The sequence below is a fragment of the Streptomyces sp. AK010 genome (assembly GCF_014207295.1).
Taxonomy (GTDB): domain Bacteria; phylum Actinomycetota; class Actinomycetes; order Streptomycetales; family Streptomycetaceae; genus Streptomyces; species Streptomyces massasporeus.
The window spans coordinates 175426-233096 of the sequence record NZ_JACHCX010000006.1 but is presented as its reverse complement, the minus strand read 5'-3'; the positions used below and the strand labels follow the sequence as shown (position 1 = coordinate 233096).

The following is a 57671-nucleotide window of genomic DNA, read 5'->3' as shown; positions in this document are numbered from 1 at the left end:
TCAGCTCGGTCGAGTCGGTCGTCAGGTCGCTGGCGCGGACCTTCTGCGACCCCTCACCCGCCCTGATGACCAGGTTCGTGCCGCCCAGGTCCACGCTCTGGCACAGCTTGGAGAGCGTCGCGTTCTTGATCACGGACGTGACGACCAGCACCTGACCGCCGGTGTCACCCGCGTTGGGGCTGCCCTCGGCCATCTCGTCCAGGCCGCCGAACTGTGCGAAGCCGGTGCCGTTCAGCTCGGTGGCGGTGACCGTGAACGGCATGCCGGAGATGGCGAACTGCACGCCCAGCGCTCCCTGGGCGGTGAGGACCGCGAGGCCCGCGGCGGCCAGGGTGGCCGGCACCGCCATCACCGCGGCCCGGCGCGCCCGGACCCGCCCGCGTCGCGCGGGAGCGGCGCCGGCGTCCGGGGCGGCGGCGCCGTCCGGTCTTTCGGGGGTGTGCTCGGCGGAGGAGGTCATGTCGGCTCCAGGTGGGTGTCGGTGCGGATCGGACTTCGGTGGCACGTTGCCCTGGCGCGGACATCGACCGCGTGCGTACGTCTCCCCGCAACTCCCGGCGGTTGCAAGGGCTTTCTCGTTACGCCGCAGTAGCCATCGGTGAAGTTACCGGCGGTTACATGAAGGGTCAAGGGAAGTGTGAACAAAGAGTGTTCGTTGTGCGCCGCTGGTGAGTCGCCCCTCTCCCGAAAGGCTCAGCTCGCGCACAACTCCCTTGCGAAGGCTTGACGTTGACGGAGGCGCAGGTCTACAACTCTCCTCGTCCCACCGGATCCGTGGCGCCGGATCCGCCACGCGGCACGTCCATGCGTCCCGGACCCGCCCGTCCCGGTACGGGCATCTCGTCGCCCGGTGCGTCGGCACGGGCTTTCCACGCCAGAGTCCCCCCGCGCGGCATGGCCGCCTTCCCCGGAGCCGTGCCACCAGCCACCCCCCGCCCGGCCCGGCCGGAGGCCGCTTCCCGTGTGAGCCTCCGGCCGGTGCCGGCCTGGCGTTGCCGGCCCGTCACCTACGGAGAAGGCGTGACGAGCCGCAACGGCGGACGCCCGGCGCACCCCCCACCCCCTCACCCCCCCGCTATGGAAAGAGGTACACCCGCATGCGTACGCGCACCCTCCTCACCCTCACCGCCGCCGTCGCCGCCCTGGGCCTCGCCGCCCCCGCCTCCGCGGCCGACACCCCCGTCCTGACCACCACCGACGGCGCGGCAGTCGCGGTCGGCGACGTCCTCGACGCGTCCCTGGCGAGCGGCACCGCCGCCACCTTCTACTCCAGCGCGACCGGCACCAGCGGCATCTCCTGCACCAAGTCGGCGTTCTCCGCCACCGTCACCGACAACCCGGCCGCCCCCGGCACCGCCACCGAGACCCTGACCAAGCACAGCTTCGACACCAGCGGCTGTACCACCAACGTCGTCGGGGTGCTCGGCGTCAGCGGCATCACCGTCGACAACCTGCCCTACACCACCAGCGTGTCCTCCGGCGGCACCGTCTCCGTGACCCCGGCGGCGGGCTCCACCGTCCAGTCCACGGTCAAGCTGCGCACCCTGCTCGGCACCATCACCTGCGTCTACCAGGCCCCCGGCCTGAGCGGCACGGCGAGCAACGCCGACAACAGCATCTCCTTCGCCAACCAGCAGTTCACCAAGGTGTCCGGCTCGTCGCTCTGCTTCGCCAGCGCCTTCTTCACCGCCAAGTACGCCCCGGTGACCAAGGGCGGCCTCGCCGTCAGCGTCAACTAGTCGCTGAGGCACGGTAGTTCAGCGTCGCCGTAGTCGTACGGCCAGGGCGGCGCCGCCGGTGAGCAGCAGCACCGCCGCGGCGCCGCCCGCCAGCACGGGCGCGGACGGGCCGGAGGCCGGACCGGACGTACCGGCCAGGGGCGTCTCGTCGCCACCCCGAGGCCGCGGGCCGGGGGAGTCGTCCACGGCAGCGCTCGCCGCCGGCTCCTCCTTCTCCGGCTCGGCCTTCCGCTCGGGCTTCTTCCGCTCGGGCTCCTTCTCCTTCGCCCGCTCGGGCTCCTTCTCCTCGGGCTGCTCCTGCTTCGCCTCCGGGAACACCACGTCCGAACACGAGTAATAGGTGTCCGGCGTGCTGCTGTTCTGCCAGACCGTGTACAGCACCTGCCGCCCGCTCCGGTCGGACGGCAGCGTGACCCGGATCAGGTACGCGCCGCCCGTCAGTGCCGGGTCCGTCACCGTGGCGAACGGCTTCTCGGGCAGGTCGGACCAGTTCAGCGGCCCGGCCGGGTCGTAGCCGGGCTTCGTCAGATACATCCGGAACGTGCCGGTGTGCGGGATCGTCGAGACGTACCGCATCGTCAGTGTCGCGCCGGGCGTCATCCGGGTCGACGGCCAGTCGGCGCGGGCGAGATCGAGGCCCCGGTAGGCGGGCAGTCCCCCGCTGCACAGCTTCCCGTCCGGGACGACCTCCCGGTCCCGGCCGCCGACGTTGGCCACCCGCAGGTTGTCCCACGCCGTGAAGGGCGCGCCGTTCGCGGCGACGGCCGCACGGCACGCGGCCGTGCCCGCGCGCTCGCCACCCTCCGGGGAACAGGCCACCACCCGGCTCACCGGGTCCGTCGGGGCCCCGTGCGCCCGCGCCGGCCCCGCCGCCCACAGCGGCAGCAGCAAGGGGGGCACGAGGGCGGCCGCGAGTGCGGCGCGGTGTGCGGTCGTACGGGGCATCCGGCTGCTCTCCTCGGCCCGGGGCGGCACGTTCGGTAGTGCAGTACGGAAAAACGGCCCGACGCGTTCATCACGCCACGACCTGCTCGAAAAGGGGTTATTGAGCGCTCAACCGCCCGCCATAGAGGGTGGGATTCCAGCCGGATCGAGGGTTTCCCCCGTATCCCGCTGACCTTCCCTTTGCCTATCGTTCGAGCACTGCTGACCCACAGGTAACCCCGAACGGGTCCGCTCCCACTCCACGCCTGGCCGGCCATCGCGTCGCTCTTCGCTTTTCGAACCACCCCCCTGCGCTTCGACGACGAAGCGAGTCCACCGCCGCTCCGTGCAGCCCGGAGTCCGGCCACGAAAGGCAACGACCGTGCGTACCTCCCCAGAGCTCAGACGGAAGCTGATATCCGTCGCCGCAGTCTCCGCCGCCCTGCTGACCGCGGTCCCCGCCTCGGTCGCCGTCGCCCAGGAGGCCGCCCCCCGCCCGGCCGCCGTGCCGGCCGCGCAGACCGAAGCCGCCCCCGGCATCCAGGCCGAGCGCCTCATCGTCGGCTACAAGTCCGGCGCCACCGAGGCCACGTCCAACAAGGCGGCGGCCGCCGACGCCGAGTCCAAGGCCGAGAAGACCGGCGAGGACATCCACTTCCAGCGCCGCCTCGGCACCGGCGCCGCCCTCGTCGAGCTGGGCACCGACCCCACCCGTGCCTCCGTCTCCGACGTCGTCGCCCAGTACAAGGCCGACCCGCAGGTCGCCTACGTCGTCCCGGACCGCCTGAACAAGCCGACGGCCGTCACCCCGAACGACACCGAGTACAGCAAGCAGTGGGACCTGTTCGAGTCGACCGCGGGCATGAACGTCCCCGGCGCCTGGGACACCACCACCGGCAACGGCGTGACCGTCGCCGTCATCGACACCGGTTACGTCACCCACTCCGACCTGGCCGCGAACATCGTCGGCGGCTACGACTTCATCTCCGACACCGCCGTCTCCGTCGACGGCAACGGCCGTGACAGCAACCCGGCCGACCCGGGCGACTGGTACAACGCCAACGAGTGCGGCGCGGGCATCCCGGCCTCCGACTCCTCCTGGCACGGCACGCACGTGGCCGGCACCATCGCCGCCGCCACCAACAACGGCAAGGGTGTCGCCGGTATCGCCCACGGCGCGAAGATCTCCCCGGTCCGCGTCCTCGGCAAGTGCGGCGGCTACGACTCCGACATCATCGACGCCATCACCTGGGCGTCCGGCGGCAGCGTCTCCGGCGTGCCCGCCAACACCAACGTCGCCAAGGTCATCAACATGAGCCTCGGCGGGGGCGGCGCCTGCTCCACCGCCACCCAGAGCGCCATCAACGGCGCCGTGAGCCGCGGTACCTCGGTCGTCGTCGCGGCCGGCAACGAGAACCAGAACGTCTCGAACGCCTCCCCGGCGAACTGCAACAACGTCATCGCGGTCGCCGCTACCAACCGCTCCGGCAGCCGGGCCTCGTACTCCAACTACGGCTCGCTCGTCGACATCGCCGCCCCCGGCGGAGAGACCCGCACCTCCACCGCCAACGGCATCCTCTCCACGCTGAACTCCGGCACGAAGACGCCGTCGAGCGAGAACTACGACTACTACCAGGGCACCAGCATGGCCACCCCGCACATCGCGGGCCTCGCCGCGCTGATGAAGTCGGCCAACTCCGCCCTCACCCCGGCGCAGATCGAGTCGGCCATCAAGGCCAACGCCCGTGCCCTGCCCGGCACCTGCTCCGGCGGCTGCGGCGCGGGCCTCGCGGACGCCGCCAAGACGGTCCAGGCCGTGAAGGGCGGCACGTCCACCGGCACGACGTTCTCCAGCACCACCGCCGTCGCCATCCCGGACAACGGCGCCGCGATCGAGTCGCCGATCAGCGTCACCGGCCGCAGCGGCAACGCCCCCTCGGCCCTCCAGGTCGGCGTCGACATCACCCACACCTACCGCGGCGACCTCGTCATCGACCTGGTCGCCCCGGACGGGTCGACGTACCGCCTGAAGTCCGCCGCGTCGGACTCCGCCGACAACGTGAACACCACCTACACGGTGAACGCCTCCGCTGAGGCGGCCAACGGCACCTGGAAGCTGCGCGTCCAGGACACCGCGGCCCAGGACACGGGCACGCTCAACGGCTGGAAGCTGACCTTCTGATCCTCCTGCGGGAACGCTGAACGAGGCAGGCCACAAGCGGGCGGGCCGGCCGGTGCGGATGGGGCACCGGCCGGCCCGCCTTTACGTCTGGCCCCACATCCCCCACGGATAGATACCGAACGCGCTGTTTTCTTTCATCAGTTGCGCTTGTTTTGCCGGATGTGCACCCGCACTCCGGCACACTGGTGTGATGAGTGCCGTCTCAGGGTGAGTTATCGTGTACGGGGGGTAAAAACAAACGGCATGACCCGTTCATTTCCGTCCCGGGAGAGTTCAGCCGATGGCGAGGCAGTTGCGAGCCGAGCAGACCCGCTCGACGATCATCACGGCCGCCGCTGACCTGTTCGACCGTCGCGGCTACGAATCGACCAGTCTCAGCGACATCGTGGAACACGCGCACGTCACCAAGGGCGCCCTGTACTTCCACTTCGCGGCGAAGGAGGATCTCGCCCACGCGATCCTCGAGCTCCAGTCGCACACCGCTCGACGGCTGGCGACGGAGACCGACAACCGCGGCCACACCTCCTTCGAGGCGCTGATGCGCCTCACGTTCGGCATCACCCGCATGTCCGTCGAGGACCCGGTGCTGCGGGCCGGCCTGCGCCTCGCCACCGGCGGGATCCGCCCCCGGCCGCCCCTGAGCCACCCGTTCACCGAGTGGCTGGACATCGTCACGGCCCGGCTCGTCGGCGCGGTCAAGGAGTCCGACGTCCACCCGGACATCGACATCGACGTCGTGGCCCACTCGTTGGTCTGCTTCTTCGTCGGCACCCGCGTCGTGGGCCGCTCCCGCGAGCCCGTCGCCCGCCAGCCCCGCCGGACGGCCGAGATGTGGAACATACTCATCCGTGGCCTGGTCCCGGTGACCCGCCGGGCCCGCTATCTGAGCCTGGCGGCGCGTCTGGAGCGGGAGATCGCCCCCGTGTGACCGGAGAGCGGGCGGCTCGGCCCGTGCCAGGGGCACGCGCGTTACGGTGTGGCCCATGCCCGACACCCCCTCCGCGCCCCTGCTCCTCGGCAACCAGCCGGGCTCGTTCCCCCACAGTGTGCTGGCCGAGCGGCACCCCGCGATCATCAAGCAGGTCCGCGAGGCCTTCCCGTACGAACCCGCGCAGCACCGCGCCCTGGACGAACTGCTCGCCGAGTGCACCGAGGGCGAGATCGAACCCCTCCCCGCCGACGCGCACGACCGGGACCTCTGGGAGACCTGGGGGCTGCCCGAGTACACCGGCCGGTCCTGGTTCGACGTGCCGTGGCTCTGGTCCGAGAGCTGGTTCTACCGCCGACTGCTCCAGGCCGTGGGCTACTTCGGCCCGGGCCCCTGGCAGGGCATCGACCCCTTCCGCCCCTTCAAGCTCGCCGAACTCGACTCCGCCGAGACCGGTGAGGAACTCGCCGCCCTCGACGACCTCGCCACCCGGCCCGCCGCCGAACAGGCCCAGGCCCTGCTGCACGGCTCCCTCTGGGGCAACCGGGCCGACCTCGGCTTCCGCCTCTCCGCCGAAGGCGCACGGGCCGCGGACGCCGCGCCCGGTCTGGTCGCCGACGACAGCGACCGGCTCTGGTCCCTGCTCGACACCACCGGGCCGGGGACCGGCACGCTGTGCCTGGTCGCCGACAACGCGGGCCGCGAACTCGTCCCGGATCTCCTCCTCATCGCCCACCTCCTGCACAGCGGCCGCATCGGACGGGCGGTCCTGCACGTCAAGCCGTACCCCTACTACGTCTCCGACGCGACCACCGCCGACGTCGTCGACGCCCTGCGCCGGCTGACCGGTGCCGGGGGAGCGGCCGCCGCGTACGGCGGGCAGCTGTGGTCCGCCCTCGCCGACGGCCGCCTCACACTGCGCGCCCACCCCTTCTCCAGCGCCCCGCTGCCCTACGAGGAGATGCCCGGCGACCTGCGCGACGAATGCGCCTCGGCCACCCTCACGATCGTGAAGGGCGACCTCAACTACCGCCGCCTGGCCGGCGACCGGCTGTGGGCTCCGACCACGCCGTTCGCCGACGTCACCGCCCACTTCCCCGGCCCGGTCGCCGCCCTGCGCACCCTGAAGTCCGACGTGATCACCGGCCTCGACGCGCAGACCGAGGCCGCCCTGGACGCGGCGGAGGGCCGGCGCTGGCGCACCAGCGGCACGCACGCGCTGATCCAGGTCAGGGTCCCCGGCTAGGTCAAGTCACCCCCACCACGCCTGCGTTCAGGTTCGATTCACACGATGGTGTGATCATGTCCCGCCCCGCGGATGCCGCCGCGGGGCGCCGGGTAGGGCCCCGGCCATGACGCAGCCGTTCACACTCCCGCACTTCTACCTGCCGCACCCCGCGCGGCTGAACCCGCATGTCGAGGAGGCCCGGGCCCATTCGACCGCGTGGGCGCGCGAGATGGGCATGCTGGAGGGGTCCGGCGTCTGGGAGCAGGCCGACCTGGACGCCCATGACTACGGCCTGCTCTGCGCGTACACCCACCCCGACTGCGACGGCCCCGCCCTCTCCCTCATCACCGACTGGTACGTGTGGGTCTTCTTCTTCGACGACCACTTCCTGGAGATGTACAAGCGCACCCAGGACCGCGCCGCGGGCAAGGCGCACCTGGACCGGCTGCCGCTGTTCATGCCGCTGGACCTGTCGACTCCCGTGCCGGAGCCGCACAACCCGGTCGAGGCGGGCCTCGCCGACCTGTGGGCGCGCACGGTGCCGGTGATGTCCGAGGGCTGGCGCCGCCGCTTCGCCACGGCCACCGAGCACCTCCTCAACGAGTCGATGTGGGAGCTGTCCAACATCGACGAGGGGCGGATCGCCAACCCCGTCGAGTACATCGAGATGCGCCGCAAGGTCGGCGGCGCCCCCTGGTCCGCGGGGCTCGTGGAGTACGCGACCGCCGAAGTGCCCGCCGCCGTCGCCGGGACCAGGCCGCTCAGGGTGCTGATGGAGACGTTCTCCGACGCCGTGCACCTGCGCAACGACCTGTTCTCCTACCAGCGCGAGGTCGAGGACGAGGGGGAGAACAGCAACGGCGTGCTCGTCCTGGAGACCTTCTTCGGCTGCACCACCCAGGAGGCCGCCGACATCGTCAACGACGTCCTCACCTCCCGCCTCCACCAGTTCGAGCACACGGCGTTCACGGAAGTGCCCGCGGTGGCCCTGGAGAAGGGGCTCCGGCCGGACGAAGTCGCGGCCGTCGCGGCGTACACGAAGGGACTGCAGGACTGGCAGTCCGGCGGCCACGAATGGCATCTGCGCTCCAGCCGCTACATGAACGAGAACGCGCAGCGCGGCGGGAGCCCATGGCCGGGATGCACCGGCATCGGCACCTCGGCCGCCGACGTACGCGCCCTGCTCGCGACGGCCGGGGCCGAGCGGCTGCGCTCCCACACGCACGTGCCGTACCAGAAGGTCGGTCCTTCGCGGATCCCCGACATCCGCATGCCGTTCCCTGTGCAGCTCAACCCTCACCTGGACGACGCCCGCAGCCGCCTGCGCGACTGGGCGGAGCGGATGGGCATCCTCGCCGAGGGTGTCTGGGACGAGGACAAGCTCCGCGCCTACGACCTCGCCCTCTGCTCGGCCGGCCTCGACCCGGACGCCACACCCGAGGCTCTCGGCCTCAGCGCGCAGTGGCTCGCCTGGGGCACCTACGGCGACGACTACTACCCCCTGGTGTACGGCCACCGCCGTGACCTCGCCGCCGCCCGGCTGACCACGGCCCGGCTGTCCGCCTGCATGCCGGTCGACGGCGAGGAGCCGCCGCTCCCGGGCAACGCCATGGAGCGCGGGCTGGCCGACCTGTGGGTGCGTACCACCGCGGGGATGACGCCCGAGGCGCGGCGCACTTTCAAGAGCGCCGTCGACGTCATGACCGAAAGCTGGGTGTGGGAGCTGTCCAACCACATCCAGAACCGCGTGCCCGACCCGGTCGACTACCTGGAGATGCGCCGGGCCACCTTCGGTTCCGACCTCACCGTGAGCCTGTGCCGGATGGGACACGGCCCGGCCGTCCCGCCCGAGGTCTACCGCAGCGGCCCGGTCCGCTCCCTGGAGAACGCCGCGATGGACTTCGCGTGCCTCCTCAACGACGTCTTCTCGTACCAGAAGGAGATCGAGTTCGAGGGCGAGATCCACAACGCGATCCTCGTCGTGCAGACCTTCTTCGGCTGCGACTACCCGACCGGGCTCGGCATCGTGCACGACCTGATGAGCCAGCGCATGCGCCAGTTCGAGCACGTCGTCGACCACGAACTGCCCGTCCTGTACGACGACTTCCAGCTCACGAAGCAGGCGCGCGCCGCGATGGCGACGTACGTGGCGGACCTGCGGAACTGGATGTCCGGCATCCTCCACTGGCACCGCTCGGTGGACCGCTACAAGGCCGAGTGGCTGTCCCGCCGCGCCCACGGCTTCCTCCCGGACCGCCCACCGGCCGCGCCCGTCCTCACGCTGCGCTGAAGGGGAGATCTACAGCCGGACCGACGCAGAAAGGGACACGACGGAACCCCCGATGGTGCGCCGGGCTCTTCCCGGGTGAGGGGAGCACACCACGCACCACGGGGGATTCACGGTGACCGAGATCATCGAAAAGCCGGCCGACGCCATGGAGACGGGAACACCGGCCCAGGCAGCCGCACCGGCCGAACTGGCGCCGGATCTATGACCTCGTCCTCGTCGACGAGGAGGACAACCCGGTGCCGGGCGTCCTGCACCGGATCGGCAGCGACGGCGGACTGCTGCCGCGCCCGGTCCCGGTCGACTTCGACGAGGCGCTGCCCACGCTGTCGGGCTTCGACCCGGCAGTGGGCGGCACGCGTACGCCGGTCCGGTACGACCCGGGCACCGGCATCCCCCTCGCGCCCAACGGGCGCGGCTGGAAGGACGTCTTCCGGGTGCCCGGGAACCAGATGCTGCGCGTCATGGGGAAGTTCGACGGCGCGCACCGCCGGTTCATGTACAACTGCCATCTGCTGGAGCACGAGGACATGGGCATGATGCGGCCGTTCGTCGTGATGCCCGCGCAGGTGCTGAAGTGCGACCACGGCGGGGCGCACGGTGGTCACGGGGAGGGCCACACCGGCTGATCCCTGACCGCGCCGGGCCCCGGTCAGTCTCACTCGTTCGTGGCTCGTCGGCCGACGGTGCGCCGGGTAGAGCACCTGCCGTGATCGTTCCGGGATCCGCCGGAGGCGATCGGCACCTTCCGGAGGCGAGCCATGGAACAGACCGCGCTGCGACCCAAGCCGATGCCGGGCCGGGAACCCGAGGGGACCGCGCCGGTGACGGGGTCCGGCCCGTCGCGGCCCCGTCCGCACGCCGCGCGGCGTCGCGGGCGGCGGCTCCTGAACGTCCTGCTCGCCGGGTTCACCGGTGCGGTCCTGGTGCTCTCCGGGATCGGCCTCGGGGCGATGGGCACCGCGGTGCTCGACAAGGGCGGGCGCTTCGACCCGCGAGGGTGGCAGCACACTCCCTCGCCGCCCGCCCCCACGCCCGCCGCCGCGGCACCCTCCGCGCCCGCCGCCGCGACGCTCGGCGTGCAGGTCATGGACGCCCGCAAGCCGGGGGCCGTGGTCGTGGGGCTGCACGTCCCCGGGCCGGCGCAGGCCGCCGGTCTGGTGCGCGGCGATGTCCTCCTGGCCTTCGGCGCGACCCGGATCGACACCGCCGCCGATCTCGTCAGGGCCGTCGCCCGTGCCCGCCCGGGCTCCGAGGTGAGGCTGACGGTCCGCCACCGCAGCGGCGGCTACGAGCAGCTGACCCTTGTACCGGCCGTCGCCGCGTGAGGCGAGCCCTCACGGCACGACGCGGAAGTGGCCGGTGAGCCGCCCCGAGCCGTCCAGAACGTGGAACGCGAGCCCGGGCGGCGCCTCCCGGTCGGCGATCTGCTCGCCCTCCCACGGCAGCCGCAGCGTCCACGTCACCCCGGGCCCGACGACCAGGGCCGCCCCGCGAACGAGGCGGCGGCGGGGGTGTGGGCGTGGCCGGTGATCAGCCCGGCGATCTCGGGCCGGCGGGCCAGCAGGTCCGCCAGCCGGCCGGGGTGCCGCAGCTGGTAGGAGTCGGGCAGCGGGTGGTGCGGCGCCACCGGCGGGTGGTGGAAGGCGAGCAGGGCCGGAAGACCGCCGTCGAGTTCTCCGAGGGTCGTCTCGATCCAGCCGTACGTCTCCTCGTCCAGTTAGCCGTCGTCGCTGCCGGGGATGCTGGAGTCGCACATCAGCACCGCGCCGTCGTCGAAGACCTGCACGCTGTTGACCGGCCTCTCGCCCCCGGGGCCGGTCCAGAAGCGCCTTGCGGTAGGGCGTACGGCTGTCGAGGTTGCCCGGGCAGGTCAGCACCGGGAACGAGGCGTCGCCGGTGCGCAGCCCCAGGATGCGGGCGGCCTCCCCGTACTCCGGCTACGTGCCGTGGTCCGCGATGTCCCTCCCCGGTCACCAGCAGCGCGTCCACGTGGCCCGGCAGCTCCCACAGCCGGTTGGGCACCCGTTCGGCGCGCTCCGTCGCCCGCGCGCTCCCGTCCAGATGCAGATCGCTGATGTGTGCGAGTACCAGCACCGTCGTACGCCCCTCGATCGACCACTTCATGGAAGAGTCGCATCTGAGCATTAGGTATAACGCTTGGGTAATCCGCTGCCGTCAGGCAGGTCGCCGGGGTGAATGCCCGCAGACGGCTCGCGCCGCCCCCTCCGGCCGGGCAGGATGCTGCCCGTAGCCCTTCGCCCGTCCTGGGAGGCCCGGATGACCGGAAGCACGGCCGCGTCCTTCACCGCCGACGACTACCGGGCCCGCATGGAGCGCGCCGCGCGAACGGCCGCCGACGCCGGTCTCGCGGGTCTGCTGGTGGCCCCGGGCCCGGACCTGGTGTGGCTCACCGGCTACACACCCCCGGCGGTCACCGAGCGGCTCACCCTGCTGATCCTCGCCGCCGGGCAGGACCCCGTCCTCGTCGTCCCCGCCCTGGAGGCCCCGGACGCGCACCGCGCCGCCGGCGCGGCCGCCCTGACCCTGCGCGACTGGACCGACGGCAAGGACCCCTACGCCGCCACCGCCGCCCTTCTCGACGCCACGGGCCGGTTCGGCATCAGCGACAACGCCTGGGCCCTGCACCTGCTGGCCCTCCAGCAGGCCATGCCCGGCAGCTCCTACGCCTCGCTCACCGAGGCCCTGCCGATGCTGCGCGCCGTCAAGGACGCGGCCGAGCTGGACCTCATGGCCGCCGCCGGAGCCGCCGCCGACGCCACGTTCGAGGAGATCCGCGACGTCCCCTTCGCCGGGCGCCCGGAGTCCGAGGTGGCCGCGGACCTCGACCGGCGCTTGCGCCGGCACGGCCACGAGCAGGTCGACTTCACCATCGTCGCCTCGGGCCCGAACGGCGCCAACCCGCACCACGAGGCGGGCGACCGCGTCATCGCACGGGGCGACATGGTCGTCCTCGACTTCGGCGGACTGCGGGACGGCTACGGCTCCGACACCTCCCGCACGGTCCACGTCGGCGAGCCCACCGACGAGGAGCGCCGCGTGCACGACATCGTGCGCGAGGCCCAGGAGGCAGGCTTCCGCGCGGTGCGCCCCGGCGCCGCCTGCCAGGACGTCGACCGGGCCGCCCGCGAGGTCATCGCCGCCGCCGGCTACGGCGAGTACTTCATTCACCGCACCGGACACGGCATCGGCGTCACCACCCACGAGCCGCCGTACATGATCGAGGGCGAGGAGCGGCCCCTCGTGCCCGGCATGTGCTTCTCCGTGGAACCCGGCATCTACCTGCCCGGCCGGTTCGGGGTCCGCATCGAGGACATCGTGACCGTCACCGAGGACGGCGGACGGCGCCTGAACACCACCGCGCGCGAGCTGGTCATAGTGGAGTGAGGTCCCGATGTCCCCAGCTCGCCTCCCGAACGGCAACGGCGCGACCATGACCCAGGCACCCACACCCACCGCGGACACCGTCCGCCGGCTGGTCCTGTCCCTCCTGAAAGACGCCAAGGAAAGCAGGAGCGGAAAGGACACCAAAAACTCCAAAAACTCCAAGGACTCCAAGGACTCCAAGGACTCCAAGGGCACCGAGGGCGCCCGGGAGGGCCGCGGCGGCGAGGAGCCCCGGAGGGGCGGGAGCGGCTCCGGCCCCGACGTCCGGCCCGCCACCCCGGGCGCCGAACCCGTCACCTGGTGGGTCGGCACCCGCCATGTGCTGCGGCTCGCCCCCGACCGCGAGGCCACCCTGCGCCAGCGCCGCGAACTGCGCCTGCGCGACCTCGTCCGCCCGCACGTCCCGGCGGCGGTGCCCGCCAGCGTCGCGCACGGCGAGTGGGCCCCCGGGCTGAGCTACACGCTCGACACCAAGGTGCCCGGCGGCTCGGGGGAGGAGCACGACGTGTCCGCCGTCGGCGAGGCCGACCTCGCCGCGCTCCTCACGGGTCTGCGCGAGGTGCCGGTCCGGCAGGCCGAGACGCTCGGCGTGCCGCGCGCCGCGCCGCGTTCCCTGGAGGCACTGCGCCGGGCCGCCGTACGCGCCGCCGAACACCTCGCCGCAGCCGACGAGTTCGACGCCACACGCCTGAACCAGCTCACCCCGCCCGCCGCGTCCCAGCTCGCCGCCCAGCCCGCCTCGGCGGTCCTCACCCACCACACCCTCACGGGAGGGCATCTCGTGGTCAGCGCCGACGGCCGGGTGCGCGGCGTGCTGGGCTGGGCGGGCGCGGTCGTCGGCGACCCGGCCGAGGACATCGCGGGCCTCGCGCTCGCCGTCGGCTCACCCGCCGCCGTGCGCGCCGCCACCCTCGCCGGCTACGGCGCCCGCCCCTGTCTGCGCGGCCTGTGGCTCGCCCGCTGCGACACCGTCGTCCACCTCGCCGAGGACCTCACCGGCAAGGACGTCACCCTGCTGCGGACCCGGCTGCGCCGCGCCTGGGAGCCGATCCTGCTGGAACGGGTGACCGACCTGGGGGACGCGGACGACGCCCTGTAGCGGGGCGGGCGGCGCCCTCGCGTGCGGCTGTCCTTCCGCCCATGAAGCGCACCGCAGCGGCCGTGTCCCTGCTGACCGCCGCCGCCCTCACGTGCCTGGCCGGCTGCACCGGCGCCGCCGCGCCCTCGACACAGGCGCAGGACGCGAAGCTCCGCTGACGCCCCGAGCCGATCAGTCCTGGGCGAGCACCACGGCCGACTCCCCGGGCAGCCGCACCACCCCGTCCGCCCCGGGCTTGTCCACCGGCTCCCATGCGGCCAGCACGCGCGCGTGGGGCACGCCGAGCGGCAGCTCGGCCGGCTCGGCGGCCAGGTTCACCGCCACCAGGACGTCCCCGCGCCGGAAGGCGATCCAGCGGCGCTCCTCGTCGAAGGCCACCTTGGTGTCGGCGAGGTCGGGGTCGGTCAGGTCCGGCTGCTCGTGGCGCAGGGCGAGCAGCTGCCGGTACCAGGCCAGCATGCGCGCGTGGGGCTCGCGCTCCGGCTCGGACCAGTCGAGGCAGGAGCGGTCCCGGGTCGCCGGGTCCTGCGGGTCGGGCACGTCCTCCTCCTTCCAGCCGTGCGCGGCGAACTCCCGCCGCCTGCCCCGCCGTACGGCGTCCGCGAGCTCCGGGTCGGTGTGGTCGGTGAAGAACTGCCAGGGTGTGCCCGCCGCCCACTCCTCGCCCATGAAGAGCATCGGTGTGAAGGGCGCCGTCAGGATCAGCGTGGCCGCGCACGCCAGCAGACCGGGGGAGAGAAGGGCCGAAAGCCGGTCCCCCTGGGCGCGGTTGCCGACCTGGTCATGGGTCTGGCCGTAGCCGAGCAGCCGGTGCCCGGCCACCCGCGTGCGGTCCAGCGGGCGCCCGTGGTGGCGCTCCCGGAAGCTGGAGTACGACCCGTCGTGGAAGTAGCCGCCCGTCAGGGTCTTGGCGAGCCCGCCGAGCCGAGCGCGCGCGAAGTCGGCGTAGTAGCCCTGCGACTCGCCGGTCAGCGTGGTGTGCAGGGCGTGGTGGAAGTCGTCGTTCCACTGCGCGTGCAGCCCGAGGCCGCCCTCCGCGCGGGAGGTGATGAGCCGAGGGTCGTTCAGATCCGATTCGGCGACCAGGAACAGCGGCCGGTCCGTTTCGGCGGACAGGGCGTCCACGGCCTCCGACAGCTCCTCCAGGAAGTGGTACGCGCGTGTGTCCACCAGCGCGTGCACCGCGTCCAGGCGCAGCCCGTCGATCCGGTAGTCGCGCAGCCAGGCCAGCGCGCTGCCGATCAGGAACGCGCGCACCTCGTCCGAGCCCGGCGCGTCCAGATTGACCGCGGCGCCCCAGGGCGTGTGGTGGGTGTCCGTGAGGTACGGGCCGAAGACGGGCAGGTAGTTGCCGGACGGCCCGAAGTGGTTGTGCACCACGTCGAGCACCACGCCCAGGCCGAGTTCGTGCGCCCGGTCGACGAAGCGTTTCAGCGCCTCGGGGCCGCCGTAGGGCTCGTGCACCGCCCACAGCGAGACACCCTCGTAGCCCCAGCCGTGCGTGCCCGGGAAGGGGCACAGGGGCATCAGCTGCACATGCGTGACGCCGAGTCCGGCGAGATGGCCGAGCCGCTCGGCGGCCGCGTCCAGGGTGCCCTCGGGCGTGTACGTCCCCACGTGCAGCTCGTACAGCACCGCTCCGGGCAGCGGTCGCCCCCGCCATCGCGCGCGCCACGCGTACCGCTCGTGGTCGACGACCGCGCTCAGTCCGTCCGGGCCGTCCGGCTGCCGCCGCGAGCGCGGATCGGGCAGCACGGGCCCGTCGTCCACCGCGAAGCCGTACCGCGATCCCTCGCGCGCTTCGGCCTCGCCCCGCCACCACCCCGCCCGTTCCGGATCACGCTCCAACGCATGTGTGACGTCGTCGCACCGGAGCGTCACACGACCGGCCTGTGGTGCCCACACCTCGAACTGCACGGACGGTTCCCCTTCGTCTGCTCACCGTGATGTAGCCCGTCCATGGTGCGTCAAAAGAGATCAATCCGCTGGTGCATCCACTCATTTGCGGCGGGTCTGCCCGGGTACGCGCGCGGCACGGCCGGTTTCCCGTTTTCTGGACAGCCCGGCCGCGCTGCCCGACAATCACCAGCGTGACGTCGTCCTTCGAGTTCAACACGTTCCCCGCGAGGCTTTCCGACGCGGAGCGGGACCGGGCGCTGAAGGTGCTGCGGGACGGCGTCGCCGTGGGCCGCCTCTCCCACGACACGTTCGTCCACCGCATGGAGCTGGCGCTCGCCGCCCGCCGCCCGGACGAACTCGCCGCGCTCACCGCCGACCTGCGCACGGAGAGCCGCCTCTCGCGCCTGGTGTTCGGCACCGTCGAGGCCGTCTCCGGATTCTCCGTACGGCTGCGCAGGGCCTGGCAGGCCGAGCGGCTGCCCAAGCTGCAACTGCCCCGTCCGTCGCACGGCCATCCGCTGCGCATAGGCCGCGACCCCGCCAGCGGACTGCGCCTCAACCACGAGACGGTCTCCCGCGTGCACGCCGAACTCCGTCACCAGGGTGGCATATGGGTCCTGCGCGACCTCGGCTCCACCAACGGCACGACGGTGAACGGCAGACGCGTCGTCGGCGCCGCCGTCGTCCGCGAGGGCGACCAGGTGGGCTTCGGCCGGATGACGTTCCGGCTGTCGGACGGCTGACCGGAAACGGAGCCACCCCTCACCTCTGGCCTGGGGATTACCGAATGCCGGTCCCGGGGGGTTGGCCGAAATCCCATTGCTGTTCACGGTGTTGACGTACCCCTGAAGTCGTGACTCACTGTGCTTACGCCATCTACACCTGGTGAACCGACGGCACCGCATGGGGGAGGTGTGCCCTGCCGCCCCTGCTGCGCTACCCGACCGTCGACGAACTGGGCGCCCGGGCCGCCGCCCTCGTCGCCCGCCACCCCCGCGACGCCCGGCTGCGCCGGGTCGGCACCTCCCGCGCGGGCACCCCCCTGTGGCTGCTCTCCGTCGGCCGCGGCAGCCGCCAAACGCTGGTCGTCGCCGGCCCCCACGCCAACGAACCGGTGGGCGGCGCCACCGTGCTCCGTCTGGCCGAGCGGGCCCTGGCCGACCCGCGGCTCACCGAGGGCGCGGACGCCACCTGGAACCTGCTGCTGTGCCTCGACCCGGACGGCTCGCGCCGCAACGAGGGCTGGCTGCCCGGCCCCTACACGCTCGGCCGGTACGTCCGGCACTTCTTCCGGCCCGGCTTCCTGGAGCAGCCCGAATGGCTGCCCGACGGCGCGGCCGGCGCCGCCCTGCCGGAGACCCGTGCCCTGCTCGACCTCCAGGACGAACTGCGCCCGTTCCTCCAGTGCTCCCTGCACGGCGTCGACATCGGCGGCGGCTTCGTGGAACTCACCCACGACCTGCCCGGCCTCGACCGGCGCCTCGCCCACATCGCCGCCCGGCTCGGCATACCCCGCGAACTCGGCGCGTACGACGCCCTGTACTGGCCCGGCCTCGGACCCGCCGTCTACCGGATCCCGCCGCCGCGCCGGGCCGATCTGGTCGCGGCCATGACGGAGGCCGCCGTCGAGTCCACGTGGTACCACCCTCACCGGCACGGCACCGTCACCGCGGTCGTCGAGGCACCCATGTGGGGCGTGACGGCCGTGGCGGACGGCACCCCGCCCGCGGACCGGGACGCCGTGCTCCGGGCCGTCAGCCGCACCCTGCGCCACGACACGGACCTCCTGCGGCACCTGCTGGCCCGGATCCGGCCGCACCTCACCACCGTGCCCGACGCGGCCCGCCTGCTCGCCCCGGTCGACGACTACCTCCTGGTCTGCCCCGGCCTCGCCGACGCCTGGGACCCCGACACCGGCGACAGCCCGGGCCACCCCCTTCCGGCCCTGAGTACCGCCCACCTGGTCGCCCTGCGCATCTCCGGGCGCCGGCTCGCGCTGCGCACGGCGGGACTGCTGCACCAGCTCGTCCGGGCCGCCGGCCGCGACCCGGGCGGGACACTGCCGGACCTGGACCGCCTGATCGACGAGTGGTGCGCCGAGTACCGCGACGGCTGCGGGGCGCGCTGGATCCCGGTGGCCCGCCAGGCGGAGTACCAGGCCCGGGTGGTGCTCGCCGCGTTCGAGCTGGCGGGGCGGCACACGCGCGCGTGCTCCGGTTCGGGTGCGGCTCCGGGCGAGCCGGTGCCGCTGCAACGGGACTGAGACACGGGGCCGCCCCAGAGGGCCGAGACACGGGGCCGACCCACGGGGCCGACCCACGGGGCCGACCCACGGGGCCGACCCTCAGGGCCGAGACACGGGGCCGAGACACGGGGCCGACCCACGGGGCCACCCACAGGGCCGAGACACCGGGCCGACCCACGGGGCCACCCACAGGGCCGAGACACCGGGCCGACCCACGGGGCCGCAACACAGGGCTGAGACGCAGGGCTGAGACGCAGGGCTGAGGCACAGGGCTGAGACGCAGGGCCGCCTACGACGCCCTCTCGCGCGCGTGCAGCGCCGCCGCGACGACCGTGCGGGACTGGTGCTCCACCTGGTGCTCCAAGGGCACCCAGCGGGCGCGGAACCGTTCCGCGAAGGCGTCGCTCCAGGTCGAGACGAGCTCCTCGAGCTGTTTCGCCGCCGCGTCGTCGGTCCCGCGCAGCACCCGCAGCAGCATGGCCGCCGCCCGCAGCGGCACCCGGCGCGCGAACGCGTCCACGCTGCCGACGTACGCCCGGGTGCGGTCGGCGGGCGGCGTGTGGAGCAGGTCCGAGGCCAGGCCCGGCACCAGCTCCAGCCCCCACCGGACGGCCCGCAGCAACGGCCCGTCCAGGTCCGCCAGCCGGGGCAGCACGCCGTCGAGCACGCGCGACACCTCCAGCGCGTCCCGTTGCAGCCGGCGCGCCAGCAGCCCGATCGCCGCCGCCGGAGCCGGATGAGGAGCCGGGTCGTCGACCAGGTCGCTCGCCCACATCGGCACCTCGACGACCGCGGTCAGCCCGCCGTACCGGTGGGCGTGGTACCAGGTGCTGTGCCGCGCGTCGTCCGGCAGGCTCGGGTACGCCGGCCCGATCCCCGGCGCCGGCATGACATGGACGCCCGGCCCCGAGGCGGGCCAGCCCGCGGCGTCCGACGCCCCCGTCTCCACCGGGATGTGCAGCTCGGCCGCTGACTTGGCGAACGGCTCGGCGAGCCCCGGCACGTCCCTCGTCAGCTGCACCCAGCTGCCGCCCAGGTCCGTGCCGTGCAGGGTGACCTGCAGATACGGGCGCAGTTCGTCGATGACGCCCGTCAGGGCCCGGGTCTCGGGCGGAAGCCGGTCCGGCGGCAGCACGGACGGCGCCCACTCGGGCTGCTCCGGGCCCGCCGGCCGGAAGAAGCCGAGGTGGTAGTCGAAGAGGCTGCGCGGCGCCGGCGTGACGTGCAGGCTCGCCCCGTCGGGATCCGCGCACAGCAGGAAGTGCCAGGAGATGCCGTCGCGCAACTCCCGCTGCTCCAGGACCCGCCGGGCGACCGCGAGCAGGGTGCAGGAGCCGGTCGGCTCATTGGCGTGGGCGCCGGCGACCACCAGTACGGCACGGCGGGCCCGGCCCACGGACAGCAGGTGCAAAGGCCTGCCCGCGCGTGAGGCACCCACCTGCCGCAGGGTGCACACACCGGGGCGCTGAGCGGTCAACGCCCGGGCAGCAGAAACCTGTTCGGTCACCGTCGGGTAGCGCAGCTCCGGCAGGACACTCACCCCCGTCACATCCGCCCGAGTTCGCCATCGCAGTACCCCACGGCCATGGTGCGGTGTCAAGGGCGCGACGGGGGAGGCCCCAGGGGGCGCCCCGAAGCATGGACCGCCGGGGCAGGCGCCACACCCGGTGCGGCCCTGTCCCACCGGGGCCTCGCACGCCTCCGACCGGCTGTCCCGCCCTCAGTCACCCGCCCTCTCCAGCAGCGCCACCGGCCGCCCCGCGAACAGCTCCGCCACGCGTGCGTGGCCCGTGAAGTCCCGCCCCGGTTCCAGTGCGTCGGCCCAGCGGCCCGGTGGCAGCGGCAGGCGGGTGTCCTGCCAGCCGCCCGCCTCCGCGAGCCGCAGGGACAGGCGGGTCACCGCCGTCAGCACCTCGCCGGAGCGGACGAACGCCAGGCAGTGCTGTGCCGCCGGTCCCTCGGCCGGCAGCGCCTGGTACGTCGCCGTGTCGCCGAAGGCGCCGGGCCGCCGGGCCCGCAGCCCCAGCGCCGCCTTCGTCACCGCCGTCTTCTCCCCGGAGGTGCCGTCCAACTCCGCGGGCGGGAAGTCCACCGCCCGCCGGTTGTCCGGGTCGACCAGCGCCCGGTACTCGGCCTCCGTGCCCTGGTAGACGTCCGGGACGCCCGGCATCGTCAGCTGCACCAGAGCCGTGCCCAGCACATTGGCCCGGATGTACGGCGCCAGCGACTCCCGGAACGCGGCGACCCGCTCACCCGGCGCCCCGCACGGCCCGGCCGCCACGAACCGCTCCACCGCCTCCTCGTACGGCGGCTCCTGCTCGGTCCAGCTGGTGTACAGGCCCGCCTCACGCACGTGCTTCAGCAGCGCCCCCTGCACCCGCTCCCGCGCGCCGGAGGCCGGCCCCAGTCCGAACACCGTCTGCCAGGCCGCCCACGCCAGCTGCGCGTCCGGCACCCCCTCCCCGGTGCGGGTCGCCTCCGCGAGCACGTCCGCCCAGCGGTCCGGGCACTCGGTGAGCACGTGCAGCGCCGCCCGGACGTCCGCACTGCGCTTGGTGTCGTGCGTGGTGGCCACCGTGCCGGTCACCGGCCAGTCGCGCTGCACACGCGCGCAGTACGCGTGGAATTCCTCCGGCGACAGCGCGGGAGCCCCCGGATTCCCGCCCACCTCGGTCGCCGACAGCAGCGGCACGTACCGGTAGAACGCCGTGTCCTCCACGGACTTGGCCCGCAGCGCCGACGAGGTCTGCGCGAACCGCGTCCGGAACTCCAGCTGGGCCGGCCCGTCGCCGTACCGCCCCAGCACCAGGTCCCGTACGACGTCCACCGCACCGGCCTCCTCGGGCACGGTGAAGGCCTGCCGGGCCTCGGCGGCGGCCTCCTCGGTGACCACGGACGCCGCATCGGCGGACTCGTAGGGCCGGTAGACCTCCATCCGTACGAGGAGCTCCTGGAGCGCCGTGCGCAGTGCCCAGGGGGCGCGGTCGCGCAGGGCGGGCTCCGGGGAGGTGGCGCACAGCCGGCTCGCCACCCGGGTCAGCCGGTCGGTCTCGGTGGCCAGCTCGTGCGTGAGGACCTTGTACGCCGCCCGCCGCACCGTTGCCTCCCACTGCCCGCCCCGGTCCGTCTGCGGGGCCGCGAAGCGCCGGTACTGCCCCAGCAGCTCCCCGAACCCGGCGGGGTCCGTGAAGACCCCGTCCACGTGCCGCAGGGCGTCGTACCCGGTGGTTCCCGCCGCGGGCCAGGACGCCGGCAGGTGCTCACCGTCGGCCAGGATCTTCTCCACGACCGTCCAGCGGCCCCCGGTCGCCTCGTGCAGCCTGGCGAGGTAGCCGTCGGGATCCGCGAGCCCGTCGGGGTGGTCGATGCGCAGCCCGTCGATCACGCCCTCGTGCAGCAGCTCGAGGATCTTGCCGTGGGTGGCCTCGAACACCTCCGGGTCCTCCACCCGCACCCCGATGAGCTCCGAGATGCTGAAGAACCGCCGGTAGTTGAGCTCGGTCCGGGCCAGCCGCCACCACACCGGGCGGTACCACTGCGCGTCCAGCAGATGCGGCAGCGGCAGATCCTCGGTGCCCTCGCGCAGCGGCAGGACGTGGTCGTAGTAGCGCAGCACGTCACCGTCGACGCGCAGCTCGTCCAGCACCTCGCCCAGCGGCCCGCCGAGGACCGGCAGCAGCACCTGGCCGTCCTGCGCCTCCCAGTCGATGTCGAACCACCGGGCGTACGGCGACTTCGGGCCCTCGCGGAGCACCTCCCACAGGGCGCGGTTGTGGCGCGGGGCCATGGCCATGTGGTTCGGGACGATGTCCACCACCAGGCCGAGCCCGTGCTCGCGCGCGGTGCGCGCCAGCGCCCGAAGCCCCTCCTCGCCGCCCAGTTCCTCGCGCACGCGTGCGTGGTCGACGACGTCGTAGCCGTGTGTCGAGCCCGGTACGGCCTCCAGGACGGGGGACAGATGCAGGTGCGAGACGCCGAGCGAGGCCAGGTACGGCACGACGGCCGCGGCTGCTCCGAACGGGAACTCGGGCTGCAACTGCAGCCGGTACGTGGCCGTGGGCACCACCGGGTCAAGTCGCTCAGGTGTCATGGAACGTACGTACCCGCCCTGCCGCCGTTCGTGTCATCCCCCGCGCCAGGTGCGTCGCGCGTCGCCCGGACGAGTGGCTTCCGGGCGACGCGCACGCGCCGGGCGGTCAGACGGGCCGCTGGAGCACCGTCATGCTGCGGTCCGGCAGGGTCAGCCGGTCCCCGGCCTGCACCTTCGGGCCGGTCTCCGAGGGCACGCCGGTCGGGAGGGCCGTGTCGACCACGACCTCCCACTGCCGCCCGTGATTGACCGGAACCACGAACTCCAGCGGCTTGGGCGAGGCGTTGAACATCAGCAGGAACGAGTCGTCGCTGATGCGCTCCCCGCGTGCGCCCGGCTCGGAGATCGCGTTGCCGTTGAGGAACACGGTCAGCGCCGACGCCTGCGCCGAGTCCCAGTCCCGCTGGGTCATCTCCCGGCCGTCCGGAGTGAACCAGGCGATGTCGGACAGGTCGTCGTGGGTGCCCTCCACGGGCCGGCCGTGGAAGAAGCGCCGCCGGCGGAAGACCGGGTGGTTGCGGCGCAGCCACACCATCGCGCGCGTGAAGCCCAGCAGCTCCTTGCTCGGCCCGCCCCGCGGGTCCCCGTCCTTCGCGTCCTCGTCCTCCGGATCCCCGTCCTCGGCGTCCTCCTCCTGCGGCCACTCGACCCAGGCCAGCTCGTTGTCCTGGCAGTAGGCGTTGTTGTTGCCGCGCTGGGTGCGGGCGAACTCGTCGCCGTGGCTGATCATGGGCACGCCCTGGGACAGCATCAGCGTCGCGATGAAGTTCCGCATCTGCCGGGCGCGCAGCCGCAGCACGTCCGGGTCGTCTGTCTCGCCCTCGGCCCCGCAGTTCCAGGACCGGTTGTGGCTCTCGCCGTCCCGGTTGTCCTCGCCGTTGGCCTCGTTGTGCTTGTCGTTGTAGGACACCAGGTCGTGCAGAGGGAAGCCGTCGTGGCAGGTCACGAAGTTGATCGAGGCCAGCGGGCGGCGCCCGTCGTCCTGGTACAGATCGGACGAGCCGGTCAGCCGCGAGGCGAACTCTGCGAGGGTGCGCTGCTCGCCCCGCCACAGGTCGCGCACGGTGTCCCGGTACTTGCCGTTCCACTCGGTCCACAGCGGCGGGAAGTTGCCCACCTGGTAGCCGCCCTCGCCCACGTCCCACGGCTCGGCGATCAGCTTCACCTGCGAGACCACCGGGTCCTGCTGCACCAGGTCGAAGAACGACGACAGCCGGTCCACCTCGTGGAACTGCCGGGCCAGCGTCGCGGCCAGGTCGAAGCGGAACCCGTCGACGTGCATGTCCGTCACCCAGTACCGCAGCGAGTCCATGATCAGCTGGAGCACGTGCGGCGACCGCATGAGCAGGGAGTTCCCGGTCCCTGTCGTGTCCATGTAGTAGCGGGGGTCGTCGGTGAGCCGGTAGTAGCGCGCGTTGTCCAGGCCCTTGAAGGACAGCGTCGGGCCCAGGTGGTTGCCCTCGGCGGTGTGGTTGTAGACCACGTCGAGGATCACCTCGATCCCGGCCTCGTGCAGAGCCTTGACCGCCGACTTGAACTCCAGCACCTGCTGGCCCCGGTCGCCCCAGGACGCGTAGGCGTTGTGCGGGGCGAAGAAGCCGATGGTGTTGTAGCCCCAGTAGTTGTTCAGGCCCATGTCGACCAGGCGGTGATCGTTCACGAACTGGTGTACGGGCATCAGCTCCAGGGCGGTGACCCCGAGCTCGGTGAGGTGCTCGATGATCGCCGGGTGCGCGAGGGCCGCGTACGTGCCGCGCAGCTCCTCCGGGAGGCCCGGGTGCCGCATGGTGAGGCCCTTGACGTGGGCCTCGTAGATGACGGTGTGGTGGTACTCGGTGCGCGGGCGCCGGTCGTCGCCCCAGTCGAAATAGGGGTTGACCACGACCGACGTCATGGTGTGCGGCGCCGAGTCGAGATCGTTGCGCCGGTCGGGATCGTCGAAGTGGTAGCCGTAGACCTCCTCGCCCCAGCGGATCGAACCGCTGATCGCACGCGCGTACGGGTCGAGCAGCAGTTTCGCGGAGTTGCAGCGCAGCCCGCGCTCGGGCGCGTACGGGCCGTGCACGCGGAACCCGTACCGCTGCCCCGGCATGACGCCGGGCACATACGCGTGCCGCACGAAGGCGTCGCTCTCCCGGAGCTCGATCGCCGTCTCCGAGCCGTCGTCGTGCAGCAGACACAGCTCTACTCGGTCCGCGGCCTCCGTGAAGACCGCGAAGTTGGTACCGGCGCCGTCGTACGTGGCACCGAGTGGATACGCCTCGCCAGGCCAGACCTGCATGGATACGACTCTTTCAGGTGTGCGGCGCCGGTGGGGACGCCTTGGTCCCGAGTCTCCCCGAAAGTGAGGGAACCTCCTATGACTTATCTCCCTCTTACCGAGTGACCAGTGCATACGCGGTATGCCAATCCATTGGGGCAATCACATACTCCCGGGGCTGTGGGGGAGTAGGGGGAAAGACGTGCGCAAGACAGTGCACCGCCACCTGGGGAAGGTGGTGGCCGGTACCGCCATCGCGGTGGCCGGGACGGCTGTGATGGCGGCGGTGACCCTGCCGGGCACGGCGGGGGCGGACGACAGCGGGACCCGGGCGGGGCAGGCCGCCCCGCAGGAGGCCGGCGCGGCGGCGGGCGCGGGCGGCCGGGCCGTGTCGCCGGGCGTCGTGGAGGCGGCCCCCGCCGAGGGGCAGAAGGGCGAGGGCCGCGACCCGCTGACCGACGACGAACTGAAGCGGGCCGAGAGGACCGCCCTCAGCAAGCAGCTGTTCCGCAGCGGCGAGAGCGTCGACGGGGACCGCGGCCCGCAGCGGCTCGGCGTCGACCTCGCCGAACCCGAGGCCGACGAGGTCGGCAGGCCGGACGCGCCCCGGCGCGCCGACGTGACGTTCTACGACTACCGGGACGACACCCTCGTGACCCGGACCGTCGATCTGGACACCGGCACGGTGGTGCACAGCGACACCCAGCACGGCGTCCAGCCGCCGCTGACCCGCGCGGAGAAGGCCGAGGCGGCCGCCCTCCTGATCGCCGACCCGCTGGGCTCGGGCCTGAAGGCCGACTACGAGGACGCCACCGGCAAGGCGCTCACCGGCCCGTACCAGCTCCAGCTCAGCGGCGCCGTCTACCGCGCCGCGCCGGGCGCCCAGCCCGCCGTGCTCGACCGGTGCGGGGAGCACCGCTGCGTCCGGCTGTTCCCGAAGGTCAAGAACGGTCCGTGGGTCGACGCCCGGTCGCTGGTGATCGACCTGAGCGCCCGCAAGGTCGCCCGGCTCGACCGCTGACCCGCCCTCCTCGCTCACCCGTCCACCTCGCTCCTCCTCGTCAGGGAGTCATCTCGTCATGCGCGTGAACAGCAACACCAAGGCCCGCACCCGGGCCGCCGTGGGCCTGACCGTGGCCGCGCTGGCCGCGGGCGCCACAGCCGGCGCGGGACCGGCCACCGCCCAGCCGAAGGCCGCACCCGCCGCGCCCGCGGCCGCCGAGTGCAGCACCGCCTACCGCATCGAGCAGAAGCTCTCCACCGGCACCACCTGGCGAATGTGCTGGCGCTACGACGGCAAGGCCGGCCTCGTGCTGGAGAACATCTCGTACCAGCCCAAGGGCGAACCCAAACAGATCAGGGTCCTCAACAGCGCCCGCCTCGGTCAGATCCACGTCCCCTACGACGACGGCAACATCGAGTACGACGACCTCACCGGCTTCGACTTCGCCCAGGGCCTGATGAACCTGGCGCCGGGCGAGTGCCCCGGCGGCACCGTCAAGACGGTCAAGGTCCCGGACTCCTGGAACGAGGACCCGAACGTCAAGGGCCTGTGCACCACCACCCGCTCCCGCGGCCACGCCTACCGCATGCAGGGCGACACCGCGAACAAGGTCTTCCAGACCGAGGGCAAGGACCTCCTCGTCTACACGGTCAACCAGGTCGGCTGGTACGAGTACATGACCGAGTGGCGCTTCCAGGACGACGGCACCGTCACCATGAACGTCGGCGCCACCGGCAGCCTCTCCTGGGACGACTACGACGCCGGCGACGGCCGCGGCTGGCCCATCGGCAAGGGCGCGAGCGCCAAGGCCACCAGCCACAGCCACAACGCCTTCTGGCGGCTCGACTTCGCCCTGGACGGCTCCACCAAGAACAAGGTCGAGCAGTACGACTCCAAAGTCAGCGCGCCCGTCCGGGGCCGGCGCGCCCCCACCACCAAGACCACCCGTACCAAGGTGACCAAGGAACTGGCCGGCGACAGCAAGGCCTACCGCTGGTGGCGCATGGTCAGCGCGATTGGCAAGAACAAGGACGGACACGCGCGCTCCTACGAGATCGTCCCCGGACCCACGACCAAGTACCCGGGCCGCAGCTACACCAAGCACGACCTGTACGTCACGCAGTACAACACGTGCGAGCTGTTCGCCAGCCACAACCCCGGCAACTGCGGGGCCGGAGCCGGTAAATCCGTCGACAAGTGGGTCAACGGCCAGACCCTGACCCACCCGGTGGTCTGGATGAACATCGGCTTCCACCACATAGCCCGGGACGAGGACCAGCAGCCCATGCCCGTCCACTGGCAGGGCTTCTCCATCGCCCCGCGCGACGTCACCGCTATGAATCCGCTCACTCCGGCCGAGCTCGGCTGGCAGAACGGGCACTGGCGGCCCCGGAGTTGAGAACTCCCCTGCCCATCCGGCTGCACCGCCGACCGCTCCCGGAGTACCCTTCCTTGATCGTTGACAAGGGGAGTGCTCGGGGAGCGGAAGGCGGTGCGCGGGTGGGCTCGGGAGGGCTGGAGCTGCCCCCTGGTGACGAGGGTCACGAGGGGAACTCCACTGACGTCCCGACCGGTGCCGTGTCCCTGGCGCGGCCGATGGACGCGACGGGCTCGATCGGCCCGGAGCTGGACTGGGACGCCGACGCCTGGCGCGAGGTGCGCACCCGCGCCCAGCGGGCCGGGCGCGCCTACATCTGGCTGAACCTCGTCGAGCAGCGGCTGCGCGCGGTCGTCGCCGCCGTGCTGCGGCCCGTCTACGAACCCGTGCACGGCGAGGACTGGGTGGTGGCCGCCGCCGGGCCGGCCGGCCAGGAGTGGGTGCAGCGCGCGGTCGCGGTCCGCGAGGTCAGCCGCCGCAAGGGCTATCTGCTCGACCCGGCCGACGACAACGTGCTCTCCTTCCTCACCCTGCCGCAGCTGCGCGAGCTGATGGTGCAGCACTGGCCCTGCTTCGAACCGTACTTCGACGACCGCCGGGACGTCGAGCTCGCCCTGGACGAGCTGGAGGTCACCCGGAACGTCGTCTCCCGCAACCGGGCCCTGTCCGAGGCCGTGCTGAACCAGGCCGAACGGGCCTCGGCCCGGCTGCTGGAGATGCTCGGCGCGGGCGGTGACGTGCCCTCGGCGCGCAGGCTGCCCGTCGACGCGGTCGAGGACCTGGTCGGTGACCGCTACGCCGACGTGGTCGCCGTCCACCCGGACCGGGTGCGGCTGATGCGGCAGTTCCCGGCCGAGGACATCTTCGGCGGCGCCCGACGTCTCGACGCCATCGGCATCGGCCTCAACCTGCTCGTGCAGAACTTCTCCGGCCGGCGTCTGGTGCGGCTGGCCGAGTCCGGCTGCCGGGTCCGGCTGCTGTTCCTCAACCCGGCCTCCAGCGCGGTCAAGCGCCGCGAGCGGGAGCTCGGCATCAAGCGGGGCGAGCTCAGCCGGGCCGTCGAGATGAACATCCTGCACATGCGCCGGGTGCGGGCCCGGCTGCGCGACCCGGGTGCCTTCGAGATCCAGGTCTTCGACGAGACGCCCCGCTTCACGGCGTACCTGGTGGACGGCGACGGCGCGGACGGCATCGCGGTCGTGCAGAGCCATCTGCGCCGCACCCGCGGCATGGAGGCACCGGTGTTCGTGCTGCGCAACGGCACCAAGGTGGTCAAGTCGGGTGAGACGGACGAAAGTGGCCTCTTCCCCACGTACCGCGAGGAGTTCGAGGTGATGTGGGCGGATTCGCGGCCGGTGTCCTGAACTGTGCTCCGGTGAGCGGTGGTTCTCCGGTCCGCCGCCGGGGCTGAGCGGAACGACGGCGGGAGTAAGCGGAGTGCGGTCCTTCGACTGTCAGTGGTGCATGGGAAGGTGGAGACCACTGGGGGAACGCACCACAAGAAGGGGGACCGCCCATGGGCTGGCACCGGGAGCTGCTGGTCGGCTTCGACCTGGAGACGACGGGCACGGATCCGTGCGAGGCGCGCATCGTCACGGGAGCCGTGATCGAGGTCAGGGGCGGGGAGCCGATCGGGTGCCGGGAGTGGCTGGCCGACCCGGGAGTGCCGATCCCCGAGGGCGCGGTGGCGGTGCACGGCATCAGCAATGAGCGCGCGGCGGCCGAGGGCAGACCGGCCGACCAGGTGGCGGATGCCCTGGCCGACGTCCTCACCTCCTACTGGAAGACGGGCGTGCCGGTCGTCGCCTACAATGCGACCTTCGACCTCACCCTGCTCTCCGCGGAGTTGCGGCGCCACGGACTGCCGTCCCTGCGCGACCGCCTGGGCGGCGTGGACCCGGCGCCCGTCATCGACCCCTACACCATCGACCGCTGGATCGACCGCTACCGCCGCGGCAAACGCAACCTCGAAGCGGTCTGCGCCGAGTACGGCGTCGTCCTCGACACCGCCCACGACGCCATGGCCGACGCCCTGGCGGCGGCCCGGCTGGCCGGGGCGATAGCCGACCGCCACCCCAAGATCGCCATGCTCGGCCCGGCGGCCCTGCACCACCGCCAGATCGAGTGGTACGCGCAGTGGGCGGCGGACTTCCAGAGCTTCCTGCGCGACAAGGGCGACCCGACCGCCTCCATCGACGGGAGGTGGCCCCTGCGGGAGTTGGCGGACGAACCGGTCTGATCCGGCGTCAGGCGGGCCGGTCGCTCAGAACGGATACCACCGCACGCTCTCGTCCCCGTCCCTCAGCGACCGCACCCGCCGCTCGAACTCGGCCAGTGCCTTCGGGTTGCTCGGTGCGTGCTGGGCGACCCAGGCGCAGCTCGCCGTCTCCCGGGCCCCGCGCAGCACACCGCAGCCGGCCCATCCGCGTACGTCCCATCCGTAGGTCTCCGTGAACGAGGCGTACGCCTCGTCCGGCAGCCCGTACCGGTCGTGGGACAGTGCCATCACCACGAGATCGTGCTCGCGCAGGTCCGCGGACACCGTCTCCAGATCCACCAGCACGGGCCCGTCGGGTCCGACGTGCACATTGCGCGGCAGCGCGTCCCCGTGGATCGGCCCCGGCGGCAGGTGCGGCGTGAGCGCGGCGGCCCGATCGGCGAACCCGTCCCGCCGCTGGCGCAGATAGGCGGCGTCCGCGGGATCGATCGCATCCCCCGCGAGCCGCAGCCACCGCTCCACACCGCCCAGCAGATCGCGGGCCGGGAGGGCGAAGGGAGGCAGGGGCGTGGCATGCACGACCCGCAGCAGTTCGGCCACATCCCGCGGCTCGGCGGGCCGCACGGCGTCCGGCAGCCGATGCCACACCGTCACCGGATGCCCATCGACCAGCAGCGCCTTCGGCTCGGCCGCACGCACCGCCGGCACACCCGCCTCGGCGAGCCACACCGCGATGTCCAGTTCGCGGCGCGCCCGGTCCAGGAGTTCGGCGTCACGGCCGACCTTGACGACCAGGTCACCGGCGGCGAACACCGCGTTCTCGCCCAGAGCGAGCAGCCGCGCCTCCCGGACCGCACCGGGCAGCACCCCTGCCGCGGCCAGTACGTCCCGCGCCCGCGCCTCGTCCATCGTCCGCCTCCGTCGTCCGTGCTTCGACCGTCGGGTTCCGGCCATCCACCGGTCAGTGTCGCATCGGCACAGGTCGGGCGGCGTACGCGGTGCCTTGACGAGGCACACGGCCTTCACGAGCATGACCAGGCCGGCAGAGCGTGCAAAGGGGCTGATTCCGTGACAACGGTGACCGAGGCTTCACCCCCTTCGCTGTCTGATCACCGGTGCGGCAGCCCTGGTCGTCGGCGCGTTCGCCCGGCACGATCTGGGCGCGCGGCCGGAGCACTACACGAAGCAGGCGACGAGCGGTACGCAGACACTGACCTCGGTCGCGAAGGGGCTGGCGATCCCCACGCTGGTCCTGGCCGTCCTCGTGGGCATCGCCTACCTGGTGGCAGCGCTCACTGGTGACCGCCTGCCGCCGCACTCCGGCACAGCTGCCGACGACTGCTCGTGGCAGGGCCCGTCGGTTGCCAGTCCCGGCAACCGACGGGCCCCATCACGCCCCCGCGGCGATCAGACCTTGAGGGGTTCACCCTCGTCGTCCCGCGCCGCCGGTGCGGCGACCGCCTGCGGCGTCTCGTCGTGCGTGAGGTCCGGCAGCCGGTGCAGCCACTTCGGCAGATACCAGTTGCCCTCGCCGAGCAGCGCCATCACGGCCGGCAGCAGCACACCACGGATGATCGTCGCGTCGATGAGCACCGCCGCCGCGAGGCCGACACCCATCTGCTTCATGGACTGCATGGACAGCGTTCCGAAGATCGCGAACACGGCGACCATGATGACCGCGGCACTGGTGACCACCCCGGCCGTGGTGACCACGCCGTGCCGGATGGCGTCCTTCGTCGCCAGGCCCCGCAGCCGCGCCTCGCGGATCCGGGAGACCACGAACACGTGGTAGTCCATCGACAGGCCGAACAGGATCACGAAGAGGAACAGTGGCAGCCAGGTGATGATCGCGCCGACGCCCTCCGCGCCCACCAGGGACGCGCCCCAGCCGTGCTGGAAGACCGCGACGAGTATCCCGTACGCGGCGCCCACCGACAGCAGGTTCAGCACGATCGACGTGACCGCGATGGTCAGCGAACGGAACGACAGCAGCATCAGGACGAAGGCGAGGACCACGACGAACGCGAACACCGGGACGACCGCGCCCGCCAGCTGGTCGTTGAAGTCCTTCGACCCGGCCACCTGCCCGGTGATGGGCGCCTCGAGACCGTCGACCTTGCCGAGCGTGGCCGGACGCACCTCGTCCCGCAGCAGGTCCAGGCTCGCGCCCGCCTTGTCCTGGTCGGAACCGCCCACGAGCGGGACGTAGACGAACGCGACGTTCTTCGCGTCGTGCAGCTTGATCTCCACCGGGCCCCGCGAGGCGCCCGAGCTGATCGCCCGCGCACGGAAGTCGGAGAGCGCGGACTTCACCTCCGGGGCGTTGATGTCGTGCGCCTTGACGATCACCTCGGCCGGCTCGGAACCGCCCGGGAAGGCGTCGTTGAGCCGGTTGTACGTCTGCACGATGGGCAGCGAGTCGCCGAACTCCTGGTCCAGGGTCAGCTGTTGCGTCTTCATGCCGAGCGCGGGAGCCGTGATGGCCAGCAGCGCACCGGCCGCCACGACGACGGCGACCACCGGCTTGGCCAGGACGCGCCGCAGGACGGCCGTCCAGAACCGGCTGTCCTGAGTGCCGCCGCTCCGCTTGCGCCGCCGCAGGACCGGCAGACGGCCCTTCTCGACGCGCTCGCCCAGCAGCGACAGCAGCGCGGGCAGCACGGTCACGGACCCCACCATGGCCACGGCCACCACCATCAGCGAGGCCAGGCCCATCGCCTCGAACTCGGCGAGCCCCGTGAACAGCATGCCCGCCATCGCCACGCACACCGTGACACCCGAGACCACGATCGCACGGCCACTGGTCGCGGCGGCGATCCGCAGGGCCGTCTGCGCGTCCCGTCCGGCCTCGCGCTCCTCGCGCTCCCGGCGCAGGTAGAAAAGGCAGTAGTCGACACCGACCGCCATGCCGACCAGCAGCATCACGGAGTTGGCGGACTCGCTCATCGGCATGACGTGGCTGACCACGCCCATGAGGCCCATCGTCGCCATGATGGCGGTGACCGCCAGCGCCAGCGGCAGCAGCGCCGCGACCAGCGCACCGAAGGCGATGAGCAGAATGCCGAAGGCCACCGGCACCGCGGAGTACTCGGCCTTCTTGAAGTCGTCGCCGAACGCGTCGTCGAACGTCTTCATCATGCTGGCGCCGCCGATCTCCTCGATCCGCAGCGACTCGTGAGTCTGCTGGACGCCCTCGACGGCCTTCAGCACCGGTTCGATCCGCTCGCCGGCGGTGTCCGACCCGCCGCGCATGTCGAACTGCACGAGCGCGCTGCGCCCGTCCTTCGAGATCGTCTTCGTCTCGTACGGCGAGGTCACCTCGGTGACCCGGCCGGTCCCCTCGACGGCCCGCACGACCGCCTCCACGGCGTCCCGGAACTCGGCGTCCGTCGCCTTCAGGTCACCGCCCCTGGCCTGGATCAGCACGGTCTCACCGGCCGGTTCGTCGATGCCGGCGTCCTCGACGATCCGCGCGGCGGTGTGCGTCTCGCCCTTCAGCTGGTCGCTGTCCTTGACGTCGACCCGGCCCGCAGCCGAACCGAGCCCCATCGCCAGGACGACGAACAGCACCCAGATGCCGACGGCAGCCCATCGGTGCCGGGCGCTCCAGCCGCCGGCCCGGGCGGCGAGGCCCCGCACCCGTATGTCTCCGTTCCCCATGACGGGCTTGCCCCCTCGTGATGCGGTGGCGGCCCCCTGCCGCCCCCTTTCGTCTCGAAGGTATGGGCCGGATAAAGCCATCTCGTCGTGCTGCCCGGTGAAGTGGGGGAGCCGGAACTCATCCCCATGGAGCGAGCCCTCTCCCCACTGGGGAGGACCTCAACGGACCGTGGCCCCTTACACCTATCGCCGGACATGTCCGGCTCCCCGGGTGTGTGGATCCTGAGTAAACGGTTGTGCCCCGCAAAGACCGGTGAGTAATTTACGGGGCCGGGCAACTGCCCGCGGCGGCCGTCGTGCCCACCCCCACGGGGCACGACGGCCGCCTTATCGTGAGCGGATGACGACGACATACGCGGCCCTGCTGCGCGGCATCAACGTGGGCGGCAGCAGGAAGGTCCCCATGGCCGACCTGCGCACGCTCCTGGCGGACCTCGGCCTCGACGACGTCCGCACATACCTGCAGAGCGGCCAGGCCGTGTTCGCATCCGGCCACGGCGACCAGGAGTCGCTGGCCGGTGAGATCGCGCGAGCCATCGAGAAGCACTTCGGCTTCGGCGTCGACGTGATCGTGCGCGACCACGCCTATCTGCGGGCCATCGCCGACGCCTGCCCGTTCCCGGCCGCCGACCTGGAGCCCAAGCAGCTCCACGTCACCTACTTCTCCGCCCCCGTCACCCCCGACCGCTTCGCGGAGATCGACCAGGAGGCCTGCCACCCCGAGGAGTTCCGCCTCGGCGACCGGGCCCTGTACCTGTACGCGCCGAACGGCCTGGGCCGCTCCAAGCTGGCCGAACACCTGTCGAAACCGCGCATCACCAAGGGCGTGATCGCCACCACCCGCAACTGGAACACGGTCGTCAAGCTCGTGGAGATGACCGGTGCCTGAGCACAACCCGGCCGTCGAGTCCGCGATGGAGGGCGAACTCGCCCTGCTCACCCCGAAGGTCCGCCGTTCACCCGACCGGGTCGGGGCACTGCTGCACCCCGACTTCCACGAGTTCGGCGCCTCCGGCCGGCACTGGAGCCGGGCGGCCATCATCGCCTCCCTGGCCGCGACCACCCAGACCGGCGCCCCCCGGCCCGTCGCCGTCTCCGCCCTCAGGGGCGTGCAGCTCGCCCCGGACCTGGTCCACCTCACCTACGACACCGAGTACGACGGCAGCCGCGCACACCGCAGTTCGCTGTGGCGGCGCACGGAGGGCCGCTGGCTGCTCTACTTCCACCAGGCGACCCCGTTCAGCGAACGGGCAACGTAGCGCCGGTCCCCGGGGCATGGCGTGCAGGACGTCATGCCGGCCCTGCCCTCCGGGGCCGGGCCAACCCGCTGGTCGCCTCCGTGAACACCTCCGCCGTCCGCTGCGTACCTACCGACGGACGGCACGAGAACGGAGTCTCGCGAGAGGAATCGCACGGCCACCGACAGGAGCCCGCAGTCATGAGCGACACGAACCTCGTCTACGCCTACGCGGTCCTGCGCCGCACCCCCGAGGCCGCTGCGGCCACGGCCCACCTGCGCGGTGTCGCCGGCGAGCCGATCCACCTGCTCGACCCGGCGGTCACCAGCCCGCCGCTCGCCTTCGCCGTCGGCCCCGTCCCGCCCGCCGACTACGACGACGCTCCCCTCCAGGCCCACCTCGACGACCTGGACTGGCTGGAGTCCACGGTCCGCTCCCATCACGCCGTCGTGGCCGCGCTGGTGGCCTCCGGCGCCGCCGTGCTGCCCCTGCGCCTCGCCACCGTCTACCGCGACGAGGACACCGCCCGGCAGGCCCTCGACACCCGCCGCGGCTACTTCCTCTCCCTGCTCGACCGCCTCACGGGCCACGTCGAACTCGGCGTCAAGATCTACGCCGCGCCGGACATCACCCCGCCCGAGGCCGACACCGACCCCGGGCAGGACCCGGTCACGGGTTTCGGCGTCGGGCGTCCCTACCAGGTGATCCGCCGCCGCAGACAGCGCAGGAACGAGGAGGCCTGGCGTACGGTCGCCCAAGCGGCCGCCCGCCTCACCGAAACGGCCGGGACACTCGCAGTCGACCGCGTCACCCACACCCCCGAACGCGGCAGCCTGGCGGGCACGGCCCCCGGCACCAACATCGGCAATGACGCCTACCTCGTCCCGAAGGACCGGGTCACCGCGTTCCGCACGGGCATCCTCACGGCCGCCCAGGGCGTCCCCGGCCTCCGCGTGGAGATCACCGGCCCGTGGGCCCCGTACTCCTTCGCCCTCCAGCCGGAACCGCACGAGGAGACGGCGGCGTGACCCGTCAGGCGCTCACGGCCGCCGGCAGCGGCATCCGGGCCGCCTCGTACCGCTGGAGCACCACCCGGGCCACCTCCGGCGCCGGTCCGAGGACGTCCGCCAGAACATCCGCCTCCGCCGCGCCGCGGGCGATGCGGTCCGGGAGGAAGCCGGGGGCCAGGACGTAGGGGGCGACGGCGACCCGGGAGCAGCCGAGGGCGCGGAGTTCGCGGACGGCGTCCTCCGTGCGGGGGAGGGATGCGGAGGCGAACGCAGGCCGCACGGCGCACCAACCGGTGTGCCGCCACTCCCGCGCGATTTCTGCGATCACTGCGATCGCCTCCGGGTCGGTGGACCCCGCCGAGGCCAGGACGACCCCGGTCGAGGACTTGTCGGCGGGGGTCAGCCCCGCCTCGTACAGGCGCCGTTCCAGCGCTGCCGTGAGCAGCGGGGAGGGGCCGAGGACGTCCGCCTGGTGGACGCGCAGCTGCGGGGGCGCGTCCGCGAGGACCGCGGGGATGTCCGCCTTCGCGTGGAAGGCCCGGGTGAGGAGGAGGGGCAGGGCGACGACGTCGCGGACGCCCTGCACCGCCAGGGACTCCAGGACCCCTTGTACCGAGGGGACGTTGAAGTCCAGGAAGCCCGTCTCCACCCGTACGTCGGGGCGCGTCGCGCGCACCCGGCGCACCAGGGCGTGCACCGTCGCGGCATGGCGCGGGTCGCGGCTGCCGTGGGCGATGACGAGGAGGACGGGCTTGTTCGTCATGGGACTCAGCTCTTCACCAGCAGGCCGCGGCTGCGCAGCACCCACCGCTCCAGGGGGCTGAAGATCAGCAGGTCGATGGCGATGCCGACGATCAGGATGAGCAGGATGGCCTCGAACACCATCGCCATGTCGCTGGCGTTGCGGCCGTTCTCCAGCAACTGGCCGAGGCCGACGCCGAGGTCGGGGAAGGACGCGATGATCTCGGCGGCCATCAGCGAGCGCCAGGAGAAGGCCCAGCCCTGCTTCAGGCCTGCCACGTAGCCGGGCAGGGCGGCGGGCAGGACGATGTGCCAGGTGCCCTTCAGGCCCGTGGCGCCGAGCGTGCGGCCCGCGCGCAGGAACAGCGGGGGCACCTGGTCGACGCCCGAGACCAGGCCGTTGGCGATCGAGGGGACCGCGCCGAGCAGGATCACCGCGTACATCATCGAGTTGTTCAGCCCCAGCCAGATCACCGCCGGCGGCACCCAGGCGACCGACGGCAGGGACTGCAGGCCCGACAGGATCGGGCCGATCGCCGCGCGGATGAACTTCACGCGGGCGACGATCAGGCCCAGCGGCGTGCCGATCAGCAGGGCGAAGAGGAACCCGAGCAGGCCGCGCGAGACGCTGGTCCAGATGTAGCCGAGCAGCTCGCCCTGGAGCCACGCCGTGTGCACGACGTCCCACACCGCGGACGGCGCGGGCAGCTTGGTCGGGTCGTCGACGACCTTGAACGAGACGAGTGCCTGCCAGACCGCGAGGACCAGGGCGACGGCGAGGACGGGCGGCAGGATCTTCTGGGTGAAGGTCTGCCGGAACGGGGTCCGGCTCGTCTGCCGCGTCTCCAGCGCGTCGAGGCCCGCCTCCAGCCCGGCGAGATCGTTGCCGTCCTTGGCGACGGTCGTCGAATCAGTGCTGGCCATGACGGCGGATCTCCCCACGCAGTTCTTCGGTGATCTCGACGGACAGTTCCGCCACGGCGGTGTCCTCGATGCGGCGCGGATGCGGGATGCCGACCGTCCACTCACGAGCGATCCGCCCGGGACGGGACGACAGCAGCACCACGCGCTGCGCGAGCCGCACGGCCTCGCGCACGTTGTGCGTGACGAACAGGACGGACACCTGCGTCTCGCGCCAGATGCGGGTCAGCTCGTCGTGCAGCACGTCCCGGGTGATGGCGTCCAGCGCCGCGAACGGCTCGTCCATCAGCAGCAGCTTGCTCTCCTGCGCGAGCGCACGGGCCAGCGCGACGCGCTGGCGCATGCCGCCCGACAGTTCGTGCACCCGCTTGCCGTATGCGCCCTTCAGCCGCACCAGTTCGAGCAGCTCCTCGGCACGCTCCCGGCGCTCGGCCTTCGGCACGCCCCGAAGCTTCAGGGCGAGTTCGATGTTCTTGCCCGCGGTCAGCCACGGGAACAGCGCGTGCTCCTGGAACATCAGCGCCGGCCGTCCGTCCGTGGCGATCTCGCCGGCGCTGGGGCGGTCCAGGCCCGCCACCAGGTTGAGCAGGGTGGACTTGCCGCAGCCCGAGGCCCCCAGGAGGGTGACGAACTCTCCGGGCGCGACATCGAGGGTGATGTCGTCCAGGACGAGCTGCTGTCCGGCGGGGCCCGCGAACGCCTTCGACACGTGCTCGATCCGGGCGGCGTACGTGGCCGACTCGGTGCCGTCGGCGGCCTTGGCGAGGGTCGTGGCCATGGTCGTCACCTCCTGGGAACTCTTCATGCGGCTTCGGGATGCGGGCTTACTTCACGCCGAGACCGGCGTCGTCGACCGCGGGCTCGCCCTCGGCCTTGAGGACCTTGTTCAGCGGCGCGAGGTCGTAGATGCCCTTCAGGTCCGGCTTCGTCAGCAGGCCCGCCTTCACCGCGTGCTCCGCCTCGGTGTTGAGGGTGGAGGCCAGCGGGTCGTCGGTGAACCGGATCGACCTCCATGCCGGGTCCAGCACATCGGCCGGCAGCGCCTTGCCGGAGTCCGCCTCCAGCTGCTTGTTCGCCGCCGCCTTCGCCGCGTCCGGGTTGGCGTTGATCCACCTGTTGGTCTCGACCGAGCCCTTGAGCACGGCCTCGACGACCTTGGGGTGCTCCTTCAGGAAGTCCTGACGCACGATGATGTTCGTGATCACGAACTTCTTGTCCGGCCACAGCGTCGACTCGTCGAGCAGCACCTTGCCGCCCTCGGCGACCAGCTTCGACGCGGTCGGCTCCGGCACCCACGCGCCGTCGACCGAACCGGACTTGTAGGCGTCCGGGGTGACCTTGTTGTCGCTGCGGACGACCGTGACGTCACCCTTGCCGCTCTGCGGGTCGACCTTCCAGCCCTGCTCCGCGGCCCAGTTGAGGAACGCCACGTCCTGCGTGTTGCCGAGCTGCGGGGTCGCGATCCGCTTGCCCTTGACGTCCTTCAGCGACTTGATCTTGTCCGGGTTCACCACGAGCTTCACGCCGCCGGAGGCCGAACCGCCGATGATGCGCAGGTTCTTGCCGGCGGACTTGGTGTAGCCGTTGATGGCGGGGGAGGGGCCGATCCAGCCGATGTCGATGGACTTCGAGTTGAGCGCCTCGATCTCCGAGGGACCGGCGTTGAAGACGGCCGGCTTGACCTCGGTGGCGCCGAGCGCCTTCTGGAAGATGCCCTTCTGCACACCCACCAGCGCGGTGCCATGGGTCAGATTGCCGAAGTAGCCGATCTTGACGGAGTCGAGTCCGTCGATCTTCTTCGCCCCGGCGGCGACCTTGGCGGCGCTGTCGTCGTCCTTGGCCTGGGAGCCGTAACCGCAGGCGGCCAGCGTGAGCAGGGGAAGTGCGGCGATGACCGCGAGACCGCGGCGAAGAGCGGATGAAGCAGGCACGGGAGGTGGTCCTCTCGCCAGGCCCGGCGGTCACGGTCTCTCAGGTCGTGGCCGGGAGGTCGGCAGGTTTTCGTCTACGGCGGTGGGGGGTGAGGGCGCGCAGGCAGTGCGCGTACGTCAGCACACACATCGCGCCACTCCGCCCTGCCCTCGCCCAAACTCCGTTCGGGGGCACCCCCAGCCGAGAGCACTGCTGCCGACGCGGCCGCCCTCCTTGGCGAACATCGAGTAGAAGTCGGAGGAGGTCATGTCAGAAGTCCCACCCGTCGTCCTCGGACTCGTCCTTGACCGGCTCGGGGGCCGCGAAGGACTCGCCGACCATGCCGGCGGTGAGGGTGGTGCCGTCGTTCGGGTCGATCAGGATGAACGAGCCGGTGCGGCGCGAGTCGGCGTAGGAGTCGACCGGCAGGGGCTCGGCGGTACGGATCTTCACCCGGCCGATGTCGTTGGCGACGAGTTGTCCCGGGTGCGGGTGCAGGGACAGGTCGTCGAGCGTGAGGCGGGACGGGATGTCCTTGACGATCGCCTTGACCGTGCGGGTGCCGTGCTTGAGCAGCACCCGGTGCCCGACCGTCAGCGGGGCGTCGGCGACATGGCAGACGGTCGCCTCGATGTCCTGCGTGGTCGCGGGCGCGTCCTTGCTCGGCACGATCAGGTCGCCGCGCGAGATGTCGATGTCGTCCTCCAGCAGGAGGGTCACCGACTGCGTCGTCCAGGCCACGTCCACCGGCTCGCCCAGCAGGTCGATGCCGGAGATCTTCGAGGCGCGGCCCGACGGCAGTACCGTGACGGACTCGCCGACGCGGAAGGAACCCGCCGCGATCTGACCGGCGTAGCCCCGGTAGTCCGGGTGGTCCGGGCCCTGCGGCCGGATCACGTACTGCACGGGCAGCCTTGCGTGGCAGTGGCGCAGATCGTGCGCGACGGGGACCGTCTCCAGGTGCTCCAGCACGGTCGGACCGCCGTACCAGTCCATGTTGGCGGAGGGCTCCACCACGTTGTCGCCGACGAGCGCCGAGATCGGGATCGCGGTGACCTCGGGGACGCCCAGCTCGGTCGCGTACGCCGTGAACTCCTCGGCGATGGCGGCGAACACCGTCTCCTCGTAGCCGGCGAGGTCCATCTTGTTGACCGCGAGGACCACGTGCGGCACGCGCAGCAGGGCGGCGATGGCCGCGTGCCGGCGGGTCTGCTCGACCACGCCGTTGCGGGCGTCGACGAGGATCACCGTCAGCTCGGCGGTGGAGGCGCCGGTGACCATGTTCCGCGTGTACTGCACATGGCCGGGGGTGTCGGCGAGGATGAACCGCCGCCGGGGCGTGGCGAAGTAGCGGTACGCCACGTCGATCGTGATGCCCTGCTCCCGCTCGGCGCGCAGGCCGTCCGTCAGCAGCGCGAGGTCCGGGGCCTCCTGACCGCGGCTCGCGGAGACGCGCTCCACGGCCTCCAGCTGGTCGGTGAGGACCGACTTGGAGTCGTGCAGCAGCCGCCCGACGAGGGTGGACTTGCCGTCGTCGACGGAGCCGGCGGTGGCGAACCGCAGAAGCGTCGTTTCCGCGAGTTCCTCGGTGGTGATGGTGCTCATCTCTAGAAGTACCCCTCGCGCTTGCGGTCTTCCATCGCGGCCTCGGACATCTTGTCGTCGGCGCGGGTGGCGCCGCGCTCGGTGAGCCGGGAGGCGGCGATCTCCACGATCACCTTCTCGATGGTGTCGGCCTCGGAGTCCACCGCGCCGGTGCAGGACATGTCACCCACGGTCCGGTAGCGGACGAGCCGCTTCTCGACGGTCTCGCCGTCCTTCGGGCCGCCCCACTCGCCGGCGGTCAGCCACATGCCGCTGCGGGAGAACACCTCGCGCTCGTGCGCGTAGTAGATCTGCGGCAGTTCGATGCCCTCGCGGGCGATGTACTGCCACACGTCCAGCTCGGTCCAGTTGGACAGCGGGAACACGCGCACGTGCTCACCGGGCGCGTGCCGGCCGTTGTAGAGGTTCCACAGCTCCGGGCGCTGCCGGCGCGGGTCCCACTGGGAGAACTCGTCGCGCAGGGAGAACACCCGCTCCTTGGCCCGGGCCTTCTCCTCGTCGCGGCGCCCGCCGCCGAAGACGGCGTCGAACTTCTCCGCCTGGATCTTCTCCGTCAGCGGCAGCGTCTGCAGCGGGTTGCGGGTGCCGTCCGGGCGCTCCTTGAGGACACCGCGGTCGATGTAGTCCTGCACGGAGGCCACGTGCAGCCGCAGGCCGTGCCGCTCGACCGTGCGGTCGCGGTAGTCGAGGACCTCGGGGAAGTTGTGCCCGGTGTCCACGTGCAGCAGCGAGAACGGCACCGACGCCGGCCGGAAGGCCTTCAGCGCCAGGTGCAGCATGACGATGGAGTCCTTGCCGCCGGAGAAGAGGATCACCGGCCGCTCGAACTCGCCCGCCACCTCGCGGAAGATGTGCACCGCCTCGGACTCGAGGGCGTCGAGGTGCGACAGCGCGTACGGGCTGCCGGTCTCCTCGGAAACGGTGGCGACGGTCGTCATGCCAGTCCCCTTTCGGTCAGCAGGGCGAACACGGAAGCCGCGGACTCCTGCACGGTCTGGTTCTGCGACTCGATGCGCAGATCGGGCGACTCGGGCGCCTCGTACGGGTCGTCGACCCCGGTGAGCCCGCTCAGCTCACCGGCGGCCTGCTTGGCGTACAGACCCTTCACGTCCCGCTCGCTGCACACCTCGACGGGCGTCGCGACATGCACCTCGACGTACGCGGTGCCGTTCGCCTGGTGGCGCTTGCGCACCGCATCCCGGCTGTCCTGGTAGGGCGCGATGACCGGGACGAGGGCCAGCACGCCGTTACGGGCGAGCAGTTCGGCGACGAAGCCGATGCGCTGCACGTTGGTGTGCCGGTCCTCGCGGCTGAAGCCGAGGCCCGCCGAGATGAACTCGCGGATCTCGTCGCCGTCGAGCACCTCGACCCGGTGGCCCTCCTCGCGGAGCCGGCCGGCCAGTTCGTAGGCGATCGTGGTCTTGCCGGCGCTCGGCAGACCCGTGAGCCAGACGGTGGCTCCGGTCGTCACGTCACTCTCCTGAATCGTCGTCATCCGTGCAGTCCGCACTCGGTCTTGCTCCGGCCCGCCCAGCGCCCGGCGCGCGCGTCCTCGCCCTCCAGGACCCGGCGGGTGCAGGGGGCGCAGCCGACGGACGCGTAGCCGTCCATCAGCAGCGGGTTCGTCAGGACGCCGTGCTCGGTGACGTACGCGTCGACGTCGTCCTGGGTCCAGCGGGCGATCGGCGAGATCTTGACCTTCTGCCGCTTCTCGTCCCAGCCGACCACCGGGGTGTTCGCCCGGGTCGGGGACTCGTCGCGGCGCAGACCGGTCGCCCAGGCCCGGTAGTCCTTCAGGCCCTGCTCCAGCGGCTGCACCTTGCGCAGCTTGCAGCACAGGTCGGGGTCGCGGTCGTGCAGCTTCGGGCCGTACTGCGCGTCCTGCTCGGCGACGCTCTGGCGCGGGGTGAGCGTGATGAGGTTGACGTCCATCACGGCCTCGACCGCGTCGCGGGTGCCGATGGTCTCCTCGAAGTGGTAACCGGTGTCGAGGAAGACCACGTCGACGCCCGGCATGGCGCGGGCGGCGAGGTGGGCGACCACCGCGTCCTCCATCGAGGAGGTCACGCAGAACTGCTTGCCGAACGTCTTCGCCGCCCACTGGAGGATCTCCAGCGCGGAGGCGTCCTCGAGATCGCGGCCCGCCTGCTCGGCGAGCTGCTTCAGGTCCTCGGTGGTGCGCTCTTCCTGAGCGGTCGTCATATCTGTGCCCCTCCGGAATCGGATCGCTTCAGGCTCCCCTGGTGAAGGGCGTTCGCCTCCGGAGCGCCGAAGTCGGCGTCGCGCAGCCGACCGTGCTCAGCCCCTCCTTCGTCGGGGCCTCCGCGCGCTCGGCCACTCGACTCCGACGCGCTCCCTTGGCTCACGCCCTGGGCCAGCAGCCCGAGGAACCTCAACGAGAAGGCCCGGCTGCACGCCGCGCATTCCCACGCGCCGTGCCTGCCCTCGGCGGCCTCGCTCGGACGCAGGTCCTCGTCGCCGCAGTAGGGGCAGTAGAACGGTGCCGCGCGCTCGCTCACGACAGGGCCTCCTCGCCGGCCCGCGCCGCCCAGGTGGCGAACCGCTCGCCGTCCTCGCGCTCGGCCTGGAACCGCTTCAGGACGCGCTCGATGTAGTCCGGCAGTTCGTCGGAGGTGACCTTCAGACCGCGCACCTTGCGGCCGAATCCGGCCTCCAGGCCCAGGGCGCCGCCCAGGTGCACCTGGTAGCCCTCGACCTGCTCACCCTGGTCGTTGAGCATGAGCTGGCCCTTGAGACCGATGTCCGCGACCTGGATACGGGCGCAGGCGTTCGGGCAGCCGTTGAGGTTGATGGTGAGCGGCTCGTCGAAGTCGGGCAGGCGGCGCTCCAGTTCGTCGATCAGCTGCGAACCGCGCTGCTTGGTCTCGACGATGGCCAGCTTGCAGAACTCGATGCCGGTGCAGGCCATGGTGCCGCGCCGGAACGAGGAGGGCCGGGCGGTCAGGTCGAGCGCCTCGAGGCCCTCGACGAGCGACTCGACCTTGTCCTCCGCCACGTCGAGGACGATCATCTTCTGCTCGACGGTGGTGCGCACCCGGCCCGAGCCGTGGGCCTCCGCGAGGTCGGCGATCTTCGTGATCGTCGCGCCGTCGACGCGTCCCACGCGCGGGGCGAAGCCCACGTAGAACCGGCCGTCCTTCTGCCGGTGCACACCGATGTGGTCGCGCCACAGCTGGGACGGCTGCTCGGGAGCCGGGCCGTCGGTCAGCTTGCGCTTCAGGTACTCGTCCTCCAGCACCTGCCGGAACTTCTCCGGGCCCCAGTCGGCGACGAGGAACTTCAGCCGGGCGCGGTTGCGCAGCCGGCGGTAGCCGTAGTCGCGGAAGATCGAGATGACGCCCTCGTAGACGTCCGGCACCTCGTCGATCGACACCCAGCTGCCCAGGCGCACGCCCAGCTTGGGGTTGGTGGACAGCCCGCCGCCGACCCACACGTCGAAGCCGGGACCGTGCTCGGGGTGGACGACACCGACGAACGCGACGTCGTTGATCTCGTGCACCACGTCCAGCACCGGCGAGCCCGAGATCGCGGTCTTGAACTTCCGGGGGAGGTTCGAGTACGCCGGGTTGTTCAGCACCCGGCGCTTCATCTCCTCCAGGGCCGGAGTGGCGTCGATGATCTCGTCCTCGGCGATGCCCGCCACCGGGGAGCCGATCATCACACGCGGGGTGTCGCCGCAGGCGGTGACCGTCGACAGGCCCACGCCCTCCAGCCGGTTCCAGATCTCGGGCACGTCCTCGATCCGGATCCAGTGGTACTGGACGTTCTGCCGGTCCGTGATGTCGGCGGTGCCGCGCGCGAACTCCTGCGAGACCTCACCGATGACCCGCAGCTGCCGTGTGGTCAGCGCCCCGCCGTCGATCCGGACGCGCAGCATGAAGTACTCGTCGTCCAGCTCCTCCGGCTCCAGGACGGCCGTCTTGCCGCCGTCGATACCGGGCTTGCGCTGGGTGTACAGACCCCACCAGCGCATGCGGCCGCGCAGGTCGTTCGGGTCGATCGAGTCGAAGCCCCGCTTGGAGTAGATCGTCTCAATGCGTGTCCGCACATTGAGACCGTCGTCGTCCTTCTTGAACTGCTCGTTGCCGTTCAGCGGGGTGTGGTGCCCCACGGCCCACTGACCCTCACCGCGGTGACGGCTCACCTTGCGGCGGGGAGTCGCGGCAGCAGGGTTGTGCGGGGTGGCGGCCATGGTTGATACGTCCTTCGGGACAGGCGAAAATGCGGCTCTGACCTGCGCATGCGTGCGCATGGGCATAGGGCGCGTCATTGCGCAGGGGTGAGGCAGGAAAGGGAGATGTCGGGCGCGGGCTGAGTACGCTCAGTGCGCCGGACAGATGGCGCTGGACATGCGGCCGAGGTCGACGTGCCGCCGACTCACCAAGGCAATTCCAGTTCCAGACATGACGGAAGCGTGTCACGGCGATCTGGACACAGTCCAGCTTCGTCCAAAATGCGGACACCCTTGTCTCGCAGAGCAAGACAAGGGTGTCGTTGGTCACATCGCGTATGTCCGAGGTGTCCGTCCAGGTCAGACAGGGAACGCCCCAGGCCACGGTCCCGGAGCGGCGGCGTCCGCCTCCTCCTCGACCTTGGTGTCGAACAGCTTGAAGCCCCGCCGCTGGTAGTTGTCCATCGCGTGCTCGCCGTCCTTGCTGCAGGTGTGCAGCCAGACCCGCTTCGTCGGGGTCAGCCCCGCCCACCGGTCGGCGAGGTCCCAGGCCCGGGCCGCGCCGTACGACAGCAGGTGCCCGCCGATGCGCCGGCCCCGGAAGGCGGGCAGCAGCCCGAAGTAGACGATCTCCACCACCGCGTCGTCCTGCGCCTCCAGCTCCACGAACCCGGCGGGCGTGCCCCGGTCGTACGCCACCCACGTCTCCACGCCGGGCCGCTCCAGGTGCTCCACCCACCGCGCGTACGACCAGCCGAGCCGGTCCGTCCAGCGGATGTCGCCGCCCACCGACGCGTACAGGAACCGGCTGAACTCGGGCGAGGGCACCCCGGAGCGCACGACCCGGACGTCCCCGTCCGGCGCGATGGCCGGCAGCAGGTCGGTCGGGGCGGTCTGCTCCAGGGACCAGGTGGTCACGGCGATGGTGGTCATACGGGCCAGAAAATCATCTGACCACCTGGTCTGTCGATCGGCCCCGGGCCGTGCGCGGGGCCGCCGGTCAGTCCAGCGCCCGGTCGATCGACGTCAGCGGCAGCGCGAACAGCATCCGCCCCGACTGGGACCAGACCTCTCCGGTCGCCTCCCAGTAGGACAGGGAACCCGACCCGCCGCTCCAGCAGTGCCGTGTCCCGTCCGTGCCGCACTCCGTGGCCCCCGCGCCCTCGGTGTCCTGGCGCCACAGCGTCCCGTGCCCGCCCGGGCTGCCTGCCGCGCGGTCCAGGTACCAGCCCGAGCGGCGGGACAGCACGCCGCGCACGTCGGCCGTCTTCGTCTCGTAGGCCTCGACCGGGGCCGCCTCGCCGGAGAAGTCGGTGGTGAGCAGGCCGGAGCGGGCCGGATCCCGGCTCAGCGCGTAACGCCACAGCCGGGTGTGCCGGTCGCCGTCCGCGGGCACCCACTCGCCGGCGACCAGACTGTCGGGGGAGGTGCTGCGGTCCAGGGAGACGGTGGCCGGGCGGGGCGTGTCGCCCCCGCGGGGCAGGGTGTACGAGCCGACGGCGGGCAGCACGAACCGGTGACCGTGCGCGGCCCAGCCGCCCCGGACCCGGCCCACCGCGTCGGACTCGACGGTGGCGCGCTGGATGCGGTCCATGTCGTACACGTACAGCGCGTCCCGGTCGCCCTCGCGGGTCGTCACCAGCAGCTTGTCCTGGTACCAGACCATGCCGGACAGCGGGGAGACCAGCCCCCGGTAGTCCCGCCCGCCGTCCACCGGCACGGCCAGCAGGGCCCAGGTGTAGCGCAGCGCGCCGGGATCGTTCGCGTCGACGAAGGCGACCTTGGCCAGCCCCTGCTCGGGGGACGGGCCGTCCATGGAGCCGCCCGCGGCGCCCCGGGTCCAGCCGGAGAGGATCACGCGGTTGCCGCCCCAGAGGCCGTCGTCGTCCGCGTCGCCCGAGGTCGTGACCGCGCCGGCCCGCCAGCCCCGGGTGTCGGCGCCGCCGAAGCAGTACGCGCGCGTGGCCGCCGGATCCACCGGCAGGCTGTCCTTCTCGGCCGTCGAGCAGTCGCCCGCGTTCCGCAGCGGCAGATCGGCGCCCTCCAGCACCGCGCCGACGCCGACGGGCCGGCCCATCTTCGACGCGAGCCGGTCCAGCCACCGCCCGGGCACCCGGTGCTCGGCCAGCGGCAGCCGCCCCGCCTCGTCGGACGCGGCGACCGGCTTCAGAGCCCCGGGGGCGTCGGCGACGGTGGCCTGCGAGGCGCTGATCAGAGTGGCGGCGGCGGTGAGCGCGAGGGCCGTCCCGGCCAGGGTCGCGCGCAGCGCCCTGCCTCGCCTGCGCCGCCGGTGTCTGCCGCGATGCTTCATAACGTCCTCCCGAGACGGACCAACTGCGCCTGTTGATCCGCACGTTGACGGAGAAGCAGGTGGGGCGGTCCGTAGAGGGATGCTACGGCAGATGAGGGGGTCGGCGGACGAAGACCCTGCAAATATGCGAAAGATGCACCCCTCGGGGCGGCTTGTACACCACGCGCCGTGAACCTCAGGGCGCCGCCGGGGACCTGCGCCGCATGCTCACCGCCGGTGCCATCGAGTGCGGCAGCAGATCCCGCGGGTCGTCCGGAAGCAGCACCTCGATCTCGGCCGCATCGGCGAACCGGTACGGACGGTGCTCCAGGAACGCCCCCAGATACCGCCGCACCCGAGACATCTCGGCACGCACCGTCACCGTGCGGGCCGGGTCGCCGAACAGGTCCCCGGCCAGGCCCGAGGCGCTGCGGCCGGAGCGGTGGACCGCCAGGAGGTACAGCAACTCCGCGTGCCGGGGACTCAGCTCCCGGGCCCAGGAGCCCGCCCCGCCGAGCACCTCCACCGACCAGCGCCGGGCCTGTCTGAGGTCCAGCACGATCCTGGCCGGGCCGCGCCGGTCCGGCTCGTCGTCGGCCACCCGCAACAGCCAGCCCCCGGCCAGCGGCTCCACCGAGCACAGCCCGAGCGCCGGCAGCCATCTCGGGCCCGCCGACAGCGACTTCGGCAGCGCCACGCGCCGCGCGTACGGCATCCCGCTGACCGCGGCGGTCCAGCCGTCCGGGTCGACGACCAGGGCACGGCCGCCGAGCCGGGCCAGCACCGGCGCCGCCACCGCCCGCAGCCGCTCCAGCGACTCCGTGTGCATCTCCCGCAGCCGGGCCTCGGCGAGTTTGGCCACCGAACCGACCCAGGAGAGCGTCGCCGGGTGCATCGTCTCCAGCGGGCCGCTCACGTCCACCACGCCGAGCAGCCGGCCGTCCCGCGGATCCGTCAGCGGAGCGCCCGCACAGGTCCAGCCGGCCTGGGAGCGCACGAAGTGCTCGGAGGCGAAGACCTGCACCGGCCGGCGCACCACCGCCGGGGTGCCCAGTCCGTTCGTGCCGACGACGTCCTCACGCCAGTCCGCGCCGAGTTCGAAGCCCAGCCCGTCCGCCTTGCGCAGCACGGGCGGACTGCCCTCGCGCCACAGCACCCGGCCGTCCTCGTCGGCCACCACCATGATGTGGTGCGCCACGTCCGCCGCCGCCAGCAGCCCCTCCCTCAGCACCGGCAGCACATGGCGCAATACCGACGTCTCGCGCCGCCGCTGCACCTCCTCGCGGGGGAGCGGATCCGCCAGGACGTCGTGGTCGGGATCGACACCGCTGCGCATCATCCGCTCCCAGGACCGCTCGATCACCGGACGCGGCGCCACCGGAGCGGGCTTCCCCGCCAGCCGGGCGGAACGTACCTGGCTGAGGACCCGGGCCGCACGCGTGCTGTCCACGGCGGCCAAGTGCGTGACGTCCATCCGCGTGCGCCCCCCGGAGTCGCTTTTGACTGTGCGTCTCATAGTGCCGTCTGCCCCGTCGGCGCGTGCACAGTCCGCACACAGTCAGCAGCAAGTTGCAACCCCCTGCAACCCTGGTGGACCGCCCGGCCGTGTCCGAAACTTGAGCGGCGCCGTCCCGAGCGGCGTTCAGTGGCTCGAACGGGCCAGTGCTGCGGGGGTGGTGCCGTGTCGGCGCAGCACCACCCTCGCTCAAGGCATACGCGTGCAGCGCGGGCCGGGAGCCCGCAGCGCGAAGAGCGGACCGGTTCAGGACACCGGACGCGCCCGCTCCACCACCGACGCCAGGTCCAGTGTGTGCGGCAGCGTCCCGAACGCCGCGCCCGCGTCGCTGCCCAGCCGCCCCGCGCAGAACGCGTCGGCGACCTGCGGTGGTGCGAAACGCACCAGCAGCGAACCCTGGAGCACCAGCGCGAGCCGCTCCGTCACACGCCGCGCCCGCCCCTCCACACCCTCCAGGTCGGCCAGTTCGGTCAGGAGGCTCTTGATGGCCGCGTCGAGACGGTGATCGGCGCCGCGCGCCTGCCCGACCTCCCGCAGATACGCGTCCAGCGCGCCCGGCTCCCGCTGCAACGCCCGCAGCACGTCCAGCGCCTGCACATTGCCCGCGCCCTCCCAGACCGAGTTCAGCGGCGACTCCCGCACCAGCCTGGGCATTGCGGACTCCTCGACGTAGCCGTTGCCGCCCAGGCACTCCGCCGCCTCCACCGCCACCGGCGGGCACCGCTTGGTCACCCAGTACTTGGCGGCCGGCACCGCGATCCGCAACAGCGCCCGCTCCTGCTCCCCGCCGTCGTCCCAGGCGGCGGCGAGCCGCAGCGCCAGCGTCGTCGCGGCCTCCGACTCGAGCGCCAGATCGGCGAGGACGTTGCGCATCAGCGGCTTGTCGGCGAGCTTCCCGCCGAACGCCTCGCGGTACGTGCAGTGGTGCACCGCCTGCGCCACGGCCTGCCGCATCAGGCCGGCCGAGCCGAGCACGCAGTCCAGCCGGGTCGCCGCGACCATCTCGATGATGGTGCGCACCCCGCGCCCCTCCTCGCCGACCCGGCGCGCCCACGTCCCGTCGAACTCGACCTCGCTCGAGGCGTTCGACCGGTTGCCGAGCTTGTCCTTGAGCCGCTGGATCCGGAACACATTGCGCGAGCCGTCCCAAAGCACCCGCGGCACCAGGAAGCAGGTCAGTCCGCCCGGAGCCTGCGCCAGCACCAGGAAACCGTCGGACATCGGCGCCGAGCAGAACCACTTGTGCCCGGTCAGCTCGTACGTCCCGTCCTCCGCGAGGGGCCGCGCCGCCGTGGTGTTCGCCCGGACGTCGCTGCCGCCCTGCTTCTCCGTCATGCCCATCCCGAACAGCGCCCCGGCCTTGAGGTGCGCGGGCCGCAGCTCACGGTCGTAGATCATGGACGTCAGCCGGGGCTCCCACTCGGCGGCCAGGTCCGGGTCGGTGCGCAGGGCCGGCACCGCCGCGTGCGTCATCGACAGCGGACAGCCGTTGCCCGCCTCGACCTGCGTCCACACCAGGAACGCGGCGGCCCGCCGCACATGCCCGGCCGGCCGGTCCCACGCGGCCGTCAGACCCGCCGAGACGCCCTTGCCGAGCAGCCGGTGCCAGGACGGGTGGAACTCGACCTCGTCCACGCGGTTGCCGTACCGGTCGTGTGTGAGCAGCCGCGGCGGGTTCTCGTTGGCCAGCCTCCCCCACTCCTGCACCTGCGCCGAGCCGGAGGTCCGGCCGAGTGCCGCCAGCTCGCCGAGGACCTCCTCGCGCAGGTCCGGTTCCAGATGCCGCTCGACCGCGGCGGCCAGGGCCCGGTCGGCGGAGAAGACGTCGTACCCGACCAGCGGCGGGACCTGGTTCGTCACGGTGTGGGTGCTGCCTGCCATGGTGCGAACGTACCCCGGGGCAGCACCTTGGCACCCGGTGAACCCGGACCGGTCCGCGAAGACACGGCCTGTGGGGGAGTGGGGCAGGGCACGGCGGATACCGTTAGGGGGTGCAGCCAGCAAGTGAAACCCCTGACACGCCCTCCGGGCGCCTCCACCGGGCGCGGGCCCTCTACCGCAACGTCTCCAAACGCAGGACCGCCTGGCTGTTGGTCAAGGACACCGTCAACTCCTGCGTCGAGTACCGCATCCTGGGCCTCGCGGCCGAGGCCGCGTTCTTCACTCTGCTGTCGGTTCCGCCGCTGCTGCTGAGCATGATCGGACTGCTCGGCTACGTCGACGCCTGGACCGGCGCCGACACCATCCAGAGCCTGCAGACCAACCTCCTGGAGGCCTCCCGCACGGTCCTGTCCGACCAGGGCGTCCGCGAGATCGCCCAGCCGATCCTGCACGACGTGATGAAGGGCGGCAGGCCCGACGTCATCTCCATCGGCTTCCTGTTCGCCCTGTGGTCGGGCTCCCGCGCGGTGAACGTCTTCATCGACACCATCACCGTGATGTACGGCCTGGACGGCGTCCGGGGCATCGTCAAGACCCGTCTGATGGCCTTCCTGCTGTTCATCGTGGCCCTGCTGATCGGCTCGGTCGCGCTGCCGCTGATGGTGGCCGGGCCGGACGCCGTGGTGCGGATCGTGCCGTGGTCGACGACGGTCGTCCAGGTCCTCTACTGGCCCACGGTGATTCTCCTGTCGATCGCCTTCCTGACGACGCTGTACCACGTGTCCGTGCCGGTCCGCTCCCCATGGATCGAGGACGTGCCCGGCGCGCTGGTCGCCCTCGGCATGTGGGTGCTCGGCAGCTTCCTGCTGCGGATCTACCTGACCAGCACGGTCGAGGGCCCCACGATCTACGGCTCCCTCGCCGCGCCCGTCGCCGTGCTGCTGTGGATCGGTGTGTCCGCGTTCGCCGTGCTCGTCGGGGCCGCGGTCAACGCCGCCATCGACCGGGTCTGGCCAGCCGCCGCCACGGCCGCGGCCCGCGAGGCCAACGAGCGGCTGCGGCAGGCGCAGGTCGCCGAGTACGTGGCCCGCGCCACGGCCACGGGCGAAGGCGACCCGGACATGCCCTCCGAGTTCCCGGAACGCTGGTCCCGCTTCCTGCCGCCCGAGGACGTCTCGGCCCGCCTGCGCACCCATGTGAAGAGCACCCACGTCAAGAACAGCCACGTCAAGAACACCCACGTGAAGAGCACCCAGGTCAACGGGGAAGGGCAGCCGCCCGAGGAGCAGTGACGCACGCCGCGATCTCCCCTTTCAGGCCTCCCAGGTCCCCGCCGCGGCCTCCTCGCGCACGAAGTCTCCGAAGTCCCGGGGCGCGCGGCCCAGGACCTCCCGCACGCCGTCCGAGAGGTGCGCGTTGCGGCCGTCGAGGAGCGTGTCGAAGATCGCCGTGGCGGTGATCCTGCCGCACCAGGAGTGCCGCTACCCCGACGGACGACCCCTCAGCGGCTCCATTGAGCCGCCTCACCGGCCGGCGCCTCGCCCTCGCCGCCGACCGCCTGCGCGACACCACCGACACCGTCGACGCAGTGGCCCGCAGGATGGGCCACGGCAGCGCGTTCGCCCTGTCGACGGCGTTCAAACGGGTGTACGAGGTGAGCCCGGTGGAGTATCGGGGGCGGGTGGCGTAGGGGCGGGCACGGAGCCCCTGTCTGGTGTCGGGCCGGTGCTGGTGCTGGTGCTGGTGCTCGGTCCCTGTCGCCGGCCGGGTGCCTGTCGCCGGGGCGGTCCTCATGTCGGTTGTCGGGCCGGTCTGCTGTCGGGCCGGCCTCCCGGCCTGCCGCCGGGCGGCCCCTCGTGACTGCGCTGTCCGGCCGGCCCCGTGCCTGTCGCCGGCCCGCGGCGTAGCCTGGCCCACGTGTACATGGAGCGGGCGTCGCGGCTGCCCGGAGCGGTCGTGTGGACCAACACCGCGTCCCGGCCCGGGGTGGGGCGGGTCCTGCCCGACGGGTGCATGGATCTGCTCTGGCACGACGGCCGGCTGATGGTCGCCGGTCCCGACACCCGCGCCTACCTCCCCGGCGGGGTGACCGGCCCCTGGGCCGGAGTCCGCTTCTACCCGGGCACGGCACCGGCGCTCCTGGGCGTCCCGGCGCACGAGCTGCGCGACCGGCGCGTCGAGCTCATGGACCTGTGGCCGGCCTCGATGGTGCGGCACCTGGCCGACCGGGTGAACGCGGCCCCCGACCCGGCGAGCGGCCTGGAGGAGCTGGCACTGCGGCGGGCCGCCGGTGCCGAACCCCCGGACCCGCTGCTGCGGCAGGTCGTCACCGCCCTGGACGCCGGCCGCCCCGTCGCCGCCACCGCCGATGAACTCGGCCTCGGTGCACGCCAGTTGCACCGCCGCTCGTTGTCCGCCTTCGGCTACGGCCCCAAGACCCTGGCCCGCATCCTCCGGCTGCGGCGCGCCCTCGAACTGGCCCGGGACGGTGTGCCCTTCGCGCAGACGGCCGCCCGGGCCGGTTATGCCGACCAGGCCCATCTGACCCGCGATGTGCGGGAGTTGGCGGGGATGCCACTGGGGAAGCTACTCGGCGGCGGTGGCTAGCGGGGCGTACAGATCCACCCCGTTGCCGTCCGGGTCGTGGACGACGGCGTACCGCTGTCCCCAGAAGGCGTCCCACGGCTTGAGCTCGCCGTGGTAACCCGAGCCGACCAGTTCGCCGTACAGCGCGTCCACCTCCTCCGGCTCGTCGCAGCGCAGGGCCAGCGAGGCCCGGCCCCCGGCCACGGGCGGCTGCCACTCGGGCAGGAAGGAACGGACCGTCTCCTCGGTGTCGAACATCAGCCGCAGCCCGCCGGGCAGTCCGGCCTCGGTGTGCGGCTGGTCCTCCGCGCCGTCCGGGAAGGCGAACCCGAGCCGGCGGTAGAACGTGACGGATGCGGCCATGTCGGAGACGACCAGGCCGATGGCATCGAATCGTGCAGTCATGGGGCCACCGTAGGCAGGCCCGCGACGCCTGGTCTTGAACGAATCGGACACCTGAGCCGGCACCGAAGCGGACACCGAAACGCGCACCCCGGTCCGGCCGTGCCGGGCGGCGCCTCACCCTCGGCGTCGGCCCGAAGATTCGTCGAGGACCACGACCATCCGGCGCCCCGACACCCGCCCGCCGTCTGGGAGTTCACCGACGAGTGGTACGACTTGCGCACCAACCCCCGCGGCAGCGTCCGTGTCCCGGCCACCGCCGACGAGTCCTCCAGGGCGACGCACTGAGGGAGGGGGCAACCGCCGTGGTGTCGGACGGGAGCACCCCCCTGGGCGCTAGCCGGGCGGCGGCGCCGTGCTCGCCCGCTCCACCAGCCGCGTCGACAGCTCCGTCCGCGTGCTCTCCGGGTGATGGCCGTCCATCAGGCGCAGCAGCGACCGCAGGGCCGTCGCGGCCATCTCGGACAGCGGCTGGCGCACGGTCGTCAGCGCGGGGGAGGCCCAGCGCGCCTCGGGCAGATCGTCGAAGCCCACCACACTGAAGTCGTCCGGGACCCTCAACCCCCTTGCGGCCAGGGCCTCGTAGACCCCCAGCGCCATCCGGTCCGAGCAGACGAAGACGGCGGTCGGCGGCTCGGGCAGGTCGAGGAGCTCCAGCATGCGGCGGTGGGCCACGCTCTCGTCGAAACCGGCGTGCCGGACGTACTCGGCGCGGTGGCGGACCCCGGCCGACGCCAGCGCCGAGCGGTATCCGGCGACCCGGGCGCTGCTGCACATCGTGCGCCGGGGACCGGCGATGACGGCGACCCGCTCGTGGCCCAGGGACAGCAGGTGCTCCGTGGCCGTCAGTCCGCCCTGCCAGTTCGCCGCCCCCACCGAGACGACACCCTCCGGCGGTTCCTGCACCGGGTCGATCATCACGAACGGGATGCGGTGCTGCTCCAGCCACGCGTACTGCGAGTCGCTCAGTTCGGCCAGGTTGAACAGGACCCCGGACGAGCCCCGGGCGACCAGCTTGTCCAGCCAGCCGCGTTCCGGGCGGCCGACCCGGGAGCGGATCAGAGCCGCCGAGACCACGACCTCCAGGCCCGCGTCGTGCGCCGCCTCCTCCGCACCGTGCAGCACCGCCCCCGACCAGGAGCTCTCCAGCGAGTGCACGACCAGGTCGACCAGCCGGGGTGCCTTCGCCGCGTCGAACCGGGGTCTGCGCACGTACCCGAGCCGGTCGAGCGCCTCGGTCACACGACGGCGGGTCTCGGGTGCCACGTCCTCACGGCCGTTGACGACCTTCGACGCGGTCGGCACCGACACCCCCGCCTCGCGCGCCACGACCGCCAGTGTCGGACCGGCCGCCACGCTCGCACTCGCCGTACGGACCATCGGAAGACCCACCTCTCCGGCCCGCCCGTGGGCCGTGGAAAGTTTCGACCAGCGCTGCCCACGGCGGTCACGAGGTCCGGCGGGCAGAAAGCGCTTCCAACTGTAGGTGCGGCGCAGGACGGCGGGAAGGGAAAGTGAATTCACCGATTCGCGCCGGTCAAAACTTTCGAAACCCCGAACAGCCGTTTCGGTCGGGTGTTCAGGTCAGCCGATACCCGGTGAAGTCCGCCATGAACGCCGTTCATACACAGATGGGCTTCTCCGACGCCCCCAGGGCGGAGAGGGTGACCACGGCGCCACCAGCCACGGACTCGGCCACCTCGGGTCCGGCACGCTGATGTACGCGAAGTGGCCGTGTACGTCGGGTGACTGAACACGCCGCGTGACCGCGCGCGCAACGTAACCGCGTACCCCGAACGGCCCCCTCATCCGCTCGTGGGCCGGAATACCGGAACACAATGAGTTGCTCTGATCTTCACGGTGCACGAGCGCGGTGAGGAGGCTGGTGGACGCATGACGGCAGACCAGGCAGACCCCGTGGTGAGCACGCCCCATGGTGCCCTCCGGGGACGGTACGAGCGCGGTGTCGCGGTCTTCCGCGGCATTCCGTACGCGGCCCCGCCCTTCGGCCCTCGCCGCTTCCGCCCGCCCGTGCCCCTGCCGCCCTGGGACGGTGTCCGCGACGCCGGCACCTTCGGCCCCACCCCGCCGAAACCGCCGTACTCCGACGCCTTCGCCCACTACCTGTCCGACCCGGTCGTGCCCGGCGACGACTGCCTCAACCTCAACGTCTGGACCCCGCAGCCCGACCGAGGAGCCCGGCTCCCCGTCCTCGTCTGGCTCCATGGCGGCGCCCTGACCAGGGGCTCTTCGGCCGTACCCGTGTACGACGGGCATGCCTTCGCCCGCGACGGCGTGGTCTGTGTATCCATCAACTACCGGTTGGGTGTCGAGGGCTACGGACTGTTCCCGGACACGCCCCCGAACCCCGGCCTGCGCGACCAGATCGCAGCCCTGACCTGGGTCCACGAGTCGATCGAGGCCTTCGGCGGCGACCCCGGCCGCATCACCCTCTTCGGCCAGTCCGCCGGGGCGATCAGCATCGGCGCCCTCATCGCCGCGCCGCAGACCCAGGGGCTGGTCCGCCGGGCCGTCCTGCAGAGCGGGCCGCCCGAGGCGTCCGAGCGGGCCAAGGTTCGGCGCATGGTCCGCCGGATGGCCTCCCGGCTGAAGATCCCCGCCACCGCCGAGGCCTTCGCCGCCGTCGACCGCGACCTGCTGCTGCGCACCCAGGCCGAGGTCGGCAAGCTGAGCAGCCCGGTGGTCGGCGGTCCCGCGTTCGGCCTGGTCATCGACGGCGACGTCGTCCCCCGCGACCCGCTGGAGGCCCTCACGGACGGCGGCGCGGCCCCCGGCGTCGAACTGCTGCTGGGCTGGACCCGCGACGAGTACCGGCTCTGGCTGGTGCCGGGCGGACTCCTGGAGCGCGTCGACCGCCTCGGAGCCGTCGCCCTCGCGGGAGCCATGGCCCGCTGCCACTGCGGCAGCGAGGTCCCGCGCGGCTACCGCACCCTGCACCCCGAGGCCGCTACCGCGGAGATCGTCGGACAGCTCGTCACCGACCACCTGCTCCGCATCCCCCTTCACCACCTGGCCGACGCCCGCACCGAACCGTCGTACGTCTACGAGTTCGCCTGGCCCTCGAACCTGCCCGACCTCGGCTCCTGCCACGCGCTGGAGCTGGGCTTCGTCTTCGACACCGGAGACGTCGCCGAGTCCCGGAAACTGGCGGGGGAGGGCGCGCCACAGGAACTGGCGGACGCCATGCACGCCGCCTGGGTGCGGTTCGCCACGGACGGCGACCCGGGCTGGGAACGCTGGGACGACACGCACCCGGTGCGGGTGTTCGGGGACCGTGCGCCGGACGCCGAGAACGGGCTCGCCTACACCGCCCACGGCCCCCGGGACCGCGAACTCGCCCTCTGGAAGGCCGACGCCCTCACGCCTGCGGACCCCGCACCCACGGTGGTCCCGGCCGACGTCTCGCCCACCCGCGGTGCCGAACTGCGGGCAGCCGTACGGCGACTTGGCCGCTCCGGCGCCCTGCGACGCCGCTGACGGGACACACGCCGGTGGGTCTGCCGTGTGCGGCCAGTGCGAACCCGGCGGCTTCACCGAGTCCCTCACCACCACAAGCGTGCCCAGCAGCGGGTGTTCGTCCGGGGCGCCCGGGGTGCCTCGTCTCTCCGGGCACCGGTCCGCGCCCACCCCCTCGGGGACTGCGGCAACGCCGGAGCAACCGGGCGCGCACTGCCGGGCAGGCTCGCGGTGTCCCGGGGGTTACACCGCTGCCAGGGCCCCCGCGATGCCCGCGATGCCGTCCGGCCCCACCCGGCAGCATCCGCCGATCAGCCGGGCCCCCGCCCGCTGCCAGCCCTTCACCTGGCCGGTGGTGAAGGTGGAGCGGCCGGCCCAGGCGCGCGCCTCGGCGTCCCAGGTCTCGCCGCTGTTGGGGTAGACGACGACCGGCTTGCCGGTGACGCGCGCAGCCGTCGCCGCCGCGGCCTCCACGTCCTGCGGCGCACAGCAGTTCACCCCGACCGCGATCACCTCGTCGGCCTCCGCGGCCAGGGAGAAGGCCTCCTCCAGCGGCTGCCCGGCCCGGGTGCGGTCACCGGCGACGGAGTAGGTCAGCCAGGCAGGCACCCCGAGCCCGCGCACCGCCCGCAGCAGGGCCGCGGCCTCGTCGGCGTCCGGGACCGTCTCCAGCGCCAGGACGTCGGGCCGGGCCGCGGCCAGCACCTCCAGGCGCGGCCGGTGGAAACGTTCCAGCTCCTCCACGCTCAGCCCGTAGCGGCCCCGGTACTCCGAGCCGTCCGCGAGCATCGCCCCGTACGGACCGGCCGACGCGGCCACCCACAGGGGCCGCGAGACGCCCGCCTCCCGGGCCGCCTCCCGGGCCGACTCCACGCTCAGCGCCATGAGTTCGGCCGCCCGGTCGCGGCTGATCCCGCGCTTGGCGAACCCCTCGAACGTGGCCTGGTAACTGGCGGTGATCGCCACGTCCGCCCCCGCCCGGAAGTAGGCGAGGTGCGCCTCGGTCACCGCCTCCGGCTGCTCGGCGAGCAACCGCGCCGACCACAGCTCGTCGCTCAGGTCGTGCCCGGCCGTCTCGAGCTGGTTGGACATGCCGCCGTCGAGGACGACCGTCCCGGCGGCGAGGGCTTCGGCGAGGGTGAGGGTGCTGGTCATGCCGACGACGGTAGTCGAGAACCGGCGGCGGACCCCAGCCGAGTATGTCCAGTGTATGAACAGCTCGCCCAACATGTGGGACGGCGGGATACGATCACGGCCCTCCCCTCCGCTCGTACAGGAACACCCATGACCGTCCCCCGCCCCACCGGAGCCGCCGAACCCACCGGCCCCGGACCCTCCGAGCCGACCCCGGCC

Annotated in this window: 45 protein-coding genes and 5 pseudogenes (1 of these 50 running past the window's edge); 23 read left to right on the top strand and 27 right to left on the bottom strand. The window is 72.3% G+C overall.

The window, feature by feature from the left end; translation table 11 throughout:
- Window positions 1-460, bottom strand: partial view of a DUF6230 family protein gene (locus HDC93_RS14380; RefSeq protein ID WP_185010789.1) — the 5' portion only. The gene continues 212 nt to the left of window position 1, outside the view; only the first 460 of its 672 coding nucleotides appear in the window; its start codon is at window positions 458-460; the stop codon falls past the left edge of the window.
- 637 nt (window positions 461-1097) lie between these two features.
- Between HDC93_RS14380 and HDC93_RS14375 the strand changes: the two genes are divergently transcribed.
- Window positions 1098-1739 (top strand): Tat pathway signal sequence domain protein, encoded by a 642-nt coding sequence (locus tag HDC93_RS14375; protein ID WP_185010786.1) that lies wholly within the window; start codon window positions 1098-1100, stop codon window positions 1737-1739.
- Window positions 1740-1757: 18 nt separating this feature from the next.
- Here the strand turns inward: HDC93_RS14375 and HDC93_RS14370 are convergent, their stop codons facing one another.
- On the bottom strand, window positions 1758-2684 hold the full coding sequence (locus HDC93_RS14370) for a lytic polysaccharide monooxygenase (protein WP_185010784.1): 927 nt from the start codon (window positions 2682-2684) through the stop codon (window positions 1758-1760).
- A gap of 361 nt (window positions 2685-3045) precedes the next feature.
- Between HDC93_RS14370 and HDC93_RS14365 the strand changes: the two genes are divergently transcribed.
- The 6 genes and pseudogenes from HDC93_RS14365 (at window position 3046) to HDC93_RS14340 (ending at window position 10616) form a co-directional block, all read left to right on the top strand.
- Window positions 3046-4845, top strand: a complete 1800-nt coding sequence (locus HDC93_RS14365) for a S8 family serine peptidase (protein ID WP_185010783.1) — start codon at window positions 3046-3048, stop codon at window positions 4843-4845.
- 280 nt (window positions 4846-5125) lie between these two features.
- Window positions 5126-5773 carry a ScbR family autoregulator-binding transcription factor gene (locus HDC93_RS14360; protein WP_031109855.1) on the top strand — a complete coding sequence of 216 codons (648 nt, stop codon included), beginning with the start codon at window positions 5126-5128 and terminating at the stop codon, window positions 5771-5773.
- A gap of 55 nt (window positions 5774-5828) precedes the next feature.
- Complete coding sequence (locus tag HDC93_RS14355; RefSeq protein WP_185010781.1) at window positions 5829-7019, top strand: damage-control phosphatase ARMT1 family protein; 1191 nt, start codon at window positions 5829-5831, stop codon at window positions 7017-7019.
- A 106-nt stretch (window positions 7020-7125) separates the two neighbouring features.
- On the top strand, window positions 7126-9291 hold the full coding sequence (gene cyc2, locus HDC93_RS14350) for a germacradienol/geosmin synthase Cyc2 (protein WP_185010779.1): 2166 nt from the start codon (window positions 7126-7128) through the stop codon (window positions 9289-9291).
- A 323-nt stretch (window positions 9292-9614) separates the two neighbouring features.
- Window positions 9615-9917 (top strand): annotated as a pseudogene (locus tag HDC93_RS14345) (multicopper oxidase domain-containing protein); the annotation flags it as partial.
- 132 nt (window positions 9918-10049) lie between these two features.
- Complete coding sequence (locus HDC93_RS14340; RefSeq protein WP_185010777.1) at window positions 10050-10616, top strand: PDZ domain-containing protein; 567 nt, start codon at window positions 10050-10052, stop codon at window positions 10614-10616.
- Between the two features lie 9 nt (window positions 10617-10625).
- Here HDC93_RS14340 and HDC93_RS14335 read toward each other — a convergent pair.
- A pseudogene (locus HDC93_RS14335) lies at window positions 10626-11385 on the bottom strand (metallophosphoesterase).
- A gap of 183 nt (window positions 11386-11568) precedes the next feature.
- Here HDC93_RS14335 and HDC93_RS14330 point away from each other — a divergent pair.
- Window positions 11569-12696 carry an aminopeptidase P family protein gene (locus HDC93_RS14330; RefSeq protein WP_185010775.1) on the top strand — a complete coding sequence of 376 codons (1128 nt, stop codon included), beginning with the start codon at window positions 11569-11571 and terminating at the stop codon, window positions 12694-12696.
- A 46-nt stretch (window positions 12697-12742) separates the two neighbouring features.
- Window positions 12743-13795, top strand: coding sequence for an aminoglycoside phosphotransferase family protein (locus HDC93_RS14325; protein ID WP_260419570.1), 1053 nt, complete (start codon window positions 12743-12745; stop codon window positions 13793-13795).
- Between the two features lie 171 nt (window positions 13796-13966).
- Here HDC93_RS14325 and treZ read toward each other — a convergent pair whose 3' ends face one another.
- A complete protein-coding gene (gene treZ, locus HDC93_RS14320; RefSeq protein WP_185010770.1) occupies window positions 13967-15712 on the bottom strand; it encodes a malto-oligosyltrehalose trehalohydrolase in 1746 nt (581 codons plus the stop codon).
- Between the two features lie 173 nt (window positions 15713-15885).
- Here treZ and HDC93_RS14315 point away from each other — a divergent pair, with 173 nt between their 5' ends.
- Together HDC93_RS14315 and HDC93_RS14310 are read left to right on the top strand one after the other, a co-directional pair.
- On the top strand, window positions 15886-16437 hold the full coding sequence (locus HDC93_RS14315) for a DUF1707 and FHA domain-containing protein (protein WP_185010768.1): 552 nt from the start codon (window positions 15886-15888) through the stop codon (window positions 16435-16437).
- A 176-nt stretch (window positions 16438-16613) separates the two neighbouring features.
- Window positions 16614-17957: a M14 family zinc carboxypeptidase gene (locus tag HDC93_RS14310; protein ID WP_185011063.1), complete on the top strand. Its 1344-nt coding sequence runs from the start codon at window positions 16614-16616 to the stop codon at window positions 17955-17957.
- A 271-nt stretch (window positions 17958-18228) separates the two neighbouring features.
- On the opposite strand, the gene HDC93_RS14305 is transcribed toward HDC93_RS14310, so the two are convergent.
- The 3 genes from HDC93_RS14305 to glgX form a co-directional block, all read right to left on the bottom strand.
- Window positions 18229-19479, bottom strand: coding sequence for a M14 family zinc carboxypeptidase (locus HDC93_RS14305; RefSeq protein WP_185010766.1), 1251 nt, complete (start codon window positions 19477-19479; stop codon window positions 18229-18231).
- A 180-nt stretch (window positions 19480-19659) separates the two neighbouring features.
- Window positions 19660-22029, bottom strand: coding sequence for a malto-oligosyltrehalose synthase (treY, locus tag HDC93_RS14300; protein ID WP_185010764.1), 2370 nt, complete (start codon window positions 22027-22029; stop codon window positions 19660-19662).
- A gap of 106 nt (window positions 22030-22135) precedes the next feature.
- Window positions 22136-24310 (bottom strand): glycogen debranching protein GlgX, encoded by a 2175-nt coding sequence (gene glgX, locus HDC93_RS14295; RefSeq protein WP_185010762.1) that lies wholly within the window; start codon window positions 24308-24310, stop codon window positions 22136-22138.
- Window positions 24311-24491: 181 nt separating this feature from the next.
- Between glgX and HDC93_RS14290 the strand changes: the two genes are divergently transcribed.
- The 4 genes from HDC93_RS14290 (at window position 24492) to HDC93_RS14275 (ending at window position 28909) form a co-directional block, all read left to right on the top strand.
- Window positions 24492-25310, top strand: coding sequence for a Tat pathway signal sequence domain protein (locus HDC93_RS14290; RefSeq protein WP_185010760.1), 819 nt, complete (start codon window positions 24492-24494; stop codon window positions 25308-25310).
- Between the two features lie 58 nt (window positions 25311-25368).
- Entirely contained in the window at window positions 25369-26691 is a 1323-nt protein-coding gene (locus HDC93_RS14285) for a copper amine oxidase (protein ID WP_185010758.1), read from the top strand.
- Window positions 26692-26792: 101 nt separating this feature from the next.
- The gene (locus HDC93_RS14280) at window positions 26793-28034 is read left to right on the top strand and encodes an SAV2148 family HEPN domain-containing protein (RefSeq protein ID WP_185010756.1); all 1242 of its coding nucleotides are present in this window, start codon (window positions 26793-26795) and stop codon (window positions 28032-28034) included.
- 152 nt (window positions 28035-28186) lie between these two features.
- The gene (locus HDC93_RS14275; protein ID WP_185010754.1) at window positions 28187-28909 is read left to right on the top strand and encodes a 3'-5' exonuclease; all 723 of its coding nucleotides are present in this window, start codon (window positions 28187-28189) and stop codon (window positions 28907-28909) included.
- 24 nt (window positions 28910-28933) lie between these two features.
- Here the strand turns inward: HDC93_RS14275 and HDC93_RS14270 are convergent, their stop codons facing one another.
- On the bottom strand, window positions 28934-29797 hold the full coding sequence (locus HDC93_RS14270) for a phosphotransferase enzyme family protein (RefSeq protein ID WP_185010752.1): 864 nt from the start codon (window positions 29795-29797) through the stop codon (window positions 28934-28936).
- A gap of 498 nt (window positions 29798-30295) precedes the next feature.
- Entirely contained in the window at window positions 30296-32548 is a 2253-nt protein-coding gene (locus HDC93_RS14265) for an MMPL family transporter (protein ID WP_185010750.1), read from the bottom strand.
- 340 nt (window positions 32549-32888) lie between these two features.
- On the opposite strand from HDC93_RS14265, the gene HDC93_RS14260 reads away from it, so the two are divergent.
- The 3 genes from HDC93_RS14260 to HDC93_RS14250 all read left to right on the top strand — a co-directional run bounded on the left by HDC93_RS14260 (window position 32889) and on the right by HDC93_RS14250 (window position 34814).
- Complete coding sequence (locus HDC93_RS14260) at window positions 32889-33437, top strand: DUF1697 domain-containing protein (protein WP_185010748.1); 549 nt, start codon at window positions 32889-32891, stop codon at window positions 33435-33437.
- The gene (locus HDC93_RS14255) at window positions 33430-33807 is read left to right on the top strand and encodes a DUF4440 domain-containing protein (RefSeq protein ID WP_185010746.1); all 378 of its coding nucleotides are present in this window, start codon (window positions 33430-33432) and stop codon (window positions 33805-33807) included. Before HDC93_RS14260 ends, HDC93_RS14255 begins: the two co-directional genes overlap by 8 nt.
- Before the next feature lie 179 nt (window positions 33808-33986).
- A complete protein-coding gene (locus HDC93_RS14250; RefSeq protein WP_185010744.1) occupies window positions 33987-34814 on the top strand; it encodes a GvpL/GvpF family gas vesicle protein in 828 nt (275 codons plus the stop codon).
- 4 nt (window positions 34815-34818) lie between these two features.
- On the opposite strand, the gene HDC93_RS14245 is transcribed toward HDC93_RS14250, so the two are convergent.
- From HDC93_RS14245 to HDC93_RS14185, 14 genes are all read right to left on the bottom strand, one after another.
- Window positions 34819-35559: a sirohydrochlorin chelatase gene (locus tag HDC93_RS14245; RefSeq protein WP_185010742.1), complete on the bottom strand. Its 741-nt coding sequence runs from the start codon at window positions 35557-35559 to the stop codon at window positions 34819-34821.
- Between the two features lie 5 nt (window positions 35560-35564).
- A complete protein-coding gene (locus HDC93_RS14240) occupies window positions 35565-36461 on the bottom strand; it encodes an ABC transporter permease (protein WP_185010740.1) in 897 nt (298 codons plus the stop codon).
- Window positions 36448-37236, bottom strand: a complete 789-nt coding sequence (locus HDC93_RS14235; protein ID WP_185011061.1) for an ABC transporter ATP-binding protein — start codon at window positions 37234-37236, stop codon at window positions 36448-36450. Before HDC93_RS14235 ends, HDC93_RS14240 begins: the two co-directional genes overlap by 14 nt.
- A 46-nt stretch (window positions 37237-37282) precedes the next feature.
- On the bottom strand, window positions 37283-38389 hold the full coding sequence (locus HDC93_RS14230; protein ID WP_185010738.1) for an ABC transporter substrate-binding protein: 1107 nt from the start codon (window positions 38387-38389) through the stop codon (window positions 37283-37285).
- 250 nt (window positions 38390-38639) lie between these two features.
- Window positions 38640-39974, bottom strand: a complete 1335-nt coding sequence (locus HDC93_RS14225; protein ID WP_185010736.1) for a sulfate adenylyltransferase subunit 1 — start codon at window positions 39972-39974, stop codon at window positions 38640-38642.
- Between the two features lie 2 nt (window positions 39975-39976).
- A complete protein-coding gene (gene cysD, locus HDC93_RS14220) occupies window positions 39977-40912 on the bottom strand; it encodes a sulfate adenylyltransferase subunit CysD (RefSeq protein WP_185010734.1) in 936 nt (311 codons plus the stop codon).
- Window positions 40909-41445 carry an adenylyl-sulfate kinase gene (gene cysC / locus HDC93_RS14215; protein WP_185010732.1) on the bottom strand — a complete coding sequence of 179 codons (537 nt, stop codon included), beginning with the start codon at window positions 41443-41445 and terminating at the stop codon, window positions 40909-40911. The genes cysD and cysC overlap by 4 nt, the downstream gene beginning before the upstream one ends.
- A gap of 20 nt (window positions 41446-41465) precedes the next feature.
- Window positions 41466-42176, bottom strand: coding sequence for a phosphoadenylyl-sulfate reductase (locus tag HDC93_RS14210; RefSeq protein ID WP_185010730.1), 711 nt, complete (start codon window positions 42174-42176; stop codon window positions 41466-41468).
- A gap of 313 nt (window positions 42177-42489) precedes the next feature.
- A complete protein-coding gene (locus tag HDC93_RS14205; RefSeq protein WP_185010728.1) occupies window positions 42490-44187 on the bottom strand; it encodes a nitrite/sulfite reductase in 1698 nt (565 codons plus the stop codon).
- Between the two features lie 129 nt (window positions 44188-44316).
- Window positions 44317-44400: a putative leader peptide gene (locus HDC93_RS39310; protein ID WP_311241247.1), complete on the bottom strand. Its 84-nt coding sequence runs from the start codon at window positions 44398-44400 to the stop codon at window positions 44317-44319.
- 126 nt (window positions 44401-44526) lie between these two features.
- The gene (locus HDC93_RS14200) at window positions 44527-45099 is read right to left on the bottom strand and encodes a GNAT family N-acetyltransferase (protein ID WP_185010726.1); all 573 of its coding nucleotides are present in this window, start codon (window positions 45097-45099) and stop codon (window positions 44527-44529) included.
- A gap of 67 nt (window positions 45100-45166) precedes the next feature.
- Entirely contained in the window at window positions 45167-46477 is a 1311-nt protein-coding gene (locus HDC93_RS14195) for a hypothetical protein (protein WP_185010724.1), read from the bottom strand.
- A gap of 175 nt (window positions 46478-46652) precedes the next feature.
- Entirely contained in the window at window positions 46653-47930 is a 1278-nt protein-coding gene (locus HDC93_RS14190; protein ID WP_185010722.1) for a GAF domain-containing protein, read from the bottom strand.
- Between the two features lie 288 nt (window positions 47931-48218).
- Window positions 48219-49853 (bottom strand): acyl-CoA dehydrogenase family protein, encoded by a 1635-nt coding sequence (locus HDC93_RS14185; RefSeq protein ID WP_185010720.1) that lies wholly within the window; start codon window positions 49851-49853, stop codon window positions 48219-48221.
- A 110-nt stretch (window positions 49854-49963) separates the two neighbouring features.
- Here HDC93_RS14185 and HDC93_RS14180 point away from each other — a divergent pair, with 110 nt between their 5' ends.
- Entirely contained in the window at window positions 49964-51145 is a 1182-nt protein-coding gene (locus HDC93_RS14180) for a YihY/virulence factor BrkB family protein (protein ID WP_185010718.1), read from the top strand.
- Window positions 51146-51166: 21 nt separating this feature from the next.
- On the opposite strand, the pseudogene HDC93_RS38340 reads toward HDC93_RS14180, so the two are convergent.
- Window positions 51167-51298 (bottom strand): annotated as a pseudogene (locus HDC93_RS38340) (NmrA family transcriptional regulator); the annotation flags it as partial.
- Between the two features lie 65 nt (window positions 51299-51363).
- On the opposite strand from HDC93_RS38340, the pseudogene HDC93_RS14175 reads away from it, so the two are divergent.
- Window positions 51364-51543 (top strand): annotated as a pseudogene (locus HDC93_RS14175) (helix-turn-helix domain-containing protein); the annotation flags it as partial.
- A 227-nt stretch (window positions 51544-51770) separates the two neighbouring features.
- Entirely contained in the window at window positions 51771-52460 is a 690-nt protein-coding gene (locus HDC93_RS14170; protein WP_185010715.1) for a helix-turn-helix transcriptional regulator, read from the top strand.
- Here the strand turns inward: HDC93_RS14170 and HDC93_RS14165 are convergent.
- Window positions 52440-52844: a VOC family protein gene (locus tag HDC93_RS14165; RefSeq protein ID WP_185010713.1), complete on the bottom strand. Its 405-nt coding sequence runs from the start codon at window positions 52842-52844 to the stop codon at window positions 52440-52442. The two genes, HDC93_RS14170 and HDC93_RS14165, sit on opposite strands and share 21 nt — an antisense overlap.
- 141 nt (window positions 52845-52985) lie before the next feature.
- On the opposite strand from HDC93_RS14165, the pseudogene HDC93_RS14160 reads away from it, so the two are divergent.
- Window positions 52986-53114, top strand: a pseudogene (locus tag HDC93_RS14160) (ThuA domain-containing protein); the annotation flags it as partial.
- Window positions 53115-53177: 63 nt separating this feature from the next.
- Here the strand turns inward: HDC93_RS14160 and HDC93_RS14155 are convergent.
- Window positions 53178-54221 carry a LacI family DNA-binding transcriptional regulator gene (locus HDC93_RS14155; RefSeq protein ID WP_185010711.1) on the bottom strand — a complete coding sequence of 348 codons (1044 nt, stop codon included), beginning with the start codon at window positions 54219-54221 and terminating at the stop codon, window positions 53178-53180.
- 513 nt (window positions 54222-54734) lie between these two features.
- Here HDC93_RS14155 and HDC93_RS14150 point away from each other — a divergent pair.
- A complete protein-coding gene (locus tag HDC93_RS14150; protein ID WP_185010709.1) occupies window positions 54735-56339 on the top strand; it encodes a carboxylesterase/lipase family protein in 1605 nt (534 codons plus the stop codon).
- A gap of 222 nt (window positions 56340-56561) precedes the next feature.
- On the opposite strand, the gene mmuM is transcribed toward HDC93_RS14150, so the two are convergent.
- The gene (gene mmuM / locus HDC93_RS14145) at window positions 56562-57473 is read right to left on the bottom strand and encodes a homocysteine S-methyltransferase (protein WP_185010707.1); all 912 of its coding nucleotides are present in this window, start codon (window positions 57471-57473) and stop codon (window positions 56562-56564) included.
- Window positions 57474-57671 lie beyond the last annotated feature (198 nt).

What these genes read in the sequence shown, in the direction of transcription:
- HDC93_RS14375 (WP_185010786.1), top strand. Translation starts at nt 1,098, where the DNA reads ATGCGTACGCGCACCCTCCTCACCCTCACCGCCGCCGTCGCCGCCCTG.
- HDC93_RS14370 (WP_185010784.1), bottom strand. Translation starts at nt 2,684, where the DNA reads ATGCCCCGTACGACCGCACACCGCGCCGCACTCGCGGCCGCCCTCGTG.
- HDC93_RS14360 (WP_031109855.1), top strand. Translation starts at nt 5,126, where the DNA reads ATGGCGAGGCAGTTGCGAGCCGAGCAGACCCGCTCGACGATCATCACG.
- HDC93_RS14355 (WP_185010781.1), top strand. Translation starts at nt 5,829, where the DNA reads ATGCCCGACACCCCCTCCGCGCCCCTGCTCCTCGGCAACCAGCCGGGC.
- cyc2 (WP_185010779.1), top strand. Translation starts at nt 7,126, where the DNA reads ATGACGCAGCCGTTCACACTCCCGCACTTCTACCTGCCGCACCCCGCG.
- HDC93_RS14340 (WP_185010777.1), top strand. Translation starts at nt 10,050, where the DNA reads ATGGAACAGACCGCGCTGCGACCCAAGCCGATGCCGGGCCGGGAACCC.
- HDC93_RS14330 (WP_185010775.1), top strand. Translation starts at nt 11,569, where the DNA reads ATGACCGGAAGCACGGCCGCGTCCTTCACCGCCGACGACTACCGGGCC.
- HDC93_RS14325 (WP_260419570.1), top strand. Translation starts at nt 12,743, where the DNA reads ATGACCCAGGCACCCACACCCACCGCGGACACCGTCCGCCGGCTGGTC.
- treY (WP_185010764.1), bottom strand. Translation starts at nt 22,029, where the DNA reads ATGACACCTGAGCGACTTGACCCGGTGGTGCCCACGGCCACGTACCGG.
- glgX (WP_185010762.1), bottom strand. Translation starts at nt 24,310, where the DNA reads ATGCAGGTCTGGCCTGGCGAGGCGTATCCACTCGGTGCCACGTACGAC.
- HDC93_RS14285 (WP_185010758.1), top strand. Translation starts at nt 25,369, where the DNA reads ATGCGCGTGAACAGCAACACCAAGGCCCGCACCCGGGCCGCCGTGGGC.
- HDC93_RS14275 (WP_185010754.1), top strand. Translation starts at nt 28,187, where the DNA reads ATGGGCTGGCACCGGGAGCTGCTGGTCGGCTTCGACCTGGAGACGACG.
- HDC93_RS14270 (WP_185010752.1), bottom strand. Translation starts at nt 29,797, where the DNA reads ATGGACGAGGCGCGGGCGCGGGACGTACTGGCCGCGGCAGGGGTGCTG.
- HDC93_RS14265 (WP_185010750.1), bottom strand. Translation starts at nt 32,548, where the DNA reads ATGGGGAACGGAGACATACGGGTGCGGGGCCTCGCCGCCCGGGCCGGC.
- HDC93_RS14260 (WP_185010748.1), top strand. Translation starts at nt 32,889, where the DNA reads ATGACGACGACATACGCGGCCCTGCTGCGCGGCATCAACGTGGGCGGC.
- HDC93_RS14250 (WP_185010744.1), top strand. Translation starts at nt 33,987, where the DNA reads ATGAGCGACACGAACCTCGTCTACGCCTACGCGGTCCTGCGCCGCACC.
- HDC93_RS14245 (WP_185010742.1), bottom strand. Translation starts at nt 35,559, where the DNA reads ATGACGAACAAGCCCGTCCTCCTCGTCATCGCCCACGGCAGCCGCGAC.
- HDC93_RS14240 (WP_185010740.1), bottom strand. Translation starts at nt 36,461, where the DNA reads ATGGCCAGCACTGATTCGACGACCGTCGCCAAGGACGGCAACGATCTC.
- HDC93_RS14235 (WP_185011061.1), bottom strand. Translation starts at nt 37,236, where the DNA reads ATGGCCACGACCCTCGCCAAGGCCGCCGACGGCACCGAGTCGGCCACG.
- HDC93_RS14225 (WP_185010736.1), bottom strand. Translation starts at nt 39,974, where the DNA reads ATGAGCACCATCACCACCGAGGAACTCGCGGAAACGACGCTTCTGCGG.
- cysD (WP_185010734.1), bottom strand. Translation starts at nt 40,912, where the DNA reads ATGACGACCGTCGCCACCGTTTCCGAGGAGACCGGCAGCCCGTACGCG.
- HDC93_RS14210 (WP_185010730.1), bottom strand. Translation starts at nt 42,176, where the DNA reads ATGACGACCGCTCAGGAAGAGCGCACCACCGAGGACCTGAAGCAGCTC.
- HDC93_RS14205 (WP_185010728.1), bottom strand. Translation starts at nt 44,187, where the DNA reads ATGGCCGCCACCCCGCACAACCCTGCTGCCGCGACTCCCCGCCGCAAG.
- HDC93_RS39310 (WP_311241247.1), bottom strand. Translation starts at nt 44,400, where the DNA reads ATGTCTGGAACTGGAATTGCCTTGGTGAGTCGGCGGCACGTCGACCTC.
- HDC93_RS14200 (WP_185010726.1), bottom strand. Translation starts at nt 45,099, where the DNA reads ATGACCACCATCGCCGTGACCACCTGGTCCCTGGAGCAGACCGCCCCG.
- HDC93_RS14195 (WP_185010724.1), bottom strand. Translation starts at nt 46,477, where the DNA reads ATGAAGCATCGCGGCAGACACCGGCGGCGCAGGCGAGGCAGGGCGCTG.
- HDC93_RS14190 (WP_185010722.1), bottom strand. Translation starts at nt 47,930, where the DNA reads ATGGACGTCACGCACTTGGCCGCCGTGGACAGCACGCGTGCGGCCCGG.
- HDC93_RS14185 (WP_185010720.1), bottom strand. Translation starts at nt 49,853, where the DNA reads ATGGCAGGCAGCACCCACACCGTGACGAACCAGGTCCCGCCGCTGGTC.
- HDC93_RS14165 (WP_185010713.1), bottom strand. Translation starts at nt 52,844, where the DNA reads ATGACTGCACGATTCGATGCCATCGGCCTGGTCGTCTCCGACATGGCC.
- HDC93_RS14155 (WP_185010711.1), bottom strand. Translation starts at nt 54,221, where the DNA reads ATGGTCCGTACGGCGAGTGCGAGCGTGGCGGCCGGTCCGACACTGGCG.
- HDC93_RS14150 (WP_185010709.1), top strand. Translation starts at nt 54,735, where the DNA reads ATGACGGCAGACCAGGCAGACCCCGTGGTGAGCACGCCCCATGGTGCC.
- mmuM (WP_185010707.1), bottom strand. Translation starts at nt 57,473, where the DNA reads ATGACCAGCACCCTCACCCTCGCCGAAGCCCTCGCCGCCGGGACGGTC.